At 75.8% G+C, this 55,463-nt stretch carries 55 protein-coding genes, 1 tRNA gene, 1 pseudogene and 1 riboswitch (1 of these 58 running past the window's edge); of the genes and pseudogenes, 28 read left to right on the forward strand and 29 right to left on the reverse strand.

The genetic code is table 11. The features are described from left to right. Positions 1 to 267 (reverse strand): annotated as a pseudogene (locus HH311_RS31035) (hypothetical protein); the annotation flags it as partial. Here HH311_RS31035 and HH311_RS20200 point away from each other — a divergent pair. Then, on the forward strand, positions 233 to 2,848 hold the full coding sequence (locus tag HH311_RS20200) for a transglycosylase domain-containing protein (protein WP_211190553.1): 2,616 nt from the start codon (positions 233 to 235) through the stop codon (positions 2,846 to 2,848). The pseudogene HH311_RS31035 and the gene HH311_RS20200 sit on opposite strands and share 35 nt — an antisense overlap. A gap of 6 nt (positions 2,849 to 2,854) precedes the next feature. Here HH311_RS20200 and HH311_RS20205 read toward each other — a convergent pair whose 3' ends face one another. Genes HH311_RS20205 through HH311_RS33440 form a run of 4 tightly spaced genes read right to left on the reverse strand, consistent with a single transcriptional unit; the run spans position 2,855 to position 4,923 of the window. Next, the gene (locus tag HH311_RS20205) at positions 2,855 to 3,304 is read right to left on the reverse strand and encodes a cupin domain-containing protein (RefSeq protein ID WP_169185501.1); all 450 of its coding nucleotides are present in this window, start codon (positions 3,302 to 3,304) and stop codon (positions 2,855 to 2,857) included. Then, complete coding sequence (locus HH311_RS20210) at positions 3,301 to 3,738, reverse strand: PPOX class F420-dependent oxidoreductase (protein ID WP_169185502.1); 438 nt, start codon at positions 3,736 to 3,738, stop codon at positions 3,301 to 3,303. The genes HH311_RS20205 and HH311_RS20210 overlap by 4 nt, the downstream gene beginning before the upstream one ends. A 24-nt stretch (positions 3,739 to 3,762) precedes the next feature. Beyond that, a complete protein-coding gene (locus tag HH311_RS20215) occupies positions 3,763 to 4,266 on the reverse strand; it encodes a hypothetical protein (RefSeq protein ID WP_169185503.1) in 504 nt (167 codons plus the stop codon). Between the two features lie 12 nt (positions 4,267 to 4,278). Beyond that, positions 4,279 to 4,923: a molybdenum cofactor guanylyltransferase gene (locus HH311_RS33440; RefSeq protein WP_169185504.1), complete on the reverse strand. Its 645-nt coding sequence runs from the start codon at positions 4,921 to 4,923 to the stop codon at positions 4,279 to 4,281. A gap of 90 nt (positions 4,924 to 5,013) precedes the next feature. Between HH311_RS33440 and HH311_RS33445 the strand changes: the two genes are divergently transcribed. Beyond that, entirely contained in the window at positions 5,014 to 5,259 is a 246-nt protein-coding gene (locus HH311_RS33445) for a hypothetical protein (RefSeq protein WP_169185505.1), read from the forward strand. A 250-nt stretch (positions 5,260 to 5,509) separates the two neighbouring features. Here HH311_RS33445 and HH311_RS20230 read toward each other — a convergent pair whose 3' ends face one another. Further along, on the reverse strand, positions 5,510 to 6,115 hold the full coding sequence (locus HH311_RS20230) for a GNAT family N-acetyltransferase (protein ID WP_169185506.1): 606 nt from the start codon (positions 6,113 to 6,115) through the stop codon (positions 5,510 to 5,512). Continuing rightward, positions 6,112 to 6,861, reverse strand: coding sequence for a GntR family transcriptional regulator (locus tag HH311_RS20235; protein WP_169185507.1), 750 nt, complete (start codon positions 6,859 to 6,861; stop codon positions 6,112 to 6,114). The genes HH311_RS20230 and HH311_RS20235 overlap by 4 nt, the downstream gene beginning before the upstream one ends. 446 nt (positions 6,862 to 7,307) lie before the next feature. On the opposite strand from HH311_RS20235, the gene HH311_RS20240 reads away from it, so the two are divergent. Next, entirely contained in the window at positions 7,308 to 7,832 is a 525-nt protein-coding gene (locus tag HH311_RS20240) for a hypothetical protein (RefSeq protein WP_169185508.1), read from the forward strand. Positions 7,833 to 7,845: 13 nt separating this feature from the next. Here HH311_RS20240 and HH311_RS20245 read toward each other — a convergent pair whose 3' ends face one another. After that, the gene (locus HH311_RS20245) at positions 7,846 to 8,805 is read right to left on the reverse strand and encodes an AEC family transporter (protein ID WP_169185509.1); all 960 of its coding nucleotides are present in this window, start codon (positions 8,803 to 8,805) and stop codon (positions 7,846 to 7,848) included. Positions 8,806 to 8,908: 103 nt separating this feature from the next. Between HH311_RS20245 and HH311_RS20250 the strand changes: the two genes are divergently transcribed. The 8 genes from HH311_RS20250 to cobA all read left to right on the forward strand — a co-directional run bounded on the left by HH311_RS20250 (position 8,909) and on the right by cobA (position 17,770). Further along, a complete protein-coding gene (locus HH311_RS20250) occupies positions 8,909 to 10,606 on the forward strand; it encodes a formate--tetrahydrofolate ligase (RefSeq protein ID WP_169185510.1) in 1,698 nt (565 codons plus the stop codon). A gap of 71 nt (positions 10,607 to 10,677) precedes the next feature. Next, on the forward strand, positions 10,678 to 11,256 hold the full coding sequence (locus HH311_RS20255) for a cyclodeaminase/cyclohydrolase family protein (protein ID WP_169185511.1): 579 nt from the start codon (positions 10,678 to 10,680) through the stop codon (positions 11,254 to 11,256). A 2-nt stretch (positions 11,257 to 11,258) separates the two neighbouring features. Continuing rightward, a complete protein-coding gene (locus tag HH311_RS20260; RefSeq protein WP_312030272.1) occupies positions 11,259 to 12,227 on the forward strand; it encodes an asparaginase in 969 nt (322 codons plus the stop codon). A 121-nt stretch (positions 12,228 to 12,348) separates the two neighbouring features. Then, positions 12,349 to 12,927 carry a LuxR C-terminal-related transcriptional regulator gene (locus HH311_RS33450; protein ID WP_211190554.1) on the forward strand — a complete coding sequence of 193 codons (579 nt, stop codon included), beginning with the start codon at positions 12,349 to 12,351 and terminating at the stop codon, positions 12,925 to 12,927. Between the two features lie 85 nt (positions 12,928 to 13,012). Further along, positions 13,013 to 13,138, forward strand: a riboswitch (cobalamin riboswitch). 80 nt (positions 13,139 to 13,218) lie between these two features. Next, complete coding sequence (locus tag HH311_RS20270; protein WP_169185512.1) at positions 13,219 to 13,587, forward strand: hypothetical protein; 369 nt, start codon at positions 13,219 to 13,221, stop codon at positions 13,585 to 13,587. After that, on the forward strand, positions 13,584 to 14,633 hold the full coding sequence (gene cobC, locus HH311_RS20275) for an Rv2231c family pyridoxal phosphate-dependent protein CobC (protein WP_169185513.1): 1,050 nt from the start codon (positions 13,584 to 13,586) through the stop codon (positions 14,631 to 14,633). Before HH311_RS20270 ends, cobC begins: the two co-directional genes overlap by 4 nt. Further along, entirely contained in the window at positions 14,630 to 16,525 is a 1,896-nt protein-coding gene (gene bluB / locus HH311_RS33455) for a 5,6-dimethylbenzimidazole synthase (RefSeq protein WP_169185514.1), read from the forward strand. The genes cobC and bluB overlap by 4 nt, the downstream gene beginning before the upstream one ends. A gap of 33 nt (positions 16,526 to 16,558) precedes the next feature. Further along, complete coding sequence (cobA, locus tag HH311_RS20285) at positions 16,559 to 17,770, forward strand: uroporphyrinogen-III C-methyltransferase (RefSeq protein WP_169185515.1); 1,212 nt, start codon at positions 16,559 to 16,561, stop codon at positions 17,768 to 17,770. On the opposite strand, the gene HH311_RS20290 is transcribed toward cobA, so the two are convergent. The 6 genes from HH311_RS20290 to HH311_RS20315 all read right to left on the reverse strand — a co-directional run bounded on the left by HH311_RS20290 (position 17,767) and on the right by HH311_RS20315 (position 24,388). Beyond that, positions 17,767 to 18,447 carry a DUF1707 domain-containing protein gene (locus HH311_RS20290; RefSeq protein WP_169185516.1) on the reverse strand — a complete coding sequence of 227 codons (681 nt, stop codon included), beginning with the start codon at positions 18,445 to 18,447 and terminating at the stop codon, positions 17,767 to 17,769. The two genes, cobA and HH311_RS20290, sit on opposite strands and share 4 nt — an antisense overlap. 4 nt (positions 18,448 to 18,451) lie before the next feature. Continuing rightward, positions 18,452 to 19,300, reverse strand: a complete 849-nt coding sequence (locus tag HH311_RS20295; RefSeq protein WP_211190555.1) for a DNA-formamidopyrimidine glycosylase family protein — start codon at positions 19,298 to 19,300, stop codon at positions 18,452 to 18,454. Between the two features lie 98 nt (positions 19,301 to 19,398). Then, complete coding sequence (locus HH311_RS20300; RefSeq protein WP_169185518.1) at positions 19,399 to 20,565, reverse strand: hypothetical protein; 1,167 nt, start codon at positions 20,563 to 20,565, stop codon at positions 19,399 to 19,401. Between the two features lie 29 nt (positions 20,566 to 20,594). Continuing rightward, positions 20,595 to 21,806 carry a cytochrome P450 gene (locus HH311_RS20305; protein ID WP_169185519.1) on the reverse strand — a complete coding sequence of 404 codons (1,212 nt, stop codon included), beginning with the start codon at positions 21,804 to 21,806 and terminating at the stop codon, positions 20,595 to 20,597. Between the two features lie 166 nt (positions 21,807 to 21,972). Further along, positions 21,973 to 22,857: an SDR family oxidoreductase gene (locus tag HH311_RS20310; RefSeq protein ID WP_169185520.1), complete on the reverse strand. Its 885-nt coding sequence runs from the start codon at positions 22,855 to 22,857 to the stop codon at positions 21,973 to 21,975. A 13-nt stretch (positions 22,858 to 22,870) separates the two neighbouring features. Then, positions 22,871 to 24,388: an NAD(P)/FAD-dependent oxidoreductase gene (locus HH311_RS20315; RefSeq protein WP_169185521.1), complete on the reverse strand. Its 1,518-nt coding sequence runs from the start codon at positions 24,386 to 24,388 to the stop codon at positions 22,871 to 22,873. A gap of 123 nt (positions 24,389 to 24,511) precedes the next feature. Here HH311_RS20315 and HH311_RS20320 point away from each other — a divergent pair, with 123 nt between their 5' ends. Further along, the gene (locus HH311_RS20320; protein WP_169185522.1) at positions 24,512 to 25,174 is read left to right on the forward strand and encodes a TetR/AcrR family transcriptional regulator; all 663 of its coding nucleotides are present in this window, start codon (positions 24,512 to 24,514) and stop codon (positions 25,172 to 25,174) included. A gap of 235 nt (positions 25,175 to 25,409) precedes the next feature. Here HH311_RS20320 and HH311_RS20325 read toward each other — a convergent pair whose 3' ends face one another. Next, the gene (locus HH311_RS20325) at positions 25,410 to 26,297 is read right to left on the reverse strand and encodes a DMT family transporter (RefSeq protein ID WP_169185523.1); all 888 of its coding nucleotides are present in this window, start codon (positions 26,295 to 26,297) and stop codon (positions 25,410 to 25,412) included. Continuing rightward, the gene (locus HH311_RS20330) at positions 26,294 to 27,517 is read right to left on the reverse strand and encodes an MGDG synthase family glycosyltransferase (protein WP_169185524.1); all 1,224 of its coding nucleotides are present in this window, start codon (positions 27,515 to 27,517) and stop codon (positions 26,294 to 26,296) included. Before HH311_RS20330 ends, HH311_RS20325 begins: the two co-directional genes overlap by 4 nt. Before the next feature lie 256 nt (positions 27,518 to 27,773). On the opposite strand from HH311_RS20330, the gene HH311_RS20335 reads away from it, so the two are divergent. Continuing rightward, entirely contained in the window at positions 27,774 to 28,961 is a 1,188-nt protein-coding gene (locus HH311_RS20335; RefSeq protein ID WP_169185525.1) for an MGDG synthase family glycosyltransferase, read from the forward strand. A gap of 51 nt (positions 28,962 to 29,012) precedes the next feature. Here HH311_RS20335 and HH311_RS20340 read toward each other — a convergent pair whose 3' ends face one another. Beyond that, positions 29,013 to 29,876 (reverse strand): LLM class flavin-dependent oxidoreductase, encoded by an 864-nt coding sequence (locus HH311_RS20340; RefSeq protein WP_211190556.1) that lies wholly within the window; start codon positions 29,874 to 29,876, stop codon positions 29,013 to 29,015. Positions 29,877 to 29,971: 95 nt separating this feature from the next. Between HH311_RS20340 and HH311_RS20345 the strand changes: the two genes are divergently transcribed. Beyond that, positions 29,972 to 30,562, forward strand: coding sequence for a TetR/AcrR family transcriptional regulator (locus HH311_RS20345; protein WP_312030273.1), 591 nt, complete (start codon positions 29,972 to 29,974; stop codon positions 30,560 to 30,562). On the opposite strand, the gene HH311_RS20350 is transcribed toward HH311_RS20345, so the two are convergent. After that, positions 30,549 to 31,670, reverse strand: a complete 1,122-nt coding sequence (locus tag HH311_RS20350) for a YncE family protein (RefSeq protein WP_169185527.1) — start codon at positions 31,668 to 31,670, stop codon at positions 30,549 to 30,551. The genes HH311_RS20345 and HH311_RS20350 overlap by 14 nt on opposite strands. A gap of 166 nt (positions 31,671 to 31,836) precedes the next feature. Between HH311_RS20350 and HH311_RS20355 the strand changes: the two genes are divergently transcribed. Further along, positions 31,837 to 32,064, forward strand: a complete 228-nt coding sequence (locus HH311_RS20355; RefSeq protein WP_169185528.1) for a cation transporter — start codon at positions 31,837 to 31,839, stop codon at positions 32,062 to 32,064. A gap of 1 nt (position 32,065) precedes the next feature. Here the strand turns inward: HH311_RS20355 and HH311_RS20360 are convergent, their stop codons facing one another. After that, a complete protein-coding gene (locus HH311_RS20360) occupies positions 32,066 to 33,130 on the reverse strand; it encodes a Ku protein (RefSeq protein WP_169185529.1) in 1,065 nt (354 codons plus the stop codon). A gap of 181 nt (positions 33,131 to 33,311) precedes the next feature. Between HH311_RS20360 and HH311_RS20365 the strand changes: the two genes are divergently transcribed. Then, on the forward strand, positions 33,312 to 34,136 hold the full coding sequence (locus HH311_RS20365; RefSeq protein ID WP_169185530.1) for a hypothetical protein: 825 nt from the start codon (positions 33,312 to 33,314) through the stop codon (positions 34,134 to 34,136). Positions 34,137 to 34,139: 3 nt separating this feature from the next. Here HH311_RS20365 and HH311_RS20370 read toward each other — a convergent pair whose 3' ends face one another. Further along, positions 34,140 to 34,802 (reverse strand): TetR/AcrR family transcriptional regulator, encoded by a 663-nt coding sequence (locus HH311_RS20370; RefSeq protein ID WP_169185531.1) that lies wholly within the window; start codon positions 34,800 to 34,802, stop codon positions 34,140 to 34,142. A gap of 106 nt (positions 34,803 to 34,908) precedes the next feature. Here HH311_RS20370 and HH311_RS20375 point away from each other — a divergent pair, with 106 nt between their 5' ends. Continuing rightward, a complete protein-coding gene (locus tag HH311_RS20375) occupies positions 34,909 to 35,841 on the forward strand; it encodes an SDR family oxidoreductase (RefSeq protein WP_169185532.1) in 933 nt (310 codons plus the stop codon). 177 nt (positions 35,842 to 36,018) lie between these two features. Here HH311_RS20375 and HH311_RS20380 read toward each other — a convergent pair whose 3' ends face one another. Both HH311_RS20380 and HH311_RS20385 read right to left on the reverse strand, forming a co-directional pair. After that, a complete protein-coding gene (locus HH311_RS20380; protein ID WP_312030274.1) occupies positions 36,019 to 37,047 on the reverse strand; it encodes a prephenate dehydrogenase in 1,029 nt (342 codons plus the stop codon). A 75-nt stretch (positions 37,048 to 37,122) separates the two neighbouring features. Beyond that, positions 37,123 to 38,307 carry a M20 family metallopeptidase gene (locus HH311_RS20385; RefSeq protein WP_169185652.1) on the reverse strand — a complete coding sequence of 395 codons (1,185 nt, stop codon included), beginning with the start codon at positions 38,305 to 38,307 and terminating at the stop codon, positions 37,123 to 37,125. Positions 38,308 to 38,517: 210 nt separating this feature from the next. On the opposite strand from HH311_RS20385, the gene HH311_RS20390 reads away from it, so the two are divergent. The 3 genes from HH311_RS20390 to HH311_RS20400 all read left to right on the forward strand — a co-directional run bounded on the left by HH311_RS20390 (position 38,518) and on the right by HH311_RS20400 (position 39,649). Beyond that, positions 38,518 to 39,066 carry a tRNA adenosine deaminase-associated protein gene (locus HH311_RS20390; RefSeq protein WP_211190558.1) on the forward strand — a complete coding sequence of 183 codons (549 nt, stop codon included), beginning with the start codon at positions 38,518 to 38,520 and terminating at the stop codon, positions 39,064 to 39,066. Between the two features lie 25 nt (positions 39,067 to 39,091). Further along, positions 39,092 to 39,550, forward strand: a complete 459-nt coding sequence (locus HH311_RS20395; protein WP_396027454.1) for a nucleoside deaminase — start codon at positions 39,092 to 39,094, stop codon at positions 39,548 to 39,550. Between the two features lie 10 nt (positions 39,551 to 39,560). After that, positions 39,561 to 39,649, forward strand: a tRNA-Ser gene (locus HH311_RS20400). 95 nt (positions 39,650 to 39,744) lie between these two features. Here the strand turns inward: HH311_RS20400 and HH311_RS20405 are convergent. Next, entirely contained in the window at positions 39,745 to 40,890 is a 1,146-nt protein-coding gene (locus HH311_RS20405; RefSeq protein WP_169185533.1) for an acyl-CoA dehydrogenase family protein, read from the reverse strand. Between the two features lie 72 nt (positions 40,891 to 40,962). Here HH311_RS20405 and HH311_RS20410 point away from each other — a divergent pair, with 72 nt between their 5' ends. Then, the gene (locus HH311_RS20410; RefSeq protein ID WP_169185534.1) at positions 40,963 to 41,652 is read left to right on the forward strand and encodes a helix-turn-helix domain-containing protein; all 690 of its coding nucleotides are present in this window, start codon (positions 40,963 to 40,965) and stop codon (positions 41,650 to 41,652) included. A 151-nt stretch (positions 41,653 to 41,803) separates the two neighbouring features. Here the strand turns inward: HH311_RS20410 and mftD are convergent, their stop codons facing one another. Beyond that, the gene (mftD, locus tag HH311_RS20415) at positions 41,804 to 42,985 is read right to left on the reverse strand and encodes a pre-mycofactocin synthase MftD (protein WP_169185535.1); all 1,182 of its coding nucleotides are present in this window, start codon (positions 42,983 to 42,985) and stop codon (positions 41,804 to 41,806) included. A gap of 258 nt (positions 42,986 to 43,243) precedes the next feature. On the opposite strand from mftD, the gene HH311_RS20420 reads away from it, so the two are divergent. From HH311_RS20420 to HH311_RS20430, 3 genes are all read left to right on the forward strand, one after another. Then, the gene (locus tag HH311_RS20420; protein WP_169185536.1) at positions 43,244 to 43,930 is read left to right on the forward strand and encodes an RNA polymerase sigma factor; all 687 of its coding nucleotides are present in this window, start codon (positions 43,244 to 43,246) and stop codon (positions 43,928 to 43,930) included. After that, positions 43,927 to 44,784 (forward strand): anti-sigma factor domain-containing protein, encoded by an 858-nt coding sequence (locus HH311_RS20425; protein ID WP_169185537.1) that lies wholly within the window; start codon positions 43,927 to 43,929, stop codon positions 44,782 to 44,784. The genes HH311_RS20420 and HH311_RS20425 overlap by 4 nt, the downstream gene beginning before the upstream one ends. Positions 44,785 to 45,083: 299 nt before the next feature. Further along, entirely contained in the window at positions 45,084 to 46,913 is a 1,830-nt protein-coding gene (locus tag HH311_RS20430) for a histidine kinase (RefSeq protein WP_169185538.1), read from the forward strand. A 48-nt stretch (positions 46,914 to 46,961) separates the two neighbouring features. Here the strand turns inward: HH311_RS20430 and HH311_RS20435 are convergent, their stop codons facing one another. Further along, positions 46,962 to 47,243, reverse strand: a complete 282-nt coding sequence (locus HH311_RS20435; protein ID WP_169185539.1) for a hypothetical protein — start codon at positions 47,241 to 47,243, stop codon at positions 46,962 to 46,964. A 255-nt stretch (positions 47,244 to 47,498) separates the two neighbouring features. Here HH311_RS20435 and HH311_RS20440 point away from each other — a divergent pair, with 255 nt between their 5' ends. After that, complete coding sequence (locus HH311_RS20440; RefSeq protein ID WP_169185540.1) at positions 47,499 to 48,290, forward strand: DUF429 domain-containing protein; 792 nt, start codon at positions 47,499 to 47,501, stop codon at positions 48,288 to 48,290. Here the strand turns inward: HH311_RS20440 and HH311_RS33460 are convergent. From HH311_RS33460 to HH311_RS20455, 3 genes are read right to left on the reverse strand one after another with little or no spacing between them, the layout of a single operon-like run. Further along, positions 48,280 to 49,284: a Gfo/Idh/MocA family protein gene (locus HH311_RS33460; protein WP_169185541.1), complete on the reverse strand. Its 1,005-nt coding sequence runs from the start codon at positions 49,282 to 49,284 to the stop codon at positions 48,280 to 48,282. The two genes, HH311_RS20440 and HH311_RS33460, sit on opposite strands and share 11 nt — an antisense overlap. Positions 49,285 to 49,339: 55 nt before the next feature. After that, entirely contained in the window at positions 49,340 to 50,131 is a 792-nt protein-coding gene (locus HH311_RS20450) for a DUF2993 domain-containing protein (protein WP_169185542.1), read from the reverse strand. 52 nt (positions 50,132 to 50,183) lie between these two features. After that, complete coding sequence (locus HH311_RS20455; RefSeq protein WP_169185543.1) at positions 50,184 to 51,347, reverse strand: acyl-CoA dehydrogenase family protein; 1,164 nt, start codon at positions 51,345 to 51,347, stop codon at positions 50,184 to 50,186. Positions 51,348 to 51,420: 73 nt separating this feature from the next. Between HH311_RS20455 and HH311_RS20460 the strand changes: the two genes are divergently transcribed. Then, positions 51,421 to 52,035, forward strand: a complete 615-nt coding sequence (locus HH311_RS20460) for a TetR/AcrR family transcriptional regulator (RefSeq protein ID WP_312030275.1) — start codon at positions 51,421 to 51,423, stop codon at positions 52,033 to 52,035. Between the two features lie 73 nt (positions 52,036 to 52,108). Here the strand turns inward: HH311_RS20460 and HH311_RS20465 are convergent, their stop codons facing one another. Continuing rightward, on the reverse strand, positions 52,109 to 52,669 hold the full coding sequence (locus HH311_RS20465) for a class I SAM-dependent methyltransferase (protein WP_169185655.1): 561 nt from the start codon (positions 52,667 to 52,669) through the stop codon (positions 52,109 to 52,111). A 358-nt stretch (positions 52,670 to 53,027) separates the two neighbouring features. Between HH311_RS20465 and HH311_RS20470 the strand changes: the two genes are divergently transcribed. Next, complete coding sequence (locus HH311_RS20470; RefSeq protein WP_169185545.1) at positions 53,028 to 54,959, forward strand: ABC transporter ATP-binding protein; 1,932 nt, start codon at positions 53,028 to 53,030, stop codon at positions 54,957 to 54,959. Next, positions 54,956 to 55,463: the 5' portion of a hypothetical protein gene (locus HH311_RS20475; protein WP_169185546.1), read on the forward strand. The gene runs 2 nt beyond the window's last position; 508 of the gene's 510 nt are visible here — the first part of the coding sequence; it begins with the start codon at positions 54,956 to 54,958; the stop codon is cut by the window's right edge — 1 of its three bases falls inside, at position 55,463. The genes HH311_RS20470 and HH311_RS20475 overlap by 4 nt, the downstream gene beginning before the upstream one ends.

Here is a 55,463-nt window from a genome sequence, read left to right on the forward strand (position 1 = left end):
GACGGGCTCCGGGCCCCGTCCGGCGGCCCCGCCGACCGGCTCGGGCCCGCGCCCGGCGAACGGCGCGCCGACCACCGGGGTCCGCCCGTCGGGTCCGGCGCCCGCCCCGACCGGCGCCGCCACGAACGGCGCCCCCGTGGCCGCGAAGCCCGACACGTCCGCCGCCGGCGACGCAGCGAAGCCGACCACCGGCACCACGGGCCCGGCCGCGAAGCCCGGTGCCCGCGCCACGGTGCCGCCCGCCCGCACGGTCGACGGCACCGCCATCGGCCCGGCGATCGACCCGCTCGACGACGAGGACGAGCACGACGACGAGGGCACCACCCGCACCAGGTCCCGCGCGGCCACGACGAGGACGAGCGCCACCACGCGGCGCAGCGGCGTCCCGCAGTCCGCGCAGACCCGCGCCGAGCGCCGGGCCGCCGGGCGCACCGGGCTCTCCCGCGCCGCGGGCCGCGGCCGCACGGCCGGCAAGCCGGGGAGCACGCCGACCCGCGCGTCGACCCGCGGCGGCGCCCGCCGCGGCGCGGCGCGCGAGCGCGACGCCCGCCCGACGCCGCCCCGCGGCCGGATCGCGACCGCCGTCGCCGCGCTCGTCGTCGCCGTCGCCGCGAAGGTGCGGCACTGGCCGGGTGGCGAGCGCCTCGTCGCGGCCGGGCACTGGGTCGACGGCCACGTCCAGGCCTACCTCGACGGCAAGGACCCGGCCTCGCTCACCGCCTCGGCGTGGCTCTGGCGCCGCCGTCGCCGCGCCGGCTACGCCCTGCTGGCGTCGGCGATCGGCGCCCCGCTGCTGACCTTCGTCCTCGGCTGGCTGTTCATCCCGGTTCCCAACGCCGACGCCGCGGTGGAGAGCCAGCTCAACACCGTCTCGTTCTCCGACGGCAGCGTGCTCGCCCGCGTCGCCCCCGGCGAGCAGGGCAACCGGCAGAAGGTGTCGATCAACCAGATCCCGCTGTCCGTCCAGCACGCCGTGCTGTCCGCGGAGGACCGGACCTTCTACACCAACTCCGGGTTCGACGTCGGCGGCATCCTGCACGCCGCGTTCAAGCAGGTCACCGGCGGTGCGGGCGGGGGCTCGACGATCACGCAGCAGTACGTCAAGAACGCCATGGTCGGCGACGAGCACTCCTACTTCCGCAAGTTCCGCGAGCTGATCATCTCCGCGAAGATCACGCAGGAGTACTCGAAGGACCAGGTGCTCGAGGACTACCTCAACAGCATCTACCTCGGCCGGGGCGCCTACGGCATCCAGGCGGCGTCGCAGGCGTACTTCAACAAGAACGTCGACCAGCTGACGCCGGCCGAGGGCGCGATGATCGCGGGCCTCATCCAGGCGCCGTCGCAGTGGGATCCGGCGGTCAACCTCGACGGCTCCCAGCGGCGCTGGAACTACGTCATGGACGGCATGGTCTCGTCGGGCTGGCTCTCCCCGGCCCAGCGCAGCGCCGCGAGGTTCCCGGCCACCGCGCCGCCCCGCAAGACCGTCAACGGCGTCCCCGACGACGACCGCGGCCACATCTACTCGGCGGTCAAGGACGAGCTGCGCTCGCTGGGCATCGACGAGGACGCGCTCGTCACCGAGGGCCTCCAGATCCAGACGACGATCGACCCGAAGGCCCAGCAGGACGCGGTCGACGCGGTCCACGACGAGATGAAGGGCAAGCCGGCGAACCTGCGCACGGCGGCGGTGTCGGTCGACCCGCGCACCGGCGACGTCCTCGCCTACTACGGCGGCGACAACGGCTCCGGGCTGGACTACGCCCAGGTCTCGAAGCAGGCCGGCTCCACGTTCAAGCCGTTCGTCATGCTCGCCGCCCTGCAGCACGATCCGCCGATCGGGATCAGCACGCAGTTCGACGGCCAGCAGGTGCCCGGCAAGACGGTCCGCAACGTGGAGGGCGCGGACTGCAGCAACTGCTCGCTCAAGCGGGCCATGACGCTGTCGAACAACGTCGTGTTCACCGCGCTGGGCAACGAGGTCGGGCCGCAGGCCGTGGCGAACGCCGCCCACCAGGCCGGGATCTCGGCGAAGCTCGACGACCCGAACAGCGGCATCGCGCTGGGCAACGTCGAGGTGACCCCGATGGAGATGGCGGGCGCCTACGCGACGTTCGCCGACGACGGCGTCTACCACAAGCCGCACCTCGTCCAGAAGGTCACGACGGCGAGCGGCGAGGTCCTCTACGACCACGCCGCCGACCAGGGCGAGCAGCGCATCGACCCCAAGGTGGCCCGCAACGTCACCGAGGCGATGAGCGACGTCCCGACCTACGACGGCGCCTCCCTCTCCGGCGGGCGCGCGGCGGTCGGCAAGACCGGGACGGTGCAGTCGCACATCGAGAACCAGAACAACGACGCCTGGATGGTCGGCTACACGCCGTCGGTGGTCGCCTCGGTCTGGGTCGGCACGGACGACAACACGCCGATCCAGTACGACGACGGCAAGCCGATCTACGGCCACGGGATCCCGAGCGACATCTGGCAGTCGTTCATGGACAACGCCACCCAGGGCACCCCGAAGCAGACGTTCGGCCCGTTCGTGCCCGTCGCGGGCACCGACCCGGGCGAGACGGCCAGCGGCGAGGGCGAGCAGGCGGGGACGACGTCCGCGTCCCCGACCAGCACCTCGAAGCCCTCGAAGAAGGCGGACTCGCCGACCCCGCCGAGCGGAAGCGCCGCCCCGGCGCCCGCCCCGGAGCCCGCGCAGCAGCCCGCCCAGGGCGCCGCGCCGGCCGCCCCGGCCGCCCCGGCCGCGCCGGCCGCACAGGACCCCGCGGCGGCGCAGCCGGCTCAGCCCGCGCAGCAGGCGCCCGCCGAGCAGCAGCAGGAGCCCGCCACCGAGTGAGGCGGCTCAGCCCGCCGTCGTGAAGTCGGCGAAGTCGAACCCCGGTGAGACGACGCAGCTCACCAGCACCGCGCCGTCGTCGGGACCTCCTCCGCGCGGCGCCGCCCGCTGCCAGTGACCGCCGGGCACCAGCAGCGCGGGCCGCTCGTCCGCCGTCGTCCCGGGTCCGAGGACGAGGGCCGTGCCCGGCTCGGCCGGGGCGTCGCCGTCGCCGCCGAGCCACAGCGACAGCGTCGCGCCGCGGTGCCAGAACCACAGCTCGTCGGAGCGCACCCGGTGCCACACCGACTCCTCGCCCGGGCCGAGGACGTAGTGGATCGCCGTCGCCGTGGGGCGGGTACCGCCGTAGCCGGGGGGCTCGACGGTGGTGCCGGCCTCCCAGACGCGGCGGTACCAGCCGCCCTCGGGGTGCGGCGCGAGGTCGAGTGCCGCGGCGAGGCCGGGCGGCGTGCTCATCCCGCGATGTCCAGCGCGGCGACGACCTTCGTCGGGACGATCCGCACGACGAGCTCCCCGGGGACGCCGTTGCGCTTCCCGTACTCCTCGGCGCGGTCCGCGCCCATGTAGCGGCCGCCGAGCTCGGTGGCGGTGCGCAGCAGCTCGTCGGGGTCGGAGGTCAGCGTCACCTCGCCCTGGACCTGCACGAACCCGTACGGCGGCTCCTCGAGGTCGACGCAGAGGACGACGCGGGGGTCGCGGGCGAGGGCCCGGCCCTTGGCGGTGTCGGCGCCGGTGTTGAACACCAGCGTGGTGGCGTCGCCCTCGCCCTCGAGCAGGAACCAGATCGGCGCGACGAGGGGCCGGCCGTCGCGGGCGGTCCAGCCGAGCTTGCCGGTACGGGTGCCGTGGGAGAGGAAGGCGCGGACGTCGGGCTCCGAGAGGCTCGCCATGCCCGTCAAGGGTAGGGGAGTGGATCAGGACGAGGGGCCGAGCGCGGCCGCGAGCCGGCCCATCGCGGCCCGCACGGTGGTCAGCGCGCCGATGCAGGAGTTCGCGTCCAGCGGCACCGTCGGGCCGGTGCCGGGGCAGCCGCGGCCGACGAAGTCGTCGTGCGCCGCGCCCACCGCGGCGGCGGCACCCGTGACGGCGGCGTCGTTCGGCAGCACGCTCGCCGCGGTGCGCGAGGTGGAGGCGGCCTCCTCGACCCACCGGCCGCACCGCGGCCAGACCGCGCGGGTGTCGGGGGACGCGTAGCAGGGGTCGGCCAGCGCGAGCGTCAGCTTGGCCCGGGCGGAGGCCGGGGTGCGGGCCTCGACGTCGGGTCCCTGCGCGGCCGAGTTGTCGGTGGCCTGCCCGGAGGGGACCTCGGCCGGGCTGCCGCCGCCGCAGGCCGCGAGCAGGACGGCGACCAGCACGGTCAGGACGAGGCCGCCCACCGTCCTCCCCGGGCGCCGTCGCCCGCCGTCACTGCTGCGCACGGGTGCACGGTGTCACGACGGCGGCCGGCCCGCCCACCGGGCCAGCGCGGCGTACTCCTCGGGCGTGTCGGCGTCGCGGAGCGCGTCGAGGTCCGGGTCGGCGGCGCGCAGCGCGGGGTCGGCGAGGAGGTCGTCGGCGGTGAGCTCGCGGACGACGCTCGCCGCGAACAGGTCGCCCGGGCGCCGGGCACCGGCCTCGAGCAGGGTGGCCGCGCGGTCGCCCAGGGCCGTGACGTAGGCCGCCGCGAGGGGCTGGCGGTGGTCGTGGACCACCGGGAGGGCCACCTCGGCGTCGCCGAGCGCGGCGAGCACCGCGGTGACGTAGGCGGGGTGGAGCAGGGGCAGGTCGACGGAGGTGACGAACGCCGTCGGGGCGCCGGCCGCCGCGGCCGCCCGCAGCCCCGTCGCGAGGCCCTGCAGCGGGCCGCGACCGGGCGCGTCGTCCGCGACCGCGACGACGCCGTCCACCGACCGGGGGGCGCCGGCCGGACCGACGACGACCACAGGGCCCGGCACCGCGCCGCGGACCACGCCCACGACGTGCTCGAGGAGCGTGGTGTCGCCCCAGCGCAGCAGGGCCTTGTCGGTCCCCATGCGCCGCGAGCGGCCGCCGGCGAGGACGACGGCCGCGGCACCCGGTGACGTCTCGTGGGACACAGCCCCGATTGTTGCGCGCGCATTGCGTCTACCCCGCCTGTGACGAGGTTCCAGCACCGGATCTCGACGGCGTACGGAGGGAACAGCACCGTGACCAGCAGGGACTCCGCGGAGCGGAGCCGCTCGAGCGAGCCGGCCGACGCGCGCCGCGGCCACATCGCCCCGACTCCGTCCGACGCCGACGAGGCCCGCGCCGACCGCGAGATGGCGGACGCGGAGCGGGCGGTCGCCCAGGGGGCGGCCAGCGAGGAGCAGGCCGCGCTCGTCGGCAAGATCTCCGACGCGCGGACCCACGAGGAGCGGCGCAGGCTCTGGATAGGTGGCTTGGCCTCGTGAGCACAAAGTGTCGCTATAACGACACTTTCTGCTCACGAGCGCGTAGCGCACCTGGACGGCACAGCTGACCGTCGTCGCGTGGGCTCCCACGGCTCTCGGGCGAGCCCTGACGGTCCACTCGGCGACGCATGGGTGATCGCGCTGTTCGAGTGGACACTCGTGGCTGTCTCGGGAGCCCTGCAGGCCCACTCGGCCGCCGCCACCCCGACGAGGTCTCCGTCGGCCCTCCTGCATAGGGGACGGAGACGTCCTATGGCGCGTACTCGCGGGCCGCGGCCCACAGCGTCCTGACGGCGAACTGTCCCGTCGGTTCGTCTACCACGGCGGCGTCGGCGACAAGGTCGTCCACCCGCTGTTCGAAGAGCGACCCGGACTGCCGGTGGTCGAGGTCCTCGGTCCGAACGAGACGCCAACCGCGCGTCGCGTAGTAGTCGCGGAGGCCGTCCGACGTCTTCCAGGTGTCGAGCCGGAGCACGCGGACCCCCTGGCTGGCGGCGTAGTGCCGGGCCCAGTCGAGCAGCTGGTTGCCCAGCTCCTGGCCCTTCAGGTCGACGTCGGTGGCCAGCTTGGACACGTACAGCGCGGGGACCCGCCGCTCGTCCTCCGACCAGAAGTCCCGGTCGGGGTCGGTGCTCACCGTGATGGTCCCGAGGATCCGGCCGTTGTCGCCGTCCACGAGGACTCGGACGTGGCCTCGCCGGATGAGGTAGCAGAGCAGGTGGCGCCACTCCCGCACGGAGGCCCACTGATCGCTGAACTTGGTCTCCCACAACCACGCGCGACGCCCCTCGAGGATCGCCATGATCGCATCGATGTCCTGCTCGGTGGCGCGTCGGACCAGGTGCGGGGTGCTCATGAGCCGACCTCGTAACTGACGTTCCAGCGGTCCGACGGGAGCACGGACGCCAGGACACGCATCGGCAGACCGTCTTCTGTGTAGCTCACCCGGGTATGCGCGATCACCGACACACCGGGAGCGATGTCGAGCTGCTCGACCTCGTGGTTGTGGGCTCGTCGGCACTCGATGCGGTCGCGGTGGCGGTGCATCTCGAGGTCGAGATCCTTGAGGACGTGGCGCGCGCCCGTGCTGATGTCGGCGGGACTGGCCAGGGGTGACCCGGCGACGAGGTCATACGGATAGAACGAGTCCGAGACCATGTAGGGCACGCCATCGATGCTCCGCAGCCGCCGTCGGGCGAGCACAGGTGCACCGTCCTCGAGGTCCAGCCCGGGCGGGACGTCGCGCGCGCCGGCGAGCACGGTCTCGACGCGGATGCTCTGGGAAGGCTTTCCGCCTTGGTCGCGGACGAGGGCGAAGAAGGCGTCCTCGAGACGCAGATCCTTCTCCCAGTCGGTCATCGGCATGACGTATCGCCGCGGACGGTGGACGTAGGTGCCCTTTGACGGGACCGAGCGGAGATAGCCGTCGGTGTGCAGCAGGGCGAGGGCGTCCCGCACGACCTGCAGGGAGACGGCCCACTGCTCCGCCAGCTCCGCGCGCTTGGGGAGCTGGTCACCGTCCTGCAGTTCGCCCGTGTCGATCTTCTCGGCGTACTCCGCGGCGATGCGCTGATAGGCGGGCGACGCGAAGTCGCGTGCCATGCCGACCACCTTTCATCGCTTGGACATGTCCAATGTACGGAGAGCGCTTGCGCGCCTACCGAGCGGGGTGCGACTCTTCCCTTGGACGTCCAAAGGACATGTCCAAGCTATGGGAGAGGTTCTACCTGACCTCTCTGCGTGTCAAGGTCAACGTCGACCGCGGTGCGCGCCGCTCTGCCTTCTCGTCCGTCCCCGGATGGCTCACGTCCGACGCATGTGCCGGAAAGGGACGGCGGGCTGGTCTCGCACACCAGCCCGCCGTCGCCGAGCCGTCCCCAGTGGCCTGCAGCCATCGAAAGGACCAGCTCGGATGAACAGTGTGTCACCGTCGCGCCCCGACCGTCACCGCCTGTGCGGGTGCGGTCACTCGGCCGTTCGCGGCTCGGGTGCTCCCGCGCCCCGCCGTCTCCGTCCCCCGGCTCCCTGTGCGCTCGGGGGTGGTCCGGGTGCGTGAGCCCTTCGGGCGGTGGGCCCCCGCCCCACTTCCTCCGGTCCCCAGCTCGCGGGACCTTCGCGAGTACCGGCTGGAGGAGACCGCTCTCAAGCACCAGATCCGCTGGATCTGGAACGAGTTCTGCTCCGGTGTCGAGCTGACCCACCGGATCGTCCCGACCGGCTACGGCACGCGTGAGCCCCCGCGTCTCGGGAACATCACCCTCGGTCCACCGACGCGTTTCAATGTCGAGCTCCGTCCCGGCCAGCTGGTACAGGACCTCCTCGCCGTCGGTGATCGACTGGCGGCGGCCTATCTCGTGGACGACGTCGACGTCTGGCCGCTCGCGGAACGCTGGGTCAAGATCGAACTCGTGGAGTACGGGATCGACGACCCGCGGAACCACACGACGCCGATCGACCCGCCGCGCCGGTCCGGACCCCGTCGGGACGAGGTCCGCACGTCGGGCCGCCACTGGCCGCGGCGGGAGCGGCGCGAGCGGCGGGGGACGACCGGTGACCAGCAGGTCGGCCCCTGACCGAGCCCACGGTCTAGAGCGCCAGGGTCAGGACCACCGGGAGCGTCACCGCGGAGTCCGCGGTCGTCAGCACGACGACCGCGGTGCTCTCCCGGTACCAGGTCCGGTACTGCGCGGTGAGGACGAAGACCGTCGCCGCGTCCGGCAGCGCCGCCATCACCACGAGCACCGCCGCCCACGGGGCGGGCACCGCGAACAGCCGCACCGCGCCGACCGCGAGCGCGGGCATGGCGACCAGCTTCACCAGGGTGCAGCCGAGGATCGTCGTCACCCGCGTGCGCCCGGCCCGCAGTGCGGGCAGCGCGGCGCGCAGCAGGATGCCCAGCGCGAGCAGGCCGCCCGGGGCGGCCATGTCCCCGACGAGCCCGACCGTGGTCGACACCGGGCCGGGCAGCGGCACCCGGAGCGCCGCCACGAGGACGCCCAGGACGATCGCGATCACCACCGGGTTGCCGAGCACCCGGCGGGCCAGCGTCAGCGCGAGGGAGCCGGCGGTCGGGTGCCCGTCGGTGCGGTCGTGGTCGACCAGCGTCGCCACGACGAGGAACACCGACACCGCCAGCGCCGTGTGCAGCGTCGAGACCAACGACGCCGCGAGCGCCGACGCCGGGCCGAGCACCGCCGTCGTCAGCGGGATGCCCATGTAGCCGACGTTGCCCCACCCGGCGACGAGCCCGACCGCGTTCGCCTCCCGGCCCGCCACGCGACCGAGCAGCGCGACGCCCACCCCGAGCAGGTAGGCGACCACCAGCAGCCCGACCGCGACGGCGAGGGCGGAGGTCGGGACGCCGGCGGAGAGGTCGGACGTGGCCACCGAGTGGAAGATGAGCGCGGGGAGCGCGAGGTAGTACACGACGTCGTTGAGCACGGCCGCCGCCTGCTCGCCGAAGCGCTCCGACCGGGACAGCAGCACCCCGAGCAGGACCAGGGCGAAGACGGGGCCGATCTGGGCCAGGAGGGTCGTGAACGCCACGGGCCGCCATCATGCGGGTCCGCACCGTCACGGGACCCGTAGCGTGTGCAACGACTCCCCTTCGCATCGACGGGAGCGGCGGGTTCTGCTTGTCTGATCCGCCATGAGCATCCCGTCCGACCTCGAGATCGCGCAGAAGGCGACGCTGAAGCCGCTGGACGACATCGCCGCGGCCATGGACCTGCCTCCCCACCTGCTGGAGATGCACGGGCGGGACGTCGCCAAGATCGAGCTGGACGCCATCGACGTGATGGCCGACCGACCGACGGCCAAGTACGTGGTGGTGACGGCGATCACACCGACGCCGTTGGGCGAGGGCAAGACGACGACGACGGTCGGGCTCGGCCAGGCGTTCTCCCACATCGGGAAGCGGGGCGTCGTCGCGATCCGCCAGCCGTCGATGGGCCCGACGTTCGGGATCAAGGGCGGCGCGGCCGGCGGGGGCTGGTCGCAGGTCGTCCCGATGGAGAAGTTCAACCTCCACCTCACCGGCGACTTCCACGCCGTCACCAGCGCCCACAACATGCTCTCGGCGGTGCTGGACAACCACCTCTACCAGGGCAACGCCGCCGGCCTGGACCCGTACCGGGTGACGTGGCGGCGGGTGCTCGACGTCAACGACCGGGCCCTGCGCAATGTCGTCACCGGGCTCGGCGGGCGCATGGACGGCGTCCCGCGCGAGTCCGGCTTCGACATCACCTCGGCGAGCGAGGTCATGGCGCTCCTCGCGCTGTCGAACTCGCTGGAGGACATGCGCGCCCGGCTCGGGCGGATCGTCGTCGGGTACACGCGTGACGGCGACGCGGTGACCGCCGAGGACATCCACGGCGCCGGGGCGATGGCGGCGCTGATGCGCGATGCCCTCAAGCCCAACCTCATGCAGACCCTCGAGAACACGCCGGTGCTGGTGCACGCGGGGCCGTTCGGGAACATCGCGACCGGCAACTCCTCGATCGTCGCCGACCGCATCGGCGTCCACTGCGGCGACTACCTCGTCACCGAGGCCGGGTTCGGCGCCGACATGGGTGCCGAGCGCTTCTTCAACATCAAGTGCCGCACCTCGGGGATGACGCCCGACGCGGCCGTCGTCGTCGCGACCGTGCGGGCGCTGAAGGCGCACAGCGGCAACCACCGGATCGTCGCGGGCAAGGAGCTGCCGCCGGCGCTGCTCGAGGAGAACCCCGACGAGGTCCACGCCGGCGGGGCGAACCTGCGCAAGCAGATCGAGAACATGCGGATCCACGGTGTCTCGCCGGTGGTGTGCATCAACGCGTTCCCCACCGACCACCCCTCCGAGCACCGGGCGATCCGCGAGATCGGCGAGTCGATGGGCGCGCGGGTCGCGGTGTCGACCCACTTCACCGACGGGGGTGCGGGCGGCACCGAGCTCGCGGAGGCCGTCGCGGAGGCGGCGGACGAGCCCGGCGACTTCCGGTTCCTCTACGCCGACGACGCCCCGCTGCGCGAGAAGATCGAGGCGGTCGCGACGAAGGTCTACGGCGCCGACGGCGTCGACTACGCCCCGGCCGCCAACTCCTCGATCGACCTCTACGAGCGCAACGGCTTCTCGAACCTGCCGGTGTGCATCGCGAAGACCCACCTGTCGATCTCGTCCGACCCGTCGCTGCTCGGGGCGCCGACCGGCTGGCGGATGCCGGTGCGCGAGGTGCGGGCGTCGGTTGGGGCCGGGTTCGTCTACCCGATCTGCGGCGACATGCGGACGATGCCGGGCCTGGGCAAGAACCCGGCCGCCCACCACATCGACGTGGAGCCCGACGGGACGATCGTGGGGCTGTTCTAGGTGGCCTACGGCCCTGTGAGCACTAAATGTCGGTATAGCGACATTTTGTGCTCACGTGCCGGAGGCACCTCGTGAGCCGGCCGCTCGGCGAGGTGCCGCTGGGGACGCTCGCGGAGGCGCTCGCGTCGCGCGGGCCCGGTCCGGCGGCGGGTTCGACGGCGGCCGCCACGACGGCGCTCGCGGCCGGGCTCGCCGGGAAGGTCGCCCGCGGGGCCGCCCGGACCGACCCGGCGGCGCTCGACCTCGCCCACGAGCTCGACGGCCTCCGGACGAGGGCGCTCACCCTCGCCGACGACGACGTGGCCGCGTTCTCCGGCTTCCTCGCCGCCCGGAAGGCCCCGGGCGGGGCCGCCGCGGCCACCGAGGCGATCGTCCAGGTGCCGATGGACGTCCTCGCCGCCGCCTGCCGCGTCGCCGAGATCGCCGCGGCGCTGGCCGAGCACGGCCCCGACGCGCTCACCGGCGACGCCGTCACCGCGGCACTGCTCGCGGCGGCTGCCGCCGAGTCGGCGTCCGCGCTGGTCGGGGCGAACATCGCCGACACCGGCGAGGTGGTGGGCGGGCTCGACGGCTGGGGCGACCCGCGGGTCGAGGACGCCGAGGAACGCGCGGGGGAGGCCCGCCGGCTCGCCGAGAGGGCGGCGTTCTGACGGTGGCTGTTCCCGAGGGGTCGGTCGTCGTCGAGGTGACCCGAGGCGACGTCGTCGAGTCGGTGCACGCGGTCTCGCTGGTGGTGCTCGCCCCCGACGGGTCCGTGGTCACCACGGCGGGGGACGTCGACCGGCCGGTGTACGGGCGCTCGTCGCTCAAGCCCGCACAGGCGGTGGCCGTGCTCGAGGCCGGCGCCGACCTCACCGACACCGAGATCGCCCTGGCCGCCGGCTCGCACTCCGGCGAGCCCGGGCACCTCGACGCGGTCGCCGCGCTGCTCGCCCGCCACGGGCTCGCGCCCGACGCCCTGCGCTGCGTCCCCGACCTCCCCCTCGACGCGGCCGCCGCGCGCGAGTACCTCGCCGCCGGCCGGAGCCCGACCCCGCTCGCCATGAACTGCTCCGGCAAGCACGCCGCCATGCTGGTCGCGGCCGGCGGCGACCCGGCCTACCTCGACCCGGCGCACCCGTTGCAGCGCGCGTGCCGCGACGCGGTCGCCGCCCTCGCCGGTCCGGTCCTGGCCGCGAGCACCGACGGCTGCGGCGCGCCCGCCTTCGCGACGACGCTCACCGACCTGGCCCGGCTGCCCTGGTCGGTCGCCCACGCCGACCCGACGACGACGGCGGGCCGGGTCGCCGCGGCGATGCGGGCCCACCCGTGGCTCGTGGCCGGCACCGGGCGGCTGGACACCGTGCTCATGGCGGAGCTGCCGGGCACGCTCGCCAAGGTGGGGGCCGAGGGGGTGCTCGTCGCCGCGCTGCCCGACGGGTCCGCCGTCGCGGTCAAGGTCGACGACGGCCACCCCCGTGCCGTGGGGCCCGTGCTCCTCGACGTGCTCGCCGCGGCCCACCTCCCGGTGCCGGCCGCCGTGGCCGAGGTGGCCGCGCCGGTCGTCGTCGGGGGCGGGCGGCCGGTCGGGCGACTCCGGACACGCCTCGTGGCCGGGAAGTCCGCCGACACGGGGGAGTGACGTCACCAAACGTGTCGGTAGGGTGCCGTCGGACGGGCGATCACTGTGTGGGAGCCTGACCCTCCTGCGTCACCCCCGGTCGAGCGGCTCCCGCCGCCTCGCCCCTCCGTGAGGAGCCCGCATGCCCGTCTGTCTGGTCGCGGCCCCCGATGCCGACACCGGGGAGCGGGTGGCCCACGCCGTCGAGGCCGGCTTCGAGCAGGTCCGCTGCGTCGACCTCGCCGACCTCGTCGCGACCGTCGCCCGCGAGCTGCCCGACCTCGTCGTCGTGGCGGCCGACGTGACGGCGTCCGGGGCGCCGGGCGGGGCGTGGACCGCGATCGTGGAGGCGGTGCGGGAGGCGGCCCCGGACCTCGCGGTGCTCGTGGCGGGCCCGCCCGACATCGGACGCGAGGGGGAGCACCGGCTCGCCGCCGCCGCGCTGGACCTCGGGGCGCGGGGCTTCCTGCGCTCCGGCGAGCAGGTCGGCCCCCGGCCCTTCAGCGGCAGCGGCCGCCCGGTGACCGCGGAGCTGTCCCGCCGCGAGCTCGACGTCCTGCTGGGAATGACCGAGGGTCTGTCGAACTCGGAGATCGCCGCGGCCCTCGAGCTCGCCGAGGACACCGTCAAGACCCACGCCCGGCGGCTGTTCCGCAAGCTCGGCGCGGGCGACCGCGCGGACGCCGTCGCCCGCGGCTTCCGCCAGGGGATCCTCCGCTGACCCGCGCCGCCCCCGGCCGGGGGTGGCGTCGGCGACGTTGACCGGGAGAGGCGCCGTGTGGTGCCCTCTGCGATCGACGGATGTGGAGGAAGCCGGTGCGAGTCCGGCGCGGTCCCGCCACTGTCACCGGGGAGCGGACCCCACGCATGGCCACGGCCGGGAGACCGGCGGGAAGGCCGGGGCGAGCAGCGATCCGGGAGCCAGGAGACTCCGGCCGTCGCGAGGTACCGCCGCGCGGCCCGACCCGGGCCGGCGGGTCGATCGGGCGAGGAACCCGAGGAAGGTCCTGCGATGCCGCACGTGCCCCATCCCGGCTCCGGGCCGCGCGCCCTGCGCCGCCGGCCCGGCTGCCCCCGCCGAGGGACGCCCGCCCGCGACCGCCTGCTCGCCGACCTGCGCTCGGCGCTCGCGGCCGCCTGGGTCGCCGAGGACCGTCTGCCGCTCGAGCACCTCGGCGCGGGACCCGTCCACTCGCGCGACGACGTCGCGGCGCGCCTGGACCAGCTCGCCCACGAGCTCTGCGAGCGCATGGACGCCGAGGGCTGGGACCCCGGCGCGGCCCCGCTCGCCGTGACGTCCGTGCTGGCCGCGTCCGTCCCCGCGGCGGAGGCCCTGCTGCTGCGCGCCGCCGGTCCCGGCCGCGCGCGGGAGGTGTGGTGACGGCCGCTCCCACCACGGGTCCGGCCGCCGACGTCGACCTCGCCCACCACGGCGACGCCGAGGTCGGGCCGGGCCTGGTCGACCTCGCCGTCAACGTCCGGGCCGGGACCCCGCCGGCCTGGCTCGCGGCCCGCCTGGCGGAGTCGATGGGCCGGCTGGCCGCCTACCCCGACGCCACCGCGGCGCGCGCCGCGGCAGCCGCCGCCCACGGCCGGAGCCCCGCCGAGGTGTGGCCGGTCGCCGGGGTCGCCGAGGCGTTCGTCCTGCTCGCCCGCGCCCTGCGGCCGCGTCGGGCCGTCGTCGTGCACCCGCAGTTCACCGAGCCCGAGGCCGCGCTGCGGGCCGCCGGCCACGCCGTCGAGCGGGTCGTGCTCGACGGGGCGTTCACCCTCGACCCGGACCGGGTGCCCGCCGACGCCGACCTCGTCGTCGTCGGCAACCCCACCAACCCGACCTCGGTGCTGCACCCGGCCGCGACGCTCGCGGCGCTCGCGCGGCCGGGTCGCGTGCTGGTCGTCGACGAGGCGTTCGCCGACACCGTGCCCGGCGAGCCGGAGTCGCTCGCGGCCCGCGGTGACCTGCCCGGCCTCGTCGTGCTGCGCAGCCTCACCAAGACCTGGGGGCTCGCCGGGCTGCGGGTGGGCTACGTCCTGGCCGCGCCGGAGCTCGTGGCGCGGCTGGCCGCCGCGGCGCCGCCCTGGTCGGTGTCCACCCCGGCGCTGGCCGCGATCACCGCGTGCACGACGGCGGGTGCGCGGGCGGAGGCGGAGGCGGCGGCCCGGTCGCTGGCCGCCGACCGGGCGCACCTGGTCGGCGCGCTCGCCGGGCTCCCGGGCGTCGAGGTGCGCGGCGACCCGGCGTCGAGCTTCCTGCTGCTGCGCACCCCCGGCCGCGACGACGTGCGCGGGCTGCTGCGCGGGCGGGGCTGGGCGGTGCGGCGCGGGGACACGTTCCCGGGTCTCGACGGCGAGCACGTCCGCGTGGCCGTCCGGGACCGGACGACCTCGGACGCGTTCGTGGTGGCCCTGGCGGGGGTGCTGCGGTGACCGGCCCCCGGGAGACGGCTCTCGAACCGGGCGACGCCGCGGCCCTGCACCGTGTCCTGGCGGCCCGCCGCGACGTCCGGACCGGGTTCACCGACGACCCCGTCGACGACGCCGTGCTGCGCCGGGTGCTCGCCGCCGCCCACACCGCCCCGAGCGTCGGCTTCTCACAGCCGTGGGACTTCCTCGTGCTGCGCGACGCCGCGCTCCGCGCCGAGCTGGCGTCGCTGGCCGCCGACCAGCGCGCGGCGTTCGCGGCGTCGCTGCCGGCGGCCCGGGCGCGCGCCTTCGCCGGGCTGAAGGTGGAGGCGATCCGGGAGGCGCCGCTCGGCGTCGTCGTGACCTGCGATCCGACGCGCGGCGGGCGGCACGTGCTCGGCCGCGCGACGCAGCCGCGGATGGCGGCGCACTCGGTGGCCGGGGCGGTGCAGAACCTGTGGCTCGCCGCACGGGCGGAGGGCCTCGGCGTCGGGTGGGTCAGTTTCTTCCGCGAGCGGGAGCTGGCGGCGCTGCTGGGCGAGCGGGTCGGGATGCCGCAGCACCTCGAGATCGTCGCCTACCTCTGTCTCGGGCACGTGTCGGCGTTCGCCGCCGAGCCCGAGCTCCAATCCGCCGGCTGGGCCCGGCGCCGACCGCTGGAGTGGGCCGTGCACACCGACACCTGGGGCAACCACGACGGCGGCGACGCCCTCGACGCGGCGGTCGACGCCTGCGCCGGGATCGCCGTGGCCGAGGGGGAGGCCGCGGCGCGCGAGCGGCTCACGCGCATGACGGTGCCGCCGGGCGCGCTCGGGCTCCTCGCCGAGGTCGGGGTGCGGCTCGCGGGGCTCGCGGGCGCGTGCCCGCCGCCCGTCCCCGAGCCCGCCGTCGTCGCGGTGTTCGCCGGCGACCACGGGGTGCACGCCCGCGGCGTGACCCCGTGGCCGCAGGAGGTGACCCACCAGATGGTCGCCAACTTCCTCGCCGGCGGCGCCGCGGTGAACGCCTTCGCCCGCCAGGTCGGGGCGGAGGTCGTCGTCGTCGACGTCGGGGTGGCGGCTCCGCTCGATCCCGCCCCGGGGCTCCTGCCGCGCAAGGTGCGGCCCGGGACCGCCGACATGACCGCGGGCCCGGCGATGTCGCGGGACGAGGCCCGTGCCGCGGTGGTGGCCGGCGTCGAGGTCGCGCGCGATCTGGTGGCGGCGGGCAACCGACTGCTCGTCACCGGCGACATGGGGATCGCGAACACCACCGCGTCGGCCGCGCTGGTGTGCGCCTTCACCGGGGCGTCGCCCGAGGACGTGACCGGTCGCGGCACGGGCATCGACGACGCGATGCTCGCCCACAAGACGGCCGTCGTCCGGGAGGCGCTGGCGCTGCACGGTCTGCTGCCGTCGGATGCGAGCGAGGGTGCCCTTCGGTCGCCTAGATCGAGCGATGGTGCCCCTCGCTCGGAACCCGGCGCTCCGGCGGATTCCGGCGGTGGGCGCCCGTCGGCGGCTAGAGCGAGCGATGGTGCCCTTCGCTCGGAGCTGCCGGCCGACGCCGACCCGCTCGGCGCGCTCGCCGCGGTCGGCGGGCTCGAGATCGCCGGCATCGCGGGGCTGCTCCTGGGCGGGGCGGCGCTGCGCACGCCCGTCGTCGTCGACGGCGTCGTGGCCGGTGCGGCGGCCCTCGTCGCGGCGGCGATGGCCCCGACTGCGTCACACGCGTGGCTGGCGGGGCACCGATCCGTGGAGCCTGCCCATACCCTGGCGTTGACCCACCTGGGGCTGGAGCCCCTGCTCGATCTCGGGCTGCGGGTCGGCGAAGGGACCGGAGCCCTCCTGGCGGCTCCGTTGGTCGCCGCCGCGGCGCGGGCGCTCGGCGAGGTCGCGACCTTCGATGCCGCGGGGGTCGCGAGCAAGGACGTCTGAGCACGACCACCACCTCCGGAAGGACGCCGCACCGTGAGCTCGGCGAGCACGCTCTACCCCGTCGGTCTCGACCTGCGCGACCGCCGGGTCGTCGTCGTGGGCGGCGGCTCGGTCGCGCAGCGCCGGGTGGCCGGTCTGCTCGAGGTCGGCGCCGACGTCGTCGTCGTGAGCCCCGCGGTGACCACCGCGCTCGAGGCCGTCGCGGACTCCCGCGAGATCACCTGGGAGGCCCGGGAGTACGCGGCGGGCGACCTCGACGCGGCCTGGTACGTCGTCGCGGCGACGAGCTCGCCGGAGGTCAACGCCGCCGTCGCCGCCGCCGCCGAGGAGCGCCGCGTCTTCTGCGTGCGGGCCGACGCCGCCGACGAGGGCACCGCCGTGACTCCGGCCGTCGGGCGGTACGACGACGTGACGGTCGGGGTGCTCGGCGGCGGCGACCCCCGGCGCGCCAGCGGGGTGCGCGACGGCGTCGTCGAGGCGCTGCGCACCGGCACGCTGGCCGACCGGCGCCACCGGGCCGTCAACCCGGGCGTGACCCTCGTCGGCGGCGGCCCCGGCGACCCCGGCCTCATCACGGTGCGCGGCCGGCAGGCGCTGGCGCAGGCCGACGTCGTCGTGACCGACCGGCTCGCCCCCCAGCGGCTGCTCGAGGAGCTCCCGCCAGACGTCACCGTCATCGACGCCTCGAAGCTGCCCCGCGGCCGGTACATGAGCCAGGACACGATCAACGCGGTGCTCGTCGACGAGGCGAGGGCCGGGAACCGGGTCGTGCGGCTCAAGGGCGGCGACCCGTTCGTCTTCGGCCGCGGCTACGAGGAGATCCAGGCGTGCGCGGCGGCCGGCGTCCCGGTCGACGTCGTGCCCGGCGTCACCAGCGCGATCTCCGTGCCGGCCTTCGCGGGGGTGCCGGTGACCCACCGCGGGGTGACCCACGAGTTCGTCGTCGTCTCCGGGCACCTGCCGCCCGGGCACGCGGAGTCGCTGGTCGACTGGGCGGCGCTCGGCCGGCTGACCGGCACGATCGTGCTGCTCATGGCGGTGGAGAACATCGGGCTGATCGCCGAGGCGCTCGTCGCCGGCGGCCGGGACCCCGAGACGCCGGCCGTGGCCGTCCAGGAGGGCGGGCTGCCGGGCGAGCGGACGGCCCGGTCCACGCTGGCCAAGCTGCCCGGGGCGATCGCCGACGCCGGGGTGCGGCCGCCCGCCGTCGTCGTGGTCGGGGAGGTCGCGGGCTTCGCCGGCTAGTCGTCGTGGTGGTGGCGGGGCTGGTCGCGGGCGTCGTCGCGGGCCTGGTCGGCCGCCGCCTCGCTCGCCGTCTGCACCTGGATGCTGCCGAAGGCGCCGCGAGCGGACACCTGCAGCTGCGGCGCCCCGGCCGGGACGGCGGCACAGGCCGTGTCGCAGTCGGTGCTGCCGAAGACGGTGGTGCCCGACGTCGTCACGTGGGTGCCGTCGGGGACGACGACCTTCGTGGAGCCGAACAGCACCCCCACCGACACCGACGGCTCGCCGGGCGCGACCTGCACGGTCCGGCTGCCGAACATCGCCGCGCCCTGGCCCGCGGTGGCGACCCCGGGCGCGACGATCGCCACGACGGCGATCACCACCGCCGCCAGCAGCCCGCCGCGGAGTCCCCGACGACGACGGTCGTGCAGCTCGGGTGCCCGGGTGTCCTCGTGCCAGGCCGGCGCGGGCGCGGCCGTCGTCGGGGTGTCGTCGGGCTCCGGTGGGGCGGTCCCGTCGGGCAGGTCGGCCACCAGCGGCGCCAGCTCGCTGCGGAAGCGGGCGGCGTACGCGGCCTTCACGCGCTCGTCGTACTCGACCAGGGTGATCATCCCGGCGTCGTGGGCGGCGCGGAGCCGGTCGTCGGTCTCGCGCCGTTCCCGGTCGCCGATCCGCAGCTCGCCGCTCTCCGCCCCCACGGGGTCATCCTGACGCGCGGGCCTGTTCCTGGCGAGTGGCCGGGGCCCGTTGGCACGAGGGGCACCACCAGACCTCCCGGGCGAGCGGCGCCCCGGTGGCGGGACGGAACCGGACCAGCGTCCCGCAGCGGCGGCACGGCCGGTTCGAGCGGCCGGTCACCCAGTGGTTCTCGCCGCGGCGCTTCACCCCGGTCGTCGTCATGCCCGTGCCGTGCTCGAGGCTGTGCGTGATCATCCGGCGGCCGAGAGCGAGCAGCGGCTCGAGCTCGACGTCGCCGACGGGCGTCCACGGCCAGCATCCCCGCAGGAAGCACAGCTCGACGGCCCAGAGGTTGCCGAAGCCGGCCACGCCGCGCTGGTCGAGCAGGGCCTCGACGAGCGGGCGTGACGGGTCGCGCCGCAGCCGGCGCAGCGCGTCGTCGTCGTCGAACGCCGCCTGGGTCGCGGTGGGCTGCCCGGCGAGGACGTCCGGTCCCAGGTGCCCGACGACGCGGTGCTCGTCGCGGGTCTCGAGCAGCTCGAGCACCGGGACGCCGAGCCCGACGAGCGAGACCCCGCTGTCGAGGGTCAGCGCGGCACGGAGCGTGGGGAGCAGGTGGCGGGGCAGCGCGGGGCGGCCGTCGTCGCGGTGCTTGCGGATCAGGGTCCAGGAGCCGTCCATGCGCAGGTGGCTGTGCAGCGTGAGCCGCCGCCCGTCGCGCTCGAGCCGGGTGAGCAGGTGCTTGCCGTGGGCGCGGGTCTCGGCGAGGCGGGCGCCGCGGAGGTCGGCGCCGGCGACGGCGGGGTGGCGCAGGTCGGCGCGGACGACCGTCGCGCCGGCCAGCGTGTCCAGCCGCGCGGCGGTCCGGTGCACGGCGTCACCCTCCACGGAGTCCGGTGTACCCGCCGATCGCGTGGGTGTGGATTTCCGGACGTCCAGTGTCTGCGATGCGACACCGCAGACACTCTGCCCTACCGGCCCAGACCCGCCCGCGCCGCCGCCCACGCCGCCGCGCCGCACACCTGTCCCGTCGGGGCCGCGGCGCCCGGGTCGTCCGCCGCCGCGAGCGGGCACCCGGTGCGGGCCGCCAGCCAGTCGCGCACCCCGGGCAGCGACGCGACGCCGCCCCGCACGAGCAGCGGCGGCCGGCCCGCGTCCGCGCCGTCGAGCAGCTCGACGACGGCGGCCCCCACCTGCTCGAGCGCGGGCGCGAACAGCGGGCCGAGGTCGGCGTGGGTCAGCCGCACGACGCCGGGCGCGGGGTGCTCGGGCGCCAGCACCGGGACCCCGACGTCGGCCGCGCCCTCGCCGCCGAGCCGGGACTTGGCGTCGTGCACGCCGCGGCGCAGCCAGAACCACGCGCGGTGGGCCTCGACGTCGCTGGAGAACCGGATCCGCTCGGCGAGCGCCGCCGGGGCGCGGTCGAGCACCAGCTGGGTCAGCGCGTCGTCGAGGGCCTCCGCCCCGACCTCGAGCATCCGCGCGGGCACGCCCTCGCGCAGCGTCGCCACGGTCGTCGCCGGGTCGGGCGCCTCCCGGTCGACGAGCGCGATCTCGGTGCCGCCCCCGCCGAGGTCCACGACGACGACGGGTCCGCTCCCGCCGAGCCGGATCGCCGCGGCCTCCGGGGCGGCGAGCAGCGCCAGGTCGACCTCACCGCCGCCGTCGACGGCCCGCAGCGCCGAGCGCCCCGCGGCCCGCAGCGCCGCCGGCCCGGTGGCGGGGTCGGACCACGACGCCGGGTGGAGCAGCGCGAGCACGGTCGGCGCGGTGCCGCGGCGGCCGGCCTCGGCCTGCAGGACGCGCGCGACGAGCGCGGTGGCGACGTTGACCGCCGTCGTCGGCCGCGGCCACGTCGCGAGCAGCGGGTCGTCGGGGCCGCCGGTCGCCGCGGCCAGGAAGGAGCGCCCGCGCAGGACGGCGGCCTGGGGCTCGGCGTGCGCGGCGTCGAGGGCCGGCCGCCCGGCGAGCACGGTGCCGTCGTCGCGGGAGAGCACGACCGAGGGGAGCGTGACCTCGCCGTCGACCCGCACCGTGGTCACCCGGGTCCAGCCGTCGGTGGGGTCGACGTCGGCCGTCGCGCCCGTCGTCGTCGAGGTGCCGTGGTCGACGGCCAGCACCCACCGCGGGTCTCCCATGGGCGCACACCCTAGGGCCGCCGAACGGCCTAGGGGCGCAGCCGCACGGGCAGGGCGGCGAGGGCGTGGATCAGCACGCTCCGGCGGTGGACGACGTCGGCGAGCGCGACGGCGGGCTGCAGGTCGCCGAACCGGTCGAGGAGCGTCCCGAGCGCCACCTCGCCCTCGAGGCGGGCCAGCGACGCGCCGAGGCAGAAGTGGATGCCGTGGCCGAAAGCCAGGTGCCCGGAGGTGTCGCGGTCGGCGTCGTGGAGCTCCGGCGCGTCGAACCGGGCGGGGTCGCGGTTGGCGGCGGCGAGGGAGAGCGTCACGGTCGCGCCCGCGGGGATCACCACGCCGCCGAGCTCGACGTCGGCCGCGGCGAACCGGGCGGGCGCGTTCGAGACCGGCGAGCCCCATCGCAGGAACTCCTCCACCAGCGGCGCGAGCGACTCGCCGGCGCGGCGGGTGGCGACCGCGCGGGCCCGCAGGTCGGGGTCGCGCAGCAGCGCGAACACGCTGTTGGCGACGAGGTTCGCCGTCGTCTCGTGGCCCGCGATCAGCAGGATCATGCCCATCCCGACGATCTCCTCGTCGGTGAGCCGGTCGCCCTCGTCGGAGGCGGTGACGAGGCCGGAGAGCAGGGCGTCGTCGGGCTCGGCGCGCTTGGCCCCGACGAGCTCGGCGAGGTAGGCCGCGAGGCTCGTCGACGCCTGCTGCTTGGCCTCCTGCGGCGAATTGTCGATCATCGTGTTCGACCAGTGCGCGAACGCCTCGCGGTCGACCGGCGGGACGCCGAGGAGCTCGCAGATCACCGCCATCGGCAGCGGGACGGCGTAGGTCGCGACGAGGTCGACCGGCTCGTCGGGCGGCAGCGCGTCGAGCAGCGTCGTCGCGATCTGGGAGATCCGCGGGCGCAGCGCGGCGACCCGCCGGACCGTGAACGCCTGCACGACGAGCTTGCGGAGCCGGGTGTGCACCGGTGGGTCGTTCAGCAGCAGCATGTGCCCCGTCGGACCGGGGATGAGCGGCTCGGCCGGGCGCTCGGCCTCCGGGAGCAGCGCGCGGGGGTCCTTGGCCAGGCGGGGGTCGGTGAAGGCCGCGCGGACGTCGTCGTAGCGGGTGACCAGCCACGTCGAGCCGCCCTCGGGGAGGTCGACCTCGCGGACCGGGGCGATCTCGCGGAGCCGGGCGAGGGTGGCGTGGGGGTCCACCCAGTAGTCGTCGGTGAAGACGGGCCCGGTCGTGAGGTCGGCGGTCACGACGTCGAGTGTGGCAGCGGCCGGGTGGGCCCGGGGTGATTTCGGTGAGGGTTCGTTCACTGAGCGCACCCTCGGCGTCGGGTCGGTCGCCCCGCGCTCGCACGAACGGCCGGTTCGTGACCCTTTAAGGGCACGAACCGGCCGTTCGTGCGTCCGGGTGGCGGGCTCAGCCCTTCGGCTCGCCCATCCCGACCGACGTCGCCCCGAACGTCCGGCCCGTCTTGCGGAACTGCTCCTCGAGCTGGGGGACCATCGTCTTCGCCTGCGCGAGGATCGGGAGGTCGCCGAGCCACGAGAAGGTGATCGGGCGCAGCGCGGCGATCAGCCCGACCGACTTCGGCACGAACACCCGCCGCTTGCGCTTCGCGATGCCCGCGAGGAACGCCGCGGCGCAGTCCTCCACCGAGCTCAGCGCGCCGAGCGGGCCGGGCATCTTGCGCAGGGTGTCCTCGAAGGTCGACGAGTCGGCCTTGACGTCGCGGACGAGGTCGGTGTCGATCCAGCCCATGTGCGCGGTGCCGACGTCGACGCCGCGGTAGGCGAGCTCGAAGCGCAGCGCGTTGCCGTAATGCTCCACGCCGGCCTTCGAGCCGCAGTACGCGGCCATCCCCGGCAGCGCGGTGAACGCGGCCAGCGAGGACACGAGCAGGTAGTAGCCGCGCCGCTTCGCAACCTCCGCGACGGTCGCCGACACCGTCCGCGACACCCCGATGAGGTTGACCTCCATGACGCGCGCGACGACGTCGGCCGGGCTCTCGGCGACGGTGCCGTGGTTGGCGATCCCGGCGTTCGCGATCACGACGTCGATCCCGCCGAGCTCGCCGACGGTGTGCTTCACGGCGGCGTCGAGGGACTGCTGGTCGGTGACGTCGCACGTCGCCCACGTATGTTGCGGGCCCAGCTCGCCCGCGATGCGCTCGAGACGCTCGGGCTCGAGCCCGAGCAGCGCGACGCGGGCCCCCTTCGCGGCCGCCTGCCGGGCCGTCTCCTCCCCGATGCCGCGGGCGGCGCCGGTGATGAGGACGACCTTGCCGCTGATGTCGTAGGCCATGGCGGAGCTCCTCTCAGGTCCGCGCGTGCGCGGGGGTGATGACGTACTCGTCGGGCTTCATCTGCTTGCACCGCCGGTGGAACGGCATGGTGAAGGTGGGCCATAGCGCGGAGTTGTGGCCGTGGCCGTCCAGGTACCAGCTGGAGCACCCGCCGTCGACCCACACGGTGCCCTCGGTCAGGCGCTGCATCTCGGCGACGAACCGGTCCTGGGAGTCCTGCCGCGGCTCGACGGCGCCCACCGACGACGTCCGCAGCCGGCGCAGCACGTCCATGACCAGGTTGATCTGCGACTCGATCATGAAGACGACCGAGTTGTGCCCCAGCCCGGTGTTCGGCCCGAGCAGCGTGAACAGGTTCGGGAAGCCGGCGATCATCGTGCCGTTGTGGGCGAACATGGTGTCGCCCCAGTGCTCGGCGAGGCTGCGCCCGTCGCGGCCGAACACCCGGTGGCTGATCGGCAGGTCGCTGATCGCGAACCCGGTGCCGGCGATGATGGTGTCGACCTCGTGCTCGGTGCCGTCCCCGGTGACCACCGCGTGCGGCCGGACCTCGGTGATGCGGTCGGTGACGACCTCGACGTTCGGCCGGTCCAGCGCGGGCAGGTAGGTGTTGGACAGCAGGATGCGCTTGCAGCCCATCGAGTAGTCCGGCGTGATCTTCTCGCGCAGCGCGGGGTCGGTGACCTGGGTGCGCATGTGCTTCTCGGCGAGCTTCGCGGCCTTCGCCATCCGCTTCGGGTCCTTGAACCCGAACACGAAGGTCTCGCGGCCCCAGTAGATGCCCTCGCGCAGGAGCCGCTGCAGCGCCGGGACGCGGCGGAACGCCCACTTCTCGAGGCGGGTGAAGGCGCGGTCGCGGCGCGGCATGATCCACGGGGGCGTGCGCTGGAAGACGGTCAGCTGCCCGACGACGGGCGCGATCTCCGGCACGAACTGGATGGCCGACGCGCCGGTGCCGATCACCGCGACGCGGCGGCCCCGCAGGTCGAGGTCGTGGCGCCACGTGGCGGAGTGGAACCGCTCGCCGGCGAAGTCCTCGAGCCCGGGGACATCGGGCCAGGACGGGTCGGAGAGGGCGCCGGAGCCGAGGACGACGGCGTCGGCGGTCCAGGTGCCCTGACTCGTCGTGACGGTCCAGCGCTGGTCGTCGGTGGACCAGCGGACCTCGAGGACCTCGTGGTGGTTGCGGGTGAAGCGGTCGATGCCGTACTCGGCCGAGACCCGCCGGAGGTACGCGTGGATCTCCGGCTGGGCCGAGAACGAGCGGCTCCAGTCGGGGTTCGGGGCGAACGAGAACGAGTAGAGGTGGCTCGGCACGTCGCAGGCACAGCCCGGGTAGGAGTTGTCGCGCCAGGTGCCGCCGACGTCGCCGTGGCGCTCGAAGACCAGGAAGTCCTCGACGCCGGCCTGGCGCAGCCGGATCGCCGTGCCGAGCCCGGAGAAACCGTTCCCGACGATCGCCACCGACAGGTGGGGGACGTCCTCCCCGGCACGGTCGGCGCTGGGCGGGCTCGCGGTCTCGGTGGACATGGTCGCGCCTCCTCTGGGGTTGGTACGACTACGTACCGACTGCCCGGAGAGCATGGTACGAGGTGGTACCATAGGCCAGTGACTGTGAGCGCACACACTCCGGGTGGCGACGGACCCCCGGTCGTGGCGGCGATCCGCGGCGGTGCGGGCGCCGCGCTGGCCCCGGCGGACCACCGCCAGCGCCTCCTGGTCGCGATGGCCGAGCTGCTCGCCGAGCAGGGCTACGCGAGCGTGACCGTGACCGACGTCGTGGCCCGGGCCCGGGTGTCCAAGCGGACCTTCTACCAGCACTTCTCCGATCGCGAGGAGTGCCTCCTGGCGACCTACCGCGTCGTCGCCGAGGGTCCGCTGCACCTCATCGCGGAGGCCGCAGGGTCCGTCGCCGGGCAGGGCCTGCCGCTGCGCGAGGAGGTCGCGGCCCTCACCGGCGCCTACCTGGCGGCGATGGCGGAGCACCCGCTGCTCACCCGCGCGATGCTCACCGAGCCCGGCTCGACCGGCCCGGCGGGCCGCCGGGCCCGCCGCGAGGTGCTCCGGCGGTTCGCCGACCAGCTCGTGGCGCTCGCGTCCGGCGTCGGGGGGCGCTCCGGGGCCCGGGCGCTGTCGCCGGAGCTGGCGCAGGCGCTCGTCGGGGGGATCAACGAGCTCGTGCTCGCCGCGGTGGAGTCGGCCGACCGCGAGGAGGTCGCCGCCGCCCGGATCGCCGAGGAGATCCTCGGGCTGCGCGACACGGTGACCGAGCTGGCGGTGGCCGTGCTCGCCCGGCAGGACCGACGCGTCCCGTGATCACGGGTACGTCAGGCGCCCCGGGTCGCCGTCGGGCCTGCCCTCGGTGCTCCTGATCACGGGAACCCGGTCCGCGATGGCAGCGACGGACCATCGCTGACACCGCCCCCCTCAGCGCTGCCGCGAGAACAGGATCGCGAGCGCGGTGCAGCCGACGACGATCAGGATGATCGGCAGCACCGAGATGACCGAGTCGGCGTCGATGGCCGCGAGCAGCAGATCCACGGGGCGCCCCTCAGCCCCAGGCGGGGGTGGGCATCCCCGCGCGGTCGTCGCGCAGCACCGCGGCCGACTGCCGGGTGATCACGACGGTGCCCAGGACGACGACGGCGGCCGCGACCACCTCCCCGACGAGGTCCGCGGGCCCGGCGGCGACGCGCTCCCCGAGCACGAGCACCCCGAGCAGGACCGCGACCGCGGGGTCGGTGGTGCCGATGACCGCGTTGACCGGCGCGTTCAGCCGTCCGAGGTGCAGCGCGCGCTGGGAGAGCGCCCAGCCGCAGAGCGAGGTCACGACGGCCCCGGCCGCGTACCAGGTCGTCAGCGCGGCGACGAGGCCCGGCTCGCGCAGCGCGGTGGAGAACAGGGTGGCGGTCAGGCCGTAGAAGCCGCCGGTGGCGAGGGCGAGTAGCGCCGCCCGCGTCGGCTCGCCCCACGACACCGCCCGCAGCCCGACGGCGCCCAGCACCCCGGCGACCACCGCCACCCCGAACAGGGGCAGGAAGGCGGGTGCCGGCGGGACGGCCGGGGCCTGCGGCCGGGCGATCGCGAGGAAGGCCGTCAGGCCGACGACGCACGCCGCCGAGGCCCCGAGCAGGCGGCGGTCGAGCCGCCGGCGGGCCAGCCGGGCCGAGGCGATCGTCCCGAACACCAGCCCGGTGACGAGCACCGGCTGGACGAGCGCGACCGGGCCGATGTGCAGCGCGAACGCGTAGGAGAGCCAGCCCGCCCCGATGACGGCCTGCCCGGTCCACCAGCGCCGACGGCGCAGCACCCGCACCAGCAGCGTGCGCGTCGAGTCCGGCTCGTCGATCTCCTGGCCCGCACGCTGCTGCAGCACCGTGCCGGTGGCGATCCCGCACGCCCCGAGCAGCGCCGCCAGCAGCGCGATGGCCGGGGTCACCGGACGCTCCCCACCAGGCGCGGGGGGAGCTCGTCGTCGGGACCCGCGACGGCGGGCTCCTCGACCGGGACGGGGGCGGGCAGGCCGAGGACCGCGGCGAGGTCGACGCGGGCGTGGCGGGCCGACCAGCGGGCCGCGCGGGCGTGGGCGGCGGCCAGGGCGGCCGGGTCGGCGATCCAGGAGCGCAGCAGCGCGGTCAGCTGACGCGGGCGGCGGCAGGTCCGGGCGAGCCCGGCCGCGCCGAGCAGGCGGGCGGAGTCCCGCCCGTGCCCGGGCAGCGGCTGGTGGATGACCAGGGTCCGCCCGCACGCCAGGGCCTCCTGCGCCGTCGCCCCGCCGGAGTTGTTCACGACGACGTCGGCGGCGGCGAGCAGCGTCGGCACGTCGTCCACCCACCCGGGCACCCGCAGCCGCTCGCCCGCGCGCATCCGGGCGCGCAGGGCCTTCAGCCGGGTACGCGCCCGCTCGTCTCGCCCGCAGAGGGCGACGACGTGGCAGCGCGGGTCCGCGGCGAGGGCCGCGCGCACCGCGCCGGCGACCCCGCCGAGCCCGAGCGAGCCCGCCGTCACGACCACCACCAGCGCATCCTCCGGCAGCCCGAGCCCCCGGCGTGCCGCGCGGGCCTCGTCGTCGCCGACCGGGCCGAAGGGGGCGCCGACCAGCGGCGACCGGACCGTGACGTGGGCGCCCGGGTCCATCCGGCGGGTCGGCTCGCGGGCGAGGTCGTCCAGGACGAGGTACTCGTCGACGCCGGGGTAGGTCCAGTACGCGTGCGGCGCGAAGTCGCAGACGGCGGCGACGATCCGCGCGTCGAGCAGACCGCGGCGGCGCAGCCAGGCGAGTCCGGCGGTCGCGAGCTGGTGGGTGGAGACGACGACGTCGGTCGGCCCGCCCGCGAGGTCGGCGCGCAGGGCGCGGGCGACCCACGCCCCCATGACCTCCCGGTAGAACCAGCGCACCAGTCGCGAGTGCGTGACCGCGGCGTACCAGCCCTCCTGCAGCAGCGGGGTCCACTGCACCGCGAACTCGAACAGCCACCGGAACACTGGCCCGGAGCCGTGGCCCATGCGGGCGAACGCCTCGGCCACCCGGATGTCGCAGTCCGGCCGGTCGCGGGTGACGGTCGTGTGCACGGCGCGCGCGACCGCCTCGTGTCCCTGACCGATGTCGCCCGAGACGATGAGGACCCGGGCGGCCCGGTCGTTCTGCGGCCTCGTCACGAGTGCCAGTCTCCCGATCCGGCTCCCGGCGCACCCGTCCGGGTGTGTTGTTCACGCTCCGGGGAGCCACCGTTCACCCCCGCACGGAGGCTTCGGCCGCCCTTCACCCGCGCCTCGTCGGCGCGCCCGAGCGCACCCCCGATCATGACTCCCAGTAGGTTCACGGGCGGGTCACGGCCTCCGGGCGTCGATGGACGACGTGGAACCAACCCGTGCCCGTCGGACGTCCTCACGCCCGAGAGGAGCCCCGCGACCGATGACCGCACTCGGCGTCCCGAGGTCGATACGCCCCCGGAAGCGCCCCGGTGCGCGTGCCGCCGACCCCGGTGCTCCGGCCCGGACCGGCACCGGCCGCTCCCCGCGGGTGGTCGTGCTCACGGCCCGCGTCGGCGCCGGCCACGACCGCCCGGCCTACGAGCTGGCGGCCCGGCTGCGCGCCCGCGGCGCGGTGGCCGAGGTGCACGACTACCTCGACGCGCTGCCGCGGTTCGGCCAGGTGATCATCGGCGACGGCTACGGCGTCGTCGTCAACCGGATGCCGCGGTTCTTCGACTGGCTCTTCCACGCGCTCGAGCACCGGGGGCTCGTGCGCTGGATCATCCTGACCTTCCTGATGCTCTCCGAGCGCACCGTGCGGCGCTGGACCCGCGACGCCGACGTCGTCGTCTCCACGTTCCCGCTCTCGTGCCAGACGCTGGGCCGGATGCGGGGCGCCGGCCACATCGACGTGCCCGTGGTCAGCTACCTCACCGACCCGGCACCGCACCGGATGTGGCTGCACCCGGGCGTCGACGTGCACCTGTCCGTGACCAGCGCCTGCGCCGACGCCGCCGACGAGGTCTACGGCGTGGCCGTGCGCCCGGCGGGCCCGCTCGTGGACCCGCGCTTCTCGCGCGCCCACACCGACGCCGACCGCGCCGCCACCCGCCGCGAGCTCGGCCTGGGCGACGACGAGACGGCGGTGCTGATCAGCGCGGGCTCGCTCGGGCTCGGCGACGTACCCGCGCTCGTCGACGCCGCGCTCACCAGCCCGGCCGCCCACGTGCTCGTCCTGTGCGGGCGCAACGCCGACCTGCGCGAGCAGCTCGACGCGCGGGAGCGGGTCACCGCGCTCGGCTGGCGCGACGACGTCCCGGCGCTGATGGCCGCGGCCGACGTCCTGCTGCACAACGCCGGCGGATTGTCGGTGACCGAGGCGCTGGTGGCCAACCTCCCGGCGGTCACCTACCACCCGATCCCCGGGCACGGGCGCGCCAACGCGACGGTGCTCGCCGAGGCCGGGCTGGCCCCGTGGCCGGAGACGCCGGCCGGGCTGGCCACGGTGCTCGACGGCATCGGGTCCACGTCGCCGCTCTCGCCGTGGCCGGCGACCCCCGAGGGCGACGTCGCGGCCATCGTGCTCGAGCTCGCCGCCGAGGAGCGCCAGGCGGTGCCCGCCGCATAGGTGGCCTTCGGCCCCGTGAGCACAAAGTGTCGCTATACCGGCACTTTCTGCTCACGAGCGAAGCACCTCTGACGCCACCCAGTGCGCCACCCCGTCCGGCCACGGCGCCGGGAGCCCGAGGGTGACGTGGGTGAACCCGGCGTCGAGGGCCTCGGTGATCGCCGTCCGCGTGGCGCCGGGCTCGTCGTAGGAGACGGGCAGGTGGATCGAGCGGGTGATCGACGCCGGGTCGCGGCCGATCTCGGCGCAGTAGCGGTCGAGCAGGGCGCTGCGCTGCCGGACGTCGTCGAGGTCGCCGCCGGGGATGTTCCAGACGTCGGCGTGCTTCGCGACCACCCGCAGCGTCGAGGCCGCCCGGCCCCCGATGGTGATCGGCGGGTGCGGGCGCTGCACCGGCTTCGGGTTGCCGAAGGCTCCGTGCACCGCGACGTGCCGGCCCTCGACGTCGAACGGCTGGTCCGAGGTCCACAGCCGGCGGATCACCGTGCACGACTCGTCCAGGGCCTCCACCGAGTCCCCGAAGTCGTGGTAGGGCAGGCCGTGGGCCTCGTACTCCCGGCGCGCCCACGGGATGCTCGGCCGGGACCCGGCCCCGATCCCGAACTCGAGCCGGCCGCCGGACACGTGGTCCACCGTCGTCGCGATCTTGGCCAGCAGCGCCGGCGGCCGGATCCGGTTGCTGGTGACCAGCAGCCCGAGGCGGAGCCGCTCGGTCTGCGCCGCGAGGGCGGACAACAGCGTCCAGCCCTCGAGGATCGGCCCGTCGAGCGGACCGCCGATGGGCAGGAGGTGGTCGAAGAGCCAGGCGTGGTCGATCGCCCCGACCGCGTCGGCCTCGCGCCAGACGCGCAGGACGTCGTCGTAGGCGACCTGCTGGGGCGCGGTCACGATCCCGAAGCTGGGCCGGATCGTCATGGTGGGGTCCTCCCGCATGGCAGGATGTAAAGACGGAACGTGGTTCCGCCAACCATACGGAACCTGGTTCCGGTTGTCGACGAGCGAGGTGGACCGTGGTGGAGACCGGCACGACGGACGCGGCGGCGGCCGACCCGCCCCGCCGCCGCGCCGACGCCCGCCGCAACGCCGAGGCCCTGCTCGACGCGGCCGCGGCGGCCTTCGTCGCCGCCGGCGTCGACGCGCCGGTGCGCGACATCGCCGCGCGGGCCGGGGTCGGCGTGGGCACCGTCTACCGCCACTTCCCGACGCGGGCCGACCTCGTCGTCGCGGTCTACCGCCACCAGGTCGAGGCGTGCGTCGCCGCCGGGACGACGTGCCGCGCCGAGGCCGACTCCGCCTACGACGCCCTGGTCCGCTGGATCGACGGCTTCGTCGACTTCCTCGTGACCAAGCACGGGCTGGCCGCGGCCCTGCGTGGCGACGACGGCCGGTTCGAGGCCCTCCACGCGTGGTTCCTCGAGCGGCTCGTCCCGGTCTGCGGCGAGCTCCTCGCCGAGGCCGCGGCCGCCGGCGAGGTCCGCGACGACGTGGCCGGCCTCGAGCTCATGCGCGGCGTCGGGAACCTCTGCGTCGGCGCCGGGGACGCCGGTTACGACGCCCGGCGCCTCGTCGGCATCCTGCTCGCGGGCCTCAGGACTGGATGACCTGCACGACCCCGCCGGTCACGCCGGCGACGAAGAGCCGGCCGGTGGTCGGGTCGACGCCGAGCGTGTAGGGGTTCTGCACCGTCGGGAAGCGCTCGACCTCCCGGGGCTGGGGGGTCGTCATGTCGTAGCCGACCACGGTGTTCGTCCCCGAGGACGCGACCCACAGCCGGTCGCGGGCCGCGTCGTAGGCGATGCCGTACGGCCCGCCGGGCTGGGGGAGCGCGCCGACCTGGGTCGGCGGTCCGGACGGGTTCGGCTGGAAGACCAGGACCTGGTTGCCGCGCGTGTCCGTCGCGATCATCCGGCCGTGCCGGTCCGCCACCAGGTGGGTCGGGCCCGCGCCCGCCGGGACCTGTCCGAGGATCCGCAGCGCCTCGGCGTCGTAGGTGGTCAGCGTGTTCTTGCGGACGTCGATGAGCCCGACGATGTTCCCGACGGGCGCGAGGCCCGCCGGCTGCACCGCGTCGGTGAACACCTTGGCCACCTGGTCGCCGCGCACGGCCGAGACGGTGCCGCCGAGCTCGTCGGCGGTGAAGACGGTGCCGTTGGCGGCCTGGGTGGCGTCGTGCGGGACCGTCCCGACGAACAGCGGCGGCGCCGCCTGCCCGCCGGGCAGCGACACCCGCACGAGCGAGTTCGCGCTCTCCACGGGGACGAGGACCGGCCCGCCGGGCGCGGCGAGCTGCAGGTGGCGCACGAAGCCCGGCAGCGGGGTGCGGGTGCGGACGGCGCCGGTGTCGGCGTCGAGCAGCACGAGGCTGTTCGGGTTCCGGGTGGCGACGGCCACGGTGCGGGTGACCGGGTCGACGACCACGCCTTCGGGGGCCGAGCCGACCGGGATCTGCCGGCCCGGCGGCGGGACCGCCGGCGCCGGCGCGGACTGGGGCTCGGCGGCGAGGGGCAGCCCCTGCGTCGGGGGCCGGGTGCCCTCCGTGGGCGCGCCGGGCGGGAGCAGGCCCGTCGTCGGGGTCGGCGCACCGGCCGTCGGCGAGGGGGCCGTCGTCGGGGTCGCGGCGGGCGGCGGCTCGTTGCTGCACGCGGCGAGGCCGACGGCCGCGGCGGCGAGGCCGGCCGCGAGGAGGACGCGTGCTCGGCGTCGAGGCATGGCCGGAGTATCCCGGTGGTCCGGGTGCCGCGCTCTCCGGCCGGTCCACCCGGGGGGCCCGGACGCGGCGGCGCGCCGGGCGTGGCACCGTCGCGGGGAGAACCCGCCGGCGGCGGACGACCGGATCCCCGACCACCGCCGCCCCGCCGGCCGTCAGGAGGACGACATGGCCACGACCACGCTCTCGGTCCCCGAGATCCACTGCGACCACTGCCGCGCCGCCATCGAGGGCGCGCTGTCCCCGATCGACGGCGTCGAGGGCGTCGACGTCGACCTCGAGGCACGCGTCGTCCGCGTGGACCACGACGACGAGCTCGCGCTCGGCTCGGTCGTCGAGGCGATCGAGGACCAGGGCTACGACGTGCCGGGCCGCGAGGCCTACATGCGGGCCTGAGCTACGCGGTCCGGCTCGCCTTCTCGTCGCTCTCGTCGTCGGCCTTCTTGCGGCGCGAGCGCGACGAGGACCCGGACGTCCCCGTCTTCTTCGTGCCCGACGAGCCCTTCTCGGCCGGGGCCTTCCCGCTCTTCGACGACGAGCTCTTCTTCCGCGTGGACGAGCCCGCCGACCCGGACGCGGTCTCCTCGGCGGGCGCCTCGGCGTCGCCCGCGGGCTCCGGAGGGGCCTCGTCGGAGGTCTTCTCCTCGGAGGCCTTGCTGTCGGAGGCCTTGCCGTCGGAGGCCTTGCCGCCGGCCGCCTCGACCGAGCGGCGCAGCGCGGTGAGCAGGTCGGTCATGTCGTCGGTGTCCTCGGCCGCGGTCTCCTCCGGCGCCGGACGGCCGCCGCCGTGCTCGCGCTTGTACTCGATGAGCTCGCCGACGGCCTTGCGGTAGTCGTCCTCGAACTCGCCGACCTCGAACTCGCCGGAGAGCGAGTCGATGAGCGAGGACGCCATCGCCATCTCCTGCGGGCGGACCTCGACGTCGTTCTCGAGCACCGGGAAGTCGGCGTCGCGGACCTCGTCGGGCCAGAGCATCGTCTGCAGCACGATCGCGTTGTCGCGGACCCGCAGCAGGGCGAGGGTCTCGCGCTGGCGCAGCGCCACCTTCACCAGCGCCATCCGGTCGGTCTCGCGCAGCGCCTCGCGCAGCAGCGAGTAGGGCTTGAGCGCCTTGTTCTCCGGCTCGAGGTAGTAGCTCTTGTCGAGCAGCAGCGGGTCGACCTGCTCGGCCGGGACGAACTGCACGACGTCGATCTCGTGGCCGGTCGCGGTGGGCAGCGACGCGAGGTCGTCGTCGGTCAGCATGATCAGCTGGCCGTCGTCGGTCTCGTAGCCCTTCGCGATCTCGGAGTAGGCGACCTCCTCGCCGCACACCGAGCAGGTCCGCTTCTGGCGGATGCGCCCGCCGTCGACCTCGTGCACCTGGTGGAAGCGGATGTCGTGGTTCGACGTGGCGGCGTAGAGCCGTACGGGCACGTTGACCAGCCCGAACGACACGGCGCCGTTCCAGATCGCGCGCATCGCGCGGCTCCCCTCGCTCCGCCGCCCGTCACCCGACGTGACGGCACATTCCACCCCAGGATGCCCCACATGCGTCCCGCGCCACAGGATGCGCGGGCCGGACACGCGATCCCGGCGCGGCGCGCGACACGCCGGGGGACGTCGCGACGGTGCTGTCGGGGGTGCAGGGCACGATGTCGGCATGCAGGGTGTCGGTGAGCGCAGCGCCGGGATCGTGCCGATGCAGCCGGTGCCCGGCCGGCTCCCGGTGGGGGAGCAGTGGAGCTACGAGGTCGACTGGAGCGGCATCCGCCTGCTCGCCGACGTCGACCAGGGGACGCTGTGCCTGCGCACCCTCGAGGGCGACGACGTGACGGCGCGGTTCCCGGAGTTCGCGGGCCTGGCCGACGTCGTGGCCGACGGGCTCTTCGACGGCGAGGCGGTGCTGCTCGACGCCGGACAGCCGTCCTCGCTCGCGCTCTTCGACCGGCTGCGCCGGGCCGATCCGCGCAAGGCCCGCTCCCTCGCGCGGGAACGGCCCGCGATCTTCATGGTCTACGACGTGCTGCGCCTCTACGGCGTCCCGCTCACCGAGCGCCCGCTCGACGAGCGCCGGGCCACCCTCGGGCGGCTCTCGCTCGACGAGGTCGGCCGCATCCAGGTCTCGCCGGTGTACGACGACGGGGTGGCGCTGCTGGCCGGCGTGCGGGAGCAGGGGCTCCCCGGGGTCATGGCCCGGCGGCGCGACACGGGTCACGACGCCGGGTCCCCCGAGGACTGGGTGCGGGTGGTGGCGGGGGTCGACGCGTTCGACACCGCGCCCACCGCCCCCGTGACCGACCTCCCGGTCACCGACCTCCCCGTCGCCGACCGTCCCGAGCCGCCGCCCGCGGGGCCCGCGCTCTCCGCGCTCGCCCCGCCGCTGCCCGGGCTGCCGGCGCCGCCGGACCCGTCGTCGGGAAGCGGGAGACCGTCGGCGCGGGGGCGCCACAGCCGGGACGAGGACGACGCCCCCGGCCTGTGGTGAGGCTCAGCCCGCCGTGCGGGTGAGCAGGCCGGCGAGGAGCAGCGCGACCAGCTCGCGCACCGCGGCGGTGAAGTCCAGGCGCATCGCCGCGAGGTCCGGGTCCCGCTCGTAGGCCGCGAGCATCGCCGCCGACGGCTGGCACGCCGTCCACGCGGCACCCGCGCACAGCAGGGCCGCCCCGGCCGCGTGCATCGCGGCCTCGTCGTCGATCTCGGGGACGTGGCGACGCACGGTCGCGGCGAGCTCCCGGGCGGCCGCCAGGGACGCGTGCTTGTGGCGGACGGCGAGCTCGGTGGAGACGTTGCGCTCGAGCACCGCGGCCTGGGCGCCCAGCAGGTCGCAGAGGACCGGGCGCTCGGCCAGCGTGGTCGCGACCGCGTCGGCGAACCCGTCGGCCCGCTCCGTCGCCGGGCCCGTGCCCACCGGACGGTCGGCCAGCGCGGCGAGCCACTCCCGGGTGCGGACGTGGAGGAGGTCGAGCAGCGCCGCCTCGCGGGACTCGACGTAGCGGAGCACGTTGGACTTCGCGAGCCCGACCCGCCGGCTGATCTCGTTGAGGCTGACCTGGGCGACCGGCATCTCGGTGAGCATCCCCGCGGTCGTCTCCAGGATCGCCCGCCGCCGCTCCTCGCGCTGGGAGTCGCTGCGCGCGCGCCGGAAGGTCATGCGCCACAGATTACGGACCGGCGGTCCGTTGCGAACAGACCGGCGGTCCGTTAGCGTCGGTCGCAGCAACAGACCGCCGGTCTGTAACGCTCCATGGGAGGCAGTCGTGTACGAGGTTCCCGACCAGACCGGACGCACCGCCGTCGTCACCGGCGCCAACAGCGGGACCGGCAAGGAGGCGGCTGCCCGGCTCGCCGCCGCCGGAGCGCGGGTGGTGCTGGCCGTCCGGACGCCGGAGAAGGGCGAGGCGGCGCGGGTCGAGATCCTCCGCCGGGCGCCCGGCGCCGACCTCGAGGTCCGCCGCCTCGACCTGGCCGACCAGGCGTCCGTGCGGGGGTTCGCGGACGGGCTGCTCGCCGAGGGCCGCCCGCTCGACCTGCTCGTCAACAACGCCGGCGTCATGGCCGTGCCCGACCAGCACCTCACCGTCGACGGCTTCGAGCTGCAGATGGCCTCGAACGCCCTCGGCCCGCTCGCGCTGACGGTGCGGCTGCTGCCCCTGCTGCTCACCGCACCGGGAGCCCGGGTGGCCACGATGTCCAGCGGCGCGGCGTTCATCGGGCGCGTCGACCCGGCCCGGCTCGCGGTCCCGCGGCGCTACTCGCCGGCGCGGGCGTACGGCGCGTCGAAGCTCGCCGACCTACTGCTCACCCGCCACCTCGCCCGCCTCGCCGACGAGCGCGGCTGGGACCTGCGCAGCACCGCCGCCCACCCCGGGTACACGCAGACGAACCTGCAGACCAGCGGTCCGGGGCTCGGCCGCGACACCCCGCGACGCTTCCAGCCCCGGTTCCTCGAGGGGCTGCTCCCCTCGCAGCAGGTCGACACCGGGACCGAGCCGCTGCTCGTGGCGGCCACCGACCCGGCCGCGGAGAACGGCGGCTACTGGGGCCCGACGGGGCGGTTCGGGCTGGTCGGGGAGACCGGGCGGGCCCGGCTGCCGCGCGCGGCCCGGGACGCCGACCTCGCGGCGCGGTTCTGGACGGCGGCGGAGGAGCTGACCGGCGTGTCGGTCCCCGAGGGTGCCACGGCGGCGTGACGGTGCGCCGGGGTCCTGCGCGAGGGGACCCCTCGGTCGGATAGAGCGGCCGAATCCTCCCCTCGCGTCACCCGCGGGTCCGCTGCCTTCTGCGCGAGGGGACCCCTCGGTCGGATAGAGCGACCGCATCCTCCCCTCGCGGCGGTACCGGCGGCCGCGGCGGAACCGGGAGCGGCGTCAGTCCTCGTCCGGCGCCGCCGCCTCCAGCGCCTCGCTCGTCCAGCCGATGATCCGGCCCCCGCTGCGACCGAGCTCGCGCATCGCCTCGAGGTGCTCGGCGGGGACCCCGGTGAGGTCGATCCGCACCTCGCGGCGGTCCATCCGCGCGGCGTCCAGGGAGGCCCGCCCGTCGTGGCCCGCGGTCAGCGTGGCGAGCAGCCCCCCGGTGGATGCCAGCGAGCCGCGGGCGGCGCCGAGCCGGCCCAGGGCGTCGTCGAGCGCGGCGAGCAGCGCGTCCCGGTTGCCCTCGCACATCGCGGCGGTGAGCTCGGGGCGGGTCGCCGCCACCCGCGTCCCGTCCGCGAACGAGCCCGCCGCGAGGGCGAGCGCCAGCTCCCCGCCGTCGGCGCCGACCGCCGCGAGGACCGCGGCCAGCAGGTGGGGCAGGTGGGAGATGCGGGCGACGGCGACGTCGTGCTCGTCGGAGGCGGCCGGGACGACGGTCGCCCCGCACGCCAGCGCGAGCGCGACGACGTCGGTCCACACCTCGAGGTCGGTGTCGTCGTCGGTCGCGACCACCCACACCTTGTCGTGGAAGAGCTGCAGCGAGCCGGCGTCCCACCCGGAGAACTCGGTGCCGGTCATCGGGTGCCCGCCGACGAAGCGCGCGCCCGGGGCGCGGCGCCCGACGGCGTCGGTGACCGGCTCCTTCACGCTGGTCACGTCGGTGAGCCGGCACTCCGGCGCCTCGCGCCCGACGACGGCCAGGACGTCGTCCATCGCCGTCAGCGGCACCGCGACGACGACGAGCGCGTCGGTCGCGGCGGCCCGGCGCACCGCGGACGCGACGTCGTCGGCGACGTCGTAGCCGTCGGCGCGGGCCTTCTCGGCGGTCGTCGTCGAGGCCGACGCCCCCCACGCGTCGCGCCCGGCGTCGGTCGCGGCGCGCAGCACCGACCCGCCGATCAGCCCGAGTCCGAGCACGCACACGGGCCGCTGCAGCGCGGCGGCCAGGACGGCGCCGCTGTCCACCTCCGGAGTCCCCACGACGCCGGAGCGTAGGACGACACGGACGGGTGACGACGATTCGCCCGTGTGCGCCACCGCGCGGGACCGGCCGCGTCAGGACGCGCGCAGCGACTCCAGCGCGTAGCCGGCGTAGAGCGCGACGCCCGCGACCATCGCGTCCTCGTCGAACACGACGCGGTTCGAGTGGTTCGGCGGCGCCGCCGACGGCTCGCTGCCGCGCGGGCACGCCCCGAGGAACGCGAGGGCTCCGGGCACCCGGGAGAGCACGTACGAGAAGTCCTCGGAGCCCATGATCGGGTCGGGCATCGGCTCGACGAACCGCGAGCCCAGCACGGAGCGGCCGACGTCGGCCACCCGCTCGGCCACGGCCGCGTCGTTCACCGTCACCGGGTAGCCGCGGTCGATCTCCACGCTCGCCGTGCAGCCGTACGCGTCGGCGATCCCCGCGCACACTCGGTGCAGCTCGGCGAGCAGCGTCTCGCGGGAGGTCTCGGAGAGGGTGCGCACGGTGCCCTCGAGCACCGCGGTCTCGGGGATGACGTTGGTGGTGGTGCCGGCGGTCAGGTGGGCGATGGTGAGCACCGCGGGCTCGAACGCGCTCACCCGCCGGGTCGTCATGGTGTGCAGCGCGCCGACCATCGCCGCCGCCGCGGGCACCGGGTCCAGCGCGTCGTGCGGCGCCGACGCGTGGCCCCCGGCGCCGTGGACGGTCACCGTGAAGTCGTCCGACGAGGCCATGATCGAGTCGGCGCGGGTCTGCAGCGTGCCCGAGGCCAGCCGCGAGGTGACGTGCAGGGCCATCGCCGACGCGGGCCGGCTGCCGCCGACCTCGAGCAGGCCCTCGGAGAGCATCGCGAGCGCCCCGTGCTTCGACTCCTCGCCGGGCTGGAACATGAACACGACGGTGCCGGCGAGCCGCTCCCGGCGGCCCGCGAGCAGGCGCGCGGCCGAGGCGAGCATCGCGGTGTGCAGGTCGTGCCCGCAGGCGTGCATCGCGCCGTCGACGAGCGAGGCGCACTCGACGCCGCTCTCCTCCTGCAGCGGGAGCGCGTCCATGTCGGCGCGCAGCAGCACCGTCGGGCCCGGGTGGTTGCCGGCCAGCGTGGCGACGACGGAGCTCGAGGAGCGCCCGGTGGTCAGGGTCAGCGGCAGGTCGCGCAGCACGGCCAGCACCGCCGCCTGGGTGGTGGGCAGGTCGAGCCCGAGCTCGGGGTGGCGGTGAAGCGTCCGGCGCAGCGCGATGGTGTCGGGCTGCAGCGCCCGGGCCTCCGCCAGCAGCGCCCGTTCGGGCGCACGGTGTGCGGCCCTTCGGCCACCCGTGGCACGGGCCGAACGGCCGCTGCGGGTCTCCGGGGACGTGCTCACTCCCGTGATCCTGCACCCCCGGCCCCGGGTGGGCGACCGCCCGGCGCGCGGAAGGTGTCGATTCGGTGCGTGCCCCGCCAACTCCCTTTCCGACGTGGGCTCCACGCACCTACCGTGGTCGCCATGGCTGGGCAGGGCGCGCAGGCCGCGCCACGCGGTGGGTCCAAGGGCGGACCCGGCACCGTCGTGCCGCTCGATGGCTGGGCGGTCGCGGTGACGCGGGAGGAAGGGCGGTGGCGCGCGGTCTCGATGGACCGCGCCGCGCTGGCCGACCTCGACTCGGCCATCACCGCGCTGCGGGGGCTGCGCTCCACCGGTGCGGTGCTCGGGCTCCTCGACGTCGACGACGAGTTCTTCGTGCTGGTGCGCCCGGTCCCCGGCGGGGTGGCGCTGCTCCTCTCCGACGCGGTGGCCGCCCTGGACTACGACGTCGCGGCCGACGTCCTCGATCTGCTGCGCCTCGACGTGCCCGAGGAGGACGAGGTCGACGACGACCCGTGGCCCGAGGGCGACCTGGGCATGCTCGCGGACCTCGGCGTGCCGGCCGACGAGCTCGCCGTCCTGGTCGACGAGATCGACCTCTACCCGGACGAGCAGCTCACCGCGATCGCCCGGCGCTGCGGGTTCGCCGACGAGCTCGCGAAGATCGTGGAGACCGCGCCTGCGTCCTGAGTCGCTGGTCGCCCGGGCGCTCGAGGTGGCGGCCGGGACGCACCCCGACGACGTGCCGGTGGGCGCCGTCGTCGTCGACGCCGCCGGGCGGGAGCTGGCCGCCGCCACCAACGCCCGCGAGGCCACCGGCGACCCCACGGCGCACGCCGAGGTCCTGGCGCTGCGCGCGGCCGCGGCAGTCCAGCAAGGGGAGCACGCCGACAGGGGGTGGCGGCTGACCGGCTGCACGCTGGCGGTGACCCTCGAGCCCTGCACGATGTGCGCGGGCGCTGCGGTGCTCGCGCGGGTCGACCGCATCGTGTTCGGGGCCTGGGAGCCGCGGACCGGGGCGGTGGGCTCGCTGTGGGACGTGGTCCGCGACCGGCGCCTCACCCACCGTCCGGAGGTGCTCGGCGGGGTGTGCGAGCCGGAGTGCGCGGAGCTGCTCCTGGCGTGGTTCCGCAGCGGCCGGGGGGGTCGCGGCGGCGAGGAGCGGCTTCCGTAGGATTGCTCCCGGTAGCGTGTCCGAGCGGCCAAAGGAGCACGCCTCGAAAGCGTGTGTGGGTTCTGCCCACCGTGGGTTCGAATCCCACCGCTACCGCCACCCACCGACGCCGGGCCTCCCCCAGGGGAAGCGCCCGGCGTCGTCGTCTGTCAGGAAAGCCACTTTCCAGACACTGGACGTCCGGAACGCGGCGTTCACGGACCCGCGGCCACCGCCCGCTCGCCGAGCAGCTGCAGCGTCGCCTCCGGGGTGAGCGGGTGGAACGGCCCGCCCCGCACGTCGCGGTAGGCCCGCTCCAGGCGCCCGCGGAAGAACCCCGCGCCGCCGGCGACCTCCAGCGCGGTGTCGACGACCGCGCGGGCCTCGAGCGCCGCGTGCCGCTTCGCGGTCATGACGGCGGCCAGGGTCGTCTCGTCGGCGGCCGGGTCCTCGCCCACGTCGGCGAGCGCCCCGTGCAGCGCCCACCGGGCGGTCGCGAGCCGCGCCGTCATCTCGCCGACCGCCCGCACGGCCGCCGGCGCCCGGTCCCGGCGCGCGGCGAGCAGCCGGGTGGCCTCGGCGCACGCCCCCCGGGCCACGCCGAGGTAGGCGGCACCCCCGACGAGGGCGAAGTGCATCGCGGCGACCAGCAGCGGGCCGGTGAGCACGCCGTACGGCCGTGTCCCGGTGACCGCGGCGGCCGGGACGAACACGTCGTCGAACACGACGTCGTGGCTCGCGGTGCCGCGCATGCCGAGGGTGTCCCAGGTCTCGACGATCGAGACGCCGGACCCGCCCAGCGGCACCCCGGCGTGCAGCACCGTGGCGCCGGGCCCCGGCTCGCCCACCACGGCCGACGTCGAGATCACCCCGGCGACGGGGGCCTGGCTGCAGAACGTCTTGCGGCCCCGTAGCCGGTAGCCGCCCTCGACCTCGACGGCGGTCGTGGTCGGGCAGACCCAGTCCGAGCCGCCGCTGGTGGCCATGACCAGGCCGTCGTCGGCGACGCGGCGCAGGGCGCGCTCGGCGTCGGGGGCGCCGCGGCGCAGCCGCCACCGCTGCACCAGGGTCAGGTAGAGGTGCATGGTCGCGGCGAGCGCGGCCGCCCCGGACCAGGTGCCGAGCCGCTCCTGGGCGAGCAGGACCTGGCGGATGTCGGCGCCGAGCCCACCGAGCTCGCGGGGGACGGCGAGGCGGAGGTAGCCGTTCTCGTGCATGCGGGCGTAGGCCTCGACGACGAACGTGGCGTCGCGGTCGTGGTCGGCCTCGGTGGGCGCGGCGGCGCGCCCGACGTCGTCGGCGAGGGCGAGGACGTCGTCGTCGGTCGGGGTGGGTGCGGTCAGGGTCGCGGTGGTCGTCATGCTCCGTAGCGTCTTGGTATCGACGACCCGCGCATAGTTCTCAAAATGAACCGCCTGGGGCACCGTCGGGGGATGTCTCGCTACGGTCAGTACTGCCCGATCACCCGCGCGCTGGAGATCCTCGGGGACCGCTGGACCCTGCTCGTCGTGCGGGACCTGCTCGTCGGGGCGACGCGCTTCAACGAGCTCGCCCGCGGACTGCCCGGCATGTCCCGCGGCCTGCTCTCCAAACGCCTCGCCCACCTCGAGCGGCACGGGCTCGTCGAGCGCGTCGAGGACGGGTACCGCCCGACCACGGCCGGGGAGGAGCTGCGCGGCATCGTCTTCGGGCTCGGGGAGTGGGGCGCCCGGTGGGCGTTCGGCGAACCGCGACCGGACGAGCTCGACCCCACGGTGCTGATGTGGTGGATCCGCGGCGGCATCGACCCCGCCCCGTTCGGTCGCCCGCGCGTGGTGCTGCACGTGCGCGTGCCCGACGGCCGCCGGACCCGCTACTGGTTCGTGGTCCTGCCGCACGACGTCTCGCTGTGCTTCACCGACCCGGGCCACGAGCCCGACGTCGTCCTCGACGCGCCGCTGGGCGTGCTCTACCAGTTCTGGCTCGGCCGTCTCGACCTGCTCGCGGCCGCCCGGGAGGGGCTGGTCAGCCTCACCGGCCGCCGTGCGGTCCTGGAGCGGCTGCCCGAGGCGCTGCGGCTCAGCCCCGTCGCGTCCTACGTGCGGGAGGCGCGCGACGGTGCCGGTGTGCCGGTCCCGTCCTGAGCGAAGGGCGCCCTCGCTCGGTAGAGCCGTCGGTGGGCGCCCCATGCCGGAACGGCGCGCCCCGCCCCGGAACGAGCGAGGGGCACCATCGCTCGAGTAGATCGACCGATGGTGCCCCTCGCTCGGGACCGGGACCGGGACCGGGACCGGGTCAGGCGACCCCGGCCTGCCGCGTGAAGCCGGCCGGGATGAGCAGGTCCTCCGGCGCGAGGTCCTGGACCGAGCCCTTGCCCAGCCCGAGCAGCCCGGAGTCGACGCCGGCGCGCAGGATGTCCAGGACGTTGCCCACGCCCTCCTCGCCGGCCGCGGCCAGGCCCCACAGGTAGGCGCGGCCGATCGCGACGGCCTTCGCGCCGAGCGCGAGCGCCTTGACCACGTCCGAGCCGCGCCGGATCCCGCCGTCCATGATCACCTCGACGTCGCGGCCGACCGCCTCGACGATCCCGGGCAGCACCCGGATCGGGGCCGGGGTGGAGTCGAGGTTGTTGCCGCCGTGGTTGGAGACCTGGATGGCGGTGGCGCCGGCGTCCACGGCGCGCTTGGCATCGTCGACGCGGGTGATGCCCTTGACGCAGAACGGGGAGTCCGTCCCCCACTGCTCGCGCAGCCACGCGACGTCGGCCCACGACGGCGGCTCGGTGAACATCCACTGCCCGTAGGCGCCGAAGAAGGTGGGCGGCTCGGTGCCGTCCACCGGGATGTTCGGCACCGTCAGGTCCGGGATCTTCCCGCTGCGCAGGAACTCCAGGCCCCAGCGCGGCCGGGAGACGCCCTCGGGGACGTACTTCAGGATCGTCTTCCAGTCCATCTTCTCCGGGATCGACGGGCTGCCCCAGTCGCGGCCGTGGGAGAACGACCAGTCCAGGGTGACGATCAGGCCCTTCGCGCCGGCCCGCTTGGCGCGCTCGGCCCGCGCGGCCAGGGTCTCCCGGTCGCCCACCCAGTACATCTGGAAGAACGTCTGGTCGTTCGCCGCGCACACGTCCTCGATCGAGCGGCTCGCGAACGACGACAGGCCCATCGCGGTGCCGCGCGAGGCGGCGGCCCGCGCGACCGCGACCTCGCCCTCGGGGTTGACCGCCTGCACCCCGGTCGGCGAGATCATCACGGGCATCGAGATCTCCTGGCCCATGATCGTCGTCGCCAGGGACCGCTCGTGGGGCAGATCCGCGACGTGCGGGGCGAACCCGAGCTCGCGGAACGCGCCGGTGTTGTCGTCGAGGGTCACCCCGGCCTCGCTGCCGGCCACCAGCGCGCCGTACACCGACTTCGGCAACCGCCGCTTCGCGCGACGCTGGGCCTCCGCCACCGACTCGAACCACTGTCCTGCCATGGGAGCGCTCCGCCCCTTCCTCGTCGGCGATGGATCGGGCCCGGACCTGCGACGCGCGCCGGCGCCGCGGTGACCCCTGTCGCAGCACCCTAGATGGGCCAGGTCACCCCCGCCCCCGCGTGAGCGGGCGGCCCCGTCCTCTCCGGGCGGAGGGGGCAGATCGGACGTCCGGACGGTCGAACCGGCCGCGCCCCGCGCCACGAAGGCCTGCACGTCTCCGCCGCGACCACCCGCGACGGGGAGAGGAGACCACGGACCATGACCCCGCCGACCACCCCACGGACCGCGCCCCCGCGGCCCGCCGACGCGCCGGTGGCGCCGGACTCCGGGGCACCGGCCGGGGCGGCCCCGGACGCCGACGTCACCGACGCCGAGCTCGTGGCCCGGCTCGTGGGTCGCGACGCGGCGGCGCTGGACGGTCTCTACTCGCGCCACGGCCGGGCCGCCTTCTCCCTGGCCCGCCGGATCTGCGCCGACGAGGGCCTCGCCGAGGACGTCGTGCAGGAGGTGTTCCTCGTGCTGTGGCGCGACCCGGGCCGCTACGACCGCACCCGGGGCACCGTCGTGAGCTGGCTGCTCACCCTCACCCACCACAAGGCCGTCGACGCGGTCCGCCGCGAGGCCACCCGCCGTCGTCACCACGTGCCCACCGAGGAGCCCGACGCGGCCCTCACCGCCGTGCAGCCCTCCGCCGACCGGGCGGCCCTCGGCTCGGTGATCGCCGAGCACGTCCGCGCGGCGCTGCACCACCTGCCCAGCGAGCAGCGCCAGGCGCTCGGGCTGGCGTACTACGGCGGCTACACGCAGCGCGAGGTCGCGTCGATCACCGGGGTGCCGATCGGCACGGTGAAGTCGCGGATGTTCACCGGCGTCGCGAAGCTGCGCGTCCTCCTCGCCCCGGTGCTCGGCACCTCCGGGCTCGAGCTGCTGGGCGACACGTGGTGAGCGCGCCGCACGAGGGGCCGGCGGAGCTGGCCGCCGAGGTCGTGGGCCGGGCCCTGCGCGCGCTCGAGCCCGACGAGGAGGGCCGCGTCGCCGAGCACCTGCGCGACTGCGCGGCCTGCCGGGCGCTCCTGGCCGAGACCCACGAGACCATGGCCGCGCTGGCGCACGCGCTGCCGCCGGTGGAGCCGCCCCCGGCGCTGCGCGCCCGGATCCTCACCGCCGCGGCGGCCGAGCCGGACCCGCCGGCGGACCGCCGCACCGATCCCCGGACGCCGACGCCGAGCCCCGTCCCGCTCGACGAGGCCCCGCCGCCGACGCCGACCGCCCCGACCCCGGTCCCCTCCGACACACCGCCGCTCCTGCCCCGCCGGCGCGCCGCGGCCGTGCTGGCACTGGCGGCGGTCGTCGCCGCGATCGTGGTGTTCGCCGCGCGCGGCGCGGTCTCGCCCGGTCCCGCCGACCCCCGCGAGGCCGTGGCCCAGCGGGCCCAGCAGGTCGTGGCGAGCGCCGAGGCCCGGGACCCGTCGGTGCGCACGGCCTCCCTCATCGAGCCGGACAGCGGCACCGTCGCCGCGGTCGTCCTCGACGACGGGACCGGTCCGCGGGTGGTGCCCCTGGCGATGCCGGCGATCGGCAGCGGCCGCAGCTTCGTGCTCTGGCGGGTCGCCGGGAACGCCGCGACGGCCGTCGGCACCATGGACGCGAGCGGGAGCCTCACCCCGACGACGACGGGTCCTCCGACGACGGCGCCCGGGGCGCCGCAGGTCCGGCGCGCCTACGCGCTGTCGGCCGAGCCGGTGGGCACGGTGCCGACCCGCCCGTCCTCGGTGGTCGCGAGCGGGCCGCTGGTCTGAGCGGGTCGGCCGGGCGACCGGCCCGCCTCGGTCGTCCGGCGGTGCCGGGTGCCCTGCGGGTGGACGAGGCCCGCGGCAGCACGGCGGGCCAGCCGCTCGTCGCGTCCCGGCGGTGTCCGGCCGCAGCGGCGCCGTGGCGTGCGCGCCGGTTCACGGACGCTGTCGGCGGGTCTGGCTACCGTGGTCGTCGTCGGGTGGAGCCCGCGGCGCCGAGGCCCGCGACACCCCCCGACGCGACGAACGGCTGACCGCCGCGCCGGACCGGGCCGGCGCGGGCCGACGGAAGGAGGCGCGCGCCGATGCCGACCGCACCTCTGCCCGCGCCCGACGCGGTCGCCCACGTCCCGGGCCCGCGCGGCCGTGCCCGCCCGATGCTCGCCTCGCCGGGGGAGCTGCCGCGGGGCGCCGGCTGGGCGTTCGAGTTCGTGTGGTCGGGCCTGCGCTGCCTGGCCCACTCGAGCGGCGGTGAGCTCCGCCTGCTCGACGCCGAGGGGCACGACGTCACGGCCGCGTTCCCCGAGCTCGCGATGCCCGCGGCGCCCGGGGTGGTGCTCGACGGGGTGGTGGTCGCGCTCGACGCCGTCCGCCGGCCCAGCCCCGCCCGGCTGCGCCGGCGCCGCCGGGTCGACACGCCCTCCCGCGCGCTGGTCGAGAGCACCCCGGTCTCGTTCTACGTGTTCGACGTCCTCGAGGTCGCCGGCCGCTCCACGGCGCGGATGACCTACCGCGAGCGCCGCGAGCTGCTCGGCGAGATCGACCTGTCCGGGGGCCGCCGCCTGGTCGTGCCGCCGATGTTCACCGGGGTGCCGGCCGACGAGGTCGTGCGCACCGCCCGGAACTACGGCCTCGAGGGGGTCGTCGCCAAGCGCCTCGAGTCCACCTACCAGGGCGGCCGGCGCTCCCGGAGCTGGATCTCGGCGGTGATCACCCGCCCGCAGAACGTGGTGGTCGGGGGATGGCTCCCGCCGCGCGGCGGGGGACCGGGGGTCGGCTCGCTGCTGCTCGGCGTGCCGAGCGAGGGGACGCTGCGCTACGTCGGCCGCGTCAGCACCGGGGTCACCGCCGCGGCGCGGCGGGAGATCCTCGACGCCGCCCGCCACCTCCGGGCCCCGGTCAGCCCGTTCGACGCCCCGCTGCCCGCCGACGCGCAGGGTGCCGCGCACTGGCTCGCGCCGCGCCTGGTGGGCCAGGTCGAGCACCGGCGGTGGACGCCGACCGGGCTGCTCGGCCGCCCGGTGTGGCGCGGACTGCGGGCCGGCACCCACCCGGCCACCGTCCAGGCGCCCGTCCTCGCGGCGCCGGTCGTCGCGTCGGACCTCGCGCTCGACGACCTGGAGACCGTCGAGCGTCCCCGGGCCCGCGTCACGGGGCACCCCCGGGGCATGACGGGGCCGGGGGGCACGCCGGACGTGGCGGTGCCGCGCGTGGCCGAGGGGGTCCTCGGCCCGCCGACCACCCCGATCACCGCCCCGCCGGTCGAGGTGTCGCTGCCCGACGCCGAGGTCGAGGCCGCGCTGCGCTCGCGGTTCTCCGCGCACTTCGTGCACAACGCGCTGACCGCGATCGCCACCTACGTGCGGGTCGACCCGTCCCGCGCGCGGGAGCTCCTCACCGAGTTCGCCGACTTCACGCGCTACTCGTTCCGCGACGGCGACGCGGGCACCACGGTCGCGGAGGAGCTGGGCAACGCCCGGCGCTACCTCACCCTCGAGCAGGCCCGGTTCGGGTCGCGGCTGGCCGTCGAGGTGTCCGTCGCGCCCGAGGTCGAGCACGTCGTGCTGCCGCCGTTCGTGGTCTCGCCGCTGGTGGAGAACGCGGTGCGGCACGGCATCGAGCCGACGCCCGAGGGCGGGACGGTGCACGTCACGGCCACCGGCGTGGGCTCCGACTGCGTGATCACCGTGTCCGACGACGGCGCCGGGATGGGCCCGGAGGCCTCGCGGGCGGTCTCCCAGGTCGACGCGCGCCACGGCGGCATCCACGAGGTCACCCGCCGGCTGCACGCGGCCTTCGGCACCTCGTGCGACCTGCACGTCGACTCCCGGCCGGGCAGCGGGACCTCGGTGCGGCTCCGGGTCCCCGCGCGCCACCGCGACGAGCCCGCGCCGAGCCGGTTGCTGGTCAGCTGACCCGCCGGGCGTCCTCCGGCCCACCGGGCCGGAGGAGCGCCCCGGCGCTCACTCGTCCGACTGCGCGCACCCGCCGTGGCCCGGGTCGCCGCCGAGGATCCCGGACAGGATCGGGACCTCGAGCCCGCAGGCCTGCACGGGGAGCAGGGTCGTGTGGTTGAGGATGCCGACGTCGCCGTGGTGGTCGTCGGAGTCCTGGCCGTCGGCGCGGGTGTGCGCCGAGGCCATCGGTGCCACGGCGGTCAGCGCGGCCGCCGAGAGCGCGAGGGCGGCGACGGGGGTGGCGGCGCGGCGACCGGACCACTGGCGCGGGGCGCGGTGCTTGGACACGGAGTTCCTCCCGGATGATCGGACCAGTGAGATCGACCGTTCGTCGCAGCAGCGATGCGACGAGCGGTGCAGGCGGAGCGTGCGCCCGCGGTGACGGGTGGGGCCACTGGGACGACTGATCACGCCCGGAAAAGGTGGTCCCGCTCGCGCCGGGTCAGGCGGTGAGGTACAAGGGCCGAACGGTCGCTCTGGTGCGACGAGCGGTTGAACGGACCGGGGCCGGCACGGGATCGGGCCGGCGGCGAGGATGGGGACGTGCGCGTCCTCGCGGTCGACTGGTCGGGCGACGCCCGGGACGCGCGCCGCCGCATCCGGGTCGCCGAGGCGCGCCCGGGGCGGCTGCGCTCCGTCCGCGGCGGGCTCGACCGCGACGGCGTCGGGGACCTCCTGCTCGCGCTGCGGCAGGGGCCCACGCCCGCCGCCGTCGGGCTGGACTTCTCCTTCGGGCTCCCCGGGTGGTTCGCGCGGGCGCACGGCGCCGGCGACCTGCCGGGGACGTGGGCACTCGCGGCGGCCGACGGCGAGCGCTGGCTGCGGGAGTGTCCGCCACCGTTCTGGGGCCGCCCCGGTACCCGCCGGCCCGCCGACGACCCGGCCCGCCCGCTCCTGCGCCGCACCGAGCAGGAGGCGGGGGCGCAGGGCCTGCACCCGCTCTCGACGTTCCAGGTGGGCGGGGCCGGCGCGGTCGGGACCGGATCGGTCCGGGGGATGGCGCTGCTCGCGCGGTGGCGGGCGGCCGGGATCGGGGTGTGGCCGCTCGACCCGGCCCCGGGGCCGGAGGGGGTGCTCGTCGTCGAGGTGTACCCGCGGGCGATGACCGGGCCGGTGGTGAAGTCCTCGGGCGCGGCGCGGGCGGCCCACGTCGCCGCCGACCCCCGCATCCCGGTGGAGCTGCGCGACGACGTGGCCGCCACCGAGGACGCCTTCGACGCCGCCCTGGCCGCGCTCGGGATGGCCGAGCACGTCGACGGGCCGGCGTCCCTGGGCGCGTCGGCCGACCCGACGGACCGGCTCGAGGGCCGGATGTGGCTGCCGCCTAGAGGGTGAGCGCGGCCTCGGAGAACGTCAGGCCCATCTGGTCGCCGGCCTCGGCCAGGATCCCCTGGACGGCCAGCGTGTCGTCGAGCGGCATGACGGCCGACTCGGTGCGGCCGGCCCGCAGGCAGGCGTTGACCTCGTCGATCTCGTGGGAGTAGCCGGCGCCGCGGGGCGGCAGCTCGATCGTCTCGCCGGGGTCGTCGGGGGAGCGGTGCACCACGATCGTCGTGGGGTGGTGGAAGCGGGGCAGCACGTCGATCCACCCCGTGGTTCCGAAGATGCGCGCCTGCCCGGGCGACGGGCTGTGGAACGAGGTCTGGGCCGTGGCGAAGCGGCCGTCGTCCCACGCCAGCAGCAGCGCGTTCTCGGCGTCGACCCCGGTGGTCTCCTTCGAGGCCACGGCGTGGACCGCCGACGGGGTCCCGCCGAGGACCATCTGCGCGAACGACACCGGGTACACCGTCAGGTCGAGCAGCGCCCCGCCGCCGAGCTCGGGGGCGAAGAGCCGGTCGGAGGGGTCCACCTCGCGGACGGTCCCCAGGTCGGCCTGCACCGAGCGGACCTCGCCGATCTCCCCGGCCTCCCAGACCTCACGGGCCCGCACGATCGCGGGCTGGAAGCGGGTCCACATGGCCTCCATGGCGAAGACGCCGTGACGGCGGGCGGTGTCGACGACGCGCCAGGCCCCCGCCAGCGTCGCGGTGAAGGTCTTCTCCACCAGCACCGCCTTGCCCGCCTCGAGCGCCGCGACGGCGAGGTCGGCGTGCTGCGGGTGGGGCGTGGCGATGTAGACGACGTCGACGGCGTCGTCGTCGAGCAGCGCGCGGTACGAGCCGTGGGCGCGGGTCTCGCCGGTGCCGTGCTCGGCCGCGAACGCCTCGGCCCGCTCGGCCGAGCGGGACCCGACGGCGGCCAGCTCCGTGCCCTCGCTGCGGACCAGGTCGGCGGCGACGTTCGCGGCGATGCGTCCCGGCCCGGCGATCCCCCAGCGGATGGTCTGCACGGCGCTCACCCTTCCACGGGGCCGGCCGGGCCCGACGGCGAGGCTCCGGCCGCGACTACAGCGAGCCCCCGAGCAGGTCGACGTCCCGCGCGGTCCCCGACACGACGAGCTTGCCGTCCTGCGCGTGGAGGTCGGTGGCGGTGATGGAGAAGGGCAGCGCGCCGGGGTCGACCCGCGCGGAGAAGCCGGAGAGCCGGCTGCGCAGCGCGCTCGACACCGCACTCGGCACGGACCCGGAGTCACCGGCGTCCACGGCGATGTCCCGGCCGGAGAGCACGATCTGGCCGCCCGAGAGCCGGAACGTCGCGATGACCGAGGCGCGGACCGACTGCCCCAGCACCGTGGTGGTCGAGGTGAGCTGGACGGCCTGCGACGGGTCCACCCCGGACAGCGCCTTCTGGGCGGTCGAGCCCGTGGCCCGGCGGTCGTCGAGGGTCTGCTCGGTCACCGGTGCCACGGTCACGTCCGAGACGTGCAGCACCCGGGCGAGGTCCGCCGGGTCGACCTGGGCGCTCGCCGTCACCGTCCGCGCGGGGATCGAGCGCACGGTGCCGTCGATCAGCGACTGCGGCGGGAGCGTCACGTCGCCGAGGTCCGCGACCAGCGTGATGTCCTCGAGCTGCCGGTAGGGGATGTGCTCGGCGGTCAGCGTCACCGAGCCGTACTCGCCCGCGGCCGCCTGGGTGACGAACGGGAAGCCGTGGATGGCGACGTCGGGCTTGCTGCCGAGCTCGAGCCGGCTCTGGAGCTGTGTCGCCACCCGGTCCTCGGCGATCCACCGGGCGCCGAAGTCGACGCCGACGAGCAGCACGACGAGCACGGCCAGTGTGATCAGGAATCCCCGCATCGGGGGACATCCTCGCCCACGCTGTGCTGCCGCCCCGCGCCCCCCGGGGCGGCTACCGCGCGAAGTGGCGGCTGATGACCAGGCGCTGGATCTGGTTGGTGCCCTCGAAGATCTGCATGATCTTGGCCTCGCGCATGTACCGCTCGACCGGGAAGTCGCGGGTGTAGCCGTACCCGCCGAACACCTGGACCGCGTTGGTGGTCACGGCCATGGCGGCGTCGGTCGCGACGAGCTTGGCCACGCTGGCCTGCCGGCTGTAGGGCACGCCGGCGTCCCGACGGCGGGCGGCGTCGAGGTAGGTGGCTCGCGCGGAGTCGACGGCGGCGGCCATGTCGGCGAGCAGGAAGCCGAGTCCCTGGTGGTCGACGATCTTCCGGCCGAAGGTCTCCCGCTCGTTGGCGTAGTCGACGGCGGCGTCGAGCGCGGCCTGGGCGAGCCCGACCGCGCACGCGGCGATCCCGAGGCGCCCGCTGTCGAGGGCGGCGAACGCGATCGAGAGGCCCTGGCCCTCCTCACCGATCAGCCGGTCGGCCTCCAGGACCGCTCCGTCCCAGGTGGCGCTCGTGGTGGGGATCCCGTGCAGCCCCATCTTCTCCTCGGGCTTCCCGAAGGTCAGGCCCTCGGCCTGCCCGGGCGCGAGGAAGCAGGAGATGCCGCGGCTGCCCCCGCGGGTCGCGGCGTCTCCCGCCTCGCCGGTGCGGGCGAAGAGCGCGTAGAAGTCGGCCTTGCCGCCGTGGGTGATCCAGGCCTTCTCGCCGGTGACCCGGTAGCCCTCCTCGGAGCGCTCCGCCCGGCACCGCAGCGCCGCGGCGTCCGACCCGGCCTGCGGCTCGGAGAGGCTGTACCCGCCGATCAGCTCGCCGGCGAGCATCCGCGGCAGCCACCGCGCCTGCTGCTCGGCGCTGCCGAAGGTGGCCACCGGGAAGCACGCCAGGCCGTGCACCGAGACGGCGACCGCGACGGCCGCCCAGCGCGCGGCGAGCTCCTCGAGCACCTGCAGGTAGACCTCGTAGGGCTGGCCGCCGCCGCCGTGCTCCTCGGGGTAGGGCAGGCCGAGCAGCCCCGTCTCGCCGAGCGTGGTGAACAGGCCCTCGGGATAGGTCTCGGAGCGCTCGTGGTCGTCCACGCGGGTCGCCAGCTCCTTGTCGGCGACCTCGCGCGTCAGCTCGACGAGGGCCCGCGCCTCGTCGGTGGGCAGGAGACGGTCGACCGCCATGATGCTCCCTATCGGTACTCAAAACGGAACGTGAGTACCGATGAGAGTAGCCGTCGCGCGGTATGATCGCCAGGTGACGACGGCCGGGACACCGACGGGCTCCGTCGGTCCGGGTGGCCCGGTCCGCCGCGGGGCGGCCCGGCGCGACGAGCTGTTCGACGCGCTGGTGGAGCTGCTGCTCGCCGAGGGCTTCAGCGGCTTCACCCTCGACGACGTCGCGGCCCGCCTGCGCTGCTCGAAGCGCACCCTCTACGGGCTGGCCGGCTCGAAGGAGCAGCTGGTGACGGCGGCCGTGGTCCGGTTCTTCCGGTCGGCGACGAGCCGCGTGGAGGCCGCCGTCGCGACCCGCACCGACCCCGCGGACCAGCTCGCGGCCTACCTGCGGGCGGTCGCCGCCGAGCTCGCGCCGGCCTCGGCGCGGTTCTTCGAGGACCTGGCGTCGTTCCCGCCTGCCGCGGAGATCTACGAGCGGAACACCCGGGCGGCGGCCGGCCGGGTGCGGGAGATCATCGCCGAGGGCGTCGCGTCGGGGGCGTTCCGCGACGTGCACGTGTCCTTCGCCGCCGAGGTGATCGCCTCGACGATGGAGGCCATCCAGCAGCGGCGGATCGCGGCGACGACGGGCCTGGCCGACGCCGAGGCCTACGAGCAGCTCGCGACGCTGCTGGTGAGCGGGCTGCGGTCCTGAGACCCCTCACCGTGCAAGCGAAGCGTCGTTGCTTGCATCCAGTGGCAGGAAAGCCGCGTCGTCGCGAGCCCGCTCAGCGCTTCCGCGCGGTGAACCGCAGCCGACCCTCGGCCACCCGCACCTCCGGGTCGTCGTCGAACCCGACCGCCGCCAGCCGCGCGGGCAGCGTCGCCGGGTCGACCACCACCATCGTGTCGCCGACGTGCAGCAGCCGGAAGCGCACGCTCGGCTGCGAGTCGACGCCGTGGAACAGGCCGCCGGGGCGGACCACGCGGCACGCCTCGGCGAACAGCACGTCCTGCAGCGCCGGTGACGGCACGTGGTGGAGCATCGTGAAGCAGACGACCGCGGAGAACCGGCCGTCCTCGAACGGCAGCGCGGTGCCGTCGCCGTGCACGATCGTCGCCCGCCCCGCGTACGCGGCCCGCAGCCGGGACGCCGAGGCCTCGTCGACCTCCACCGCCGTCAGCCGCGGCACCCGGTCGACCAGCACCGCCGTCGTCGCGCCGTAGCCCGGCCCGATCTCGAGGACGTCGTCGCCGAGGTCGAGTCCGGCGAGGTCGTCGGCCAGGAGGCGCGCGACCTTCTCGGCCCACCCCGCCGAGCTGCAGAGACGACGGTGCATCAGGTTCATGGGCACGCCCGGAGACGATGCCGTGTCGGCCCCGCTGAGGGAACGCACAGCCCGCGTCGATCGTCATCGGGGCCGGACAGGGTGATCACAGGACCGGCCCAGCCGCGGCCCGCAGAGTTCTCCTCGTCGCCGCGGGACCGCGGCGAGACCCCCGACGAAGGAGGCTCCCATGGCCATCCCCCGCCCGCTCCCGTCCCGCCGTCCGGTCCAGGTCCGCAAGCCGGCCAAGCCGGCCCGCAAGACCTGCCAGCCGCAGCGCCCCGGCCGCTGACCCACCTCGCCGTCGCGGGCCCGGTCCCCCTCCCTCGGGGGCCGGGCCCGCGACGCGCGGACCGCTTTCGGTGAGGAGGACGCCCCGATGCCGGTGACGACGACCGGTCCCCTGGTCGCGGTCGGCGAGGAACCCGGCGACGAGGCCGAGAGCCCGACGCCGTGGCTGTCGGTCCGCGAGGTGCTCGCGCGGTTCGGGCCGTTCGTGCGCCCCGACCGCGGGCGGCTGCTCGCGGCCCTGGCGCTGCTCGCCGCCGCCGCGGGGTGCGACACGGGCGTCGTCGTCACCTTCTCGAGCCTCGTCGACGACGCCGTCGCGAGCGGCTCGACCTCCTCGATCTGGGGCGTCGCGGCGCTCTGGGCCGGGCTCACGCTCGTCGGGGGCCTGTTCACCGCGGCCGGCGGCGCGCTGCTGGTCCGCGCGGCCGAACGGGTCGTCTACCGGCTGCGCGAGGCGACGTTCGCCCACCTGCAGCGTCTCGGGCCCACGTTCCACTCCCGGCACTCCTCCGGCGACCTCGTCGCCCGGCTGACCAGCGACGTCGACGACGTCGAGGCGCTCGTCTCCTCGGGCCTGGTCACCACGGTCGTCGCGATCGGGACGGCGCTGTGCTTCACCGTCGCGGCGTTCGTCGTGCGCTGGCAGCTGGCGCTGGTGGTGCTCGCCCTCATGCCGCTGCTGTGGCTGGCGACCCGCATCGCGAACCGCCGGACCAAGGCCGCCGCCCGGGTCGAGCGGCACGCGGCCGGCCGCGTGGGCGCCGTCGTCGCGCAGTCGCTGGCGAACCTCCCGCTCGTGCAGGCCTACGGCACCGAGGCCGTCGAATCGGCGCGGCTGGCCCGTCACGGCGAGCGCTGGCGGGCGGCGCGCGTGCGCTCCGGCCTGATCTCGACGGTCTACCAGCCGGTCACCGGGCTGCTGGAGGGCTTCGGGGTGCTCGCCGTGCTCGTGGTGGGTGCGCTGCTGATCACCTCCGGGCAGCTCACCATCGGCGGCCTCGTCGGCTTCGCGGCGTTCCTCGGCTACCTCTACCCGCCGCTGTCCCAGCTCGGCGAGCTGAACCTGCTGGTGACGGCGGCCGTCGCGAGCTCCGAGCGCCTCGCGGAGATCCTGGACGCGCGCCCCGACGTCACCGACCGCTCGGGGGCGGTCGACGCGCCCGCCCGCCGGGGCCGCCTCGAGCTGCGCGGGGTCGGCTTCACCTATCCCGACGGCGGCGGCGCCGGGGTGTCCGGGATCGACCTCACCGTCTCCCCCGGCGAGCTCGTGCTCGTCACCGGCGCGAGCGGGGCGGGCAAGTCGACGCTGACGCGGCTGCTGCTGCGGTTCTTCGACCCCGGACGGGGGGCGATCCTGCTCGACGGCGTCGACCTGCGGGACCGCACGCTCGCCGCGGTCCGCCGCAGCGTCACCCTCCTGCCCCAGGAGCCGATGCTCTTCGACGGCACGGTCGCCGAGAACATCGCCTACGGCACCGCGGACGCCACCCCGCTGCGGATCGGGGAGGCCGCGCGGGCCGCGAGCGCGGAGGACTTCGTGCTGCGGCTGCCCGACGGGTACCGCACCCGCCTCGGCGAGGACGGCGTGTCGCTCTCCGGCGGCCAGCGCCAGCGGCTCGCGATCGCCCGGGCGCTGCTGCGGGGCAGCCCGGTGCTGGTGCTCGACGAGCCGACGACCGGGCTCGACGGCCCGACGGCGGGTGCGGTCCTGGGCCCGCTGCGGTTGCTCGCGCAGGGCCGCACGACCCTGCTGATCAGCCACGACCTGCGCATGGCCCCGTTCGCGGACCGCATCGTCGTGCTCGACGGCGGGCGCGTGGCCGCCGTCGGGACCCACGAGGAGCTCTACCGGTCCTCGGGGGCCTACCACCGGCTGTGGGCCGCACAGCACCCCACGCGGGCCGCGGCGCCGTCGGCCCCGGCCCTGCCGGCCGGTCGGCACGCGGCCCGGCCGGGGACCCGGCCCGTCGTCGACCGCCGGGCCCGCGCCACCGCTCGACCCTCGGGAGGACCGCGATGACGATCACCACCGGCCGGCACCGGCGCGAGCCGGGTCCGTGGGACGACGGGGACGTCTGGCTCGACCCCCACACCTCGCCCCTCGCCGTGTACGCCGACCGGGACCTGCCGTTCGCGCCGCTCGCGGTGCAGCGTGACCGGGGTGCGGTGCGGCCGCCGGAGCCCGCCGCCGAGTCGGACCCGTGGGCGTCGCGGCCCGCGCCGGCACGCACCGTCGCGCCGGCACGCGCCGTCGCTCCGTCACGCACCGCCGTGCCGGCCCGCGCCGTCGTGACAGCGCCGCCGCCGTCGGCCGCGGTCGTCCCGTCGGTGGAGGTCGTCCCGGCGCCGCGGGCTGCCGCGTTCGCCGTCGCGGCCTGGCGACGGAACGCCCTCGCGGTGCTCGGGCTGGCCGCGGCGCTCGTCGTCGTGGTCGTGGTGCTGGCGGTGACGCTCGGCGGGCCGTCGGGCGGGGCGGGGCCGCTGCCGGGACCCGGCGTCGTCGGCCCGGGGATCGCCGGCCGGT

The sequence above is a fragment of the Actinomycetospora sp. TBRC 11914 genome (assembly GCF_012933465.1).
GTDB lineage: Bacteria > Actinomycetota > Actinomycetes > Mycobacteriales > Pseudonocardiaceae > Actinomycetospora.

Bases quoted from the DNA above. Each gene is read 5' to 3' on its own strand.
- HH311_RS20205 (WP_169185501.1), bottom strand. From the start codon at position 3,304: ATGAGCACGCCGCCCGGCCTCGCCGCGGCACTCGACCTCGCGCCGCAC.
- HH311_RS20210 (WP_169185502.1), bottom strand. From the start codon at position 3,738: ATGGCGAGCCTCTCGGAGCCCGACGTCCGCGCCTTCCTCTCCCACGGC.
- HH311_RS20230 (WP_169185506.1), bottom strand. From the start codon at position 6,115: ATGAGCACCCCGCACCTGGTCCGACGCGCCACCGAGCAGGACATCGAT.
- HH311_RS20235 (WP_169185507.1), bottom strand. From the start codon at position 6,861: ATGGCACGCGACTTCGCGTCGCCCGCCTATCAGCGCATCGCCGCGGAG.
- HH311_RS20250 (WP_169185510.1), top strand. From the start codon at position 8,909: ATGAGCATCCCGTCCGACCTCGAGATCGCGCAGAAGGCGACGCTGAAG.
- HH311_RS33450 (WP_211190554.1), top strand. From the start codon at position 12,349: ATGCCCGTCTGTCTGGTCGCGGCCCCCGATGCCGACACCGGGGAGCGG.
- HH311_RS20270 (WP_169185512.1), top strand. From the start codon at position 13,219: ATGCCGCACGTGCCCCATCCCGGCTCCGGGCCGCGCGCCCTGCGCCGC.
- HH311_RS20300 (WP_169185518.1), bottom strand. From the start codon at position 20,565: ATGGGAGACCCGCGGTGGGTGCTGGCCGTCGACCACGGCACCTCGACG.
- HH311_RS20310 (WP_169185520.1), bottom strand. From the start codon at position 22,857: ATGGCCTACGACATCAGCGGCAAGGTCGTCCTCATCACCGGCGCCGCC.
- HH311_RS20315 (WP_169185521.1), bottom strand. From the start codon at position 24,388: ATGTCCACCGAGACCGCGAGCCCGCCCAGCGCCGACCGTGCCGGGGAG.
- HH311_RS20335 (WP_169185525.1), top strand. From the start codon at position 27,774: ATGACCGCACTCGGCGTCCCGAGGTCGATACGCCCCCGGAAGCGCCCC.
- HH311_RS20340 (WP_211190556.1), bottom strand. From the start codon at position 29,876: ATGACGATCCGGCCCAGCTTCGGGATCGTGACCGCGCCCCAGCAGGTC.
- HH311_RS20350 (WP_169185527.1), bottom strand. From the start codon at position 31,670: ATGCCTCGACGCCGAGCACGCGTCCTCCTCGCGGCCGGCCTCGCCGCC.
- HH311_RS20355 (WP_169185528.1), top strand. From the start codon at position 31,837: ATGGCCACGACCACGCTCTCGGTCCCCGAGATCCACTGCGACCACTGC.
- HH311_RS20360 (WP_169185529.1), bottom strand. From the start codon at position 33,130: ATGCGCGCGATCTGGAACGGCGCCGTGTCGTTCGGGCTGGTCAACGTG.
- HH311_RS20365 (WP_169185530.1), top strand. From the start codon at position 33,312: ATGCAGGGTGTCGGTGAGCGCAGCGCCGGGATCGTGCCGATGCAGCCG.
- HH311_RS20370 (WP_169185531.1), bottom strand. From the start codon at position 34,802: ATGACCTTCCGGCGCGCGCGCAGCGACTCCCAGCGCGAGGAGCGGCGG.
- HH311_RS20390 (WP_211190558.1), top strand. From the start codon at position 38,518: ATGGCTGGGCAGGGCGCGCAGGCCGCGCCACGCGGTGGGTCCAAGGGC.
- HH311_RS20405 (WP_169185533.1), bottom strand. From the start codon at position 40,890: ATGACGACCACCGCGACCCTGACCGCACCCACCCCGACCGACGACGAC.
- HH311_RS20410 (WP_169185534.1), top strand. From the start codon at position 40,963: ATGTCTCGCTACGGTCAGTACTGCCCGATCACCCGCGCGCTGGAGATC.
- mftD (WP_169185535.1), bottom strand. From the start codon at position 42,985: ATGGCAGGACAGTGGTTCGAGTCGGTGGCGGAGGCCCAGCGTCGCGCG.
- HH311_RS20420 (WP_169185536.1), top strand. From the start codon at position 43,244: ATGACCCCGCCGACCACCCCACGGACCGCGCCCCCGCGGCCCGCCGAC.
- HH311_RS20430 (WP_169185538.1), top strand. From the start codon at position 45,084: ATGCCGACCGCACCTCTGCCCGCGCCCGACGCGGTCGCCCACGTCCCG.
- HH311_RS20450 (WP_169185542.1), bottom strand. From the start codon at position 50,131: ATGCGGGGATTCCTGATCACACTGGCCGTGCTCGTCGTGCTGCTCGTC.
- HH311_RS20455 (WP_169185543.1), bottom strand. From the start codon at position 51,347: ATGGCGGTCGACCGTCTCCTGCCCACCGACGAGGCGCGGGCCCTCGTC.
- HH311_RS20465 (WP_169185655.1), bottom strand. From the start codon at position 52,669: ATGAACCTGATGCACCGTCGTCTCTGCAGCTCGGCGGGGTGGGCCGAG.
- HH311_RS20470 (WP_169185545.1), top strand. From the start codon at position 53,028: ATGCCGGTGACGACGACCGGTCCCCTGGTCGCGGTCGGCGAGGAACCC.